The organism is Vibrio sp. S/42/10 (assembly GCF_029890535.1).
Taxonomy (GTDB): domain Bacteria; phylum Pseudomonadota; class Gammaproteobacteria; order Enterobacterales; family Vibrionaceae; genus Vibrio; species Vibrio cyclitrophicus.
In genome coordinates this window covers 230,687-288,357 of sequence record NZ_JAKMZC010000003.1, presented here as the reverse complement: position 1 = coordinate 288,357, position 57,671 = coordinate 230,687, and the positions used below count along the sequence as shown (strand labels likewise).

General features: G+C 44.2%; 48 protein-coding genes (2 of these 48 running past the window's edge). 28 read left to right on the top strand and 20 right to left on the bottom strand.

Annotated elements, in window-relative coordinates; translation table 11 throughout:
• The 4 genes from L8S15_RS05285 to luxS form a co-directional block, all read left to right on the top strand.
• Positions 1 to 2,281: the 3' portion of a pitrilysin family protein gene (locus L8S15_RS05285; RefSeq protein WP_016768200.1), read on the top strand. It extends 578 nt beyond the left edge of the window; only the last 2,281 of its 2,859 coding nucleotides appear in the window; its start codon lies beyond the left edge, outside the window; its stop codon occupies positions 2,279 to 2,281.
• A 99-nt stretch (positions 2,282 to 2,380) separates the two neighbouring features.
• The gene (gene gshA / locus L8S15_RS05280) at positions 2,381 to 3,949 is read left to right on the top strand and encodes a glutamate--cysteine ligase (protein WP_010435871.1); all 1,569 of its coding nucleotides are present in this window, start codon (positions 2,381 to 2,383) and stop codon (positions 3,947 to 3,949) included.
• A 10-nt stretch (positions 3,950 to 3,959) separates the two neighbouring features.
• Positions 3,960 to 4,610 (top strand): hypothetical protein, encoded by a 651-nt coding sequence (locus tag L8S15_RS05275; protein ID WP_010435873.1) that lies wholly within the window; start codon positions 3,960 to 3,962, stop codon positions 4,608 to 4,610.
• A gap of 24 nt (positions 4,611 to 4,634) precedes the next feature.
• Positions 4,635 to 5,153: an S-ribosylhomocysteine lyase gene (luxS, locus tag L8S15_RS05270; RefSeq protein ID WP_010435876.1), complete on the top strand. Its 519-nt coding sequence runs from the start codon at positions 4,635 to 4,637 to the stop codon at positions 5,151 to 5,153.
• Between the two features lie 138 nt (positions 5,154 to 5,291).
• On the opposite strand, the gene L8S15_RS05265 is transcribed toward luxS, so the two are convergent.
• Positions 5,292 to 6,563, bottom strand: coding sequence for a CNNM domain-containing protein (locus tag L8S15_RS05265; RefSeq protein WP_010435880.1), 1,272 nt, complete (start codon positions 6,561 to 6,563; stop codon positions 5,292 to 5,294).
• Between the two features lie 127 nt (positions 6,564 to 6,690).
• Complete coding sequence (locus L8S15_RS05260; RefSeq protein WP_010435882.1) at positions 6,691 to 7,485, bottom strand: inner membrane protein YpjD; 795 nt, start codon at positions 7,483 to 7,485, stop codon at positions 6,691 to 6,693.
• A gap of 200 nt (positions 7,486 to 7,685) precedes the next feature.
• Between L8S15_RS05260 and ffh the strand changes: the two genes are divergently transcribed.
• From ffh to rplS, 5 genes are all read left to right on the top strand, one after another.
• The gene (gene ffh, locus L8S15_RS05255; RefSeq protein WP_010435884.1) at positions 7,686 to 9,080 is read left to right on the top strand and encodes a signal recognition particle protein; all 1,395 of its coding nucleotides are present in this window, start codon (positions 7,686 to 7,688) and stop codon (positions 9,078 to 9,080) included.
• Between the two features lie 212 nt (positions 9,081 to 9,292).
• Positions 9,293 to 9,541 (top strand): 30S ribosomal protein S16, encoded by a 249-nt coding sequence (gene rpsP, locus L8S15_RS05250; RefSeq protein WP_004410028.1) that lies wholly within the window; start codon positions 9,293 to 9,295, stop codon positions 9,539 to 9,541.
• Between the two features lie 24 nt (positions 9,542 to 9,565).
• Positions 9,566 to 10,120: a ribosome maturation factor RimM gene (gene rimM, locus L8S15_RS05245; protein ID WP_280572060.1), complete on the top strand. Its 555-nt coding sequence runs from the start codon at positions 9,566 to 9,568 to the stop codon at positions 10,118 to 10,120.
• Positions 10,121 to 10,146: 26 nt separating this feature from the next.
• Positions 10,147 to 10,887, top strand: coding sequence for a tRNA (guanosine(37)-N1)-methyltransferase TrmD (gene trmD, locus L8S15_RS05240; protein ID WP_010435912.1), 741 nt, complete (start codon positions 10,147 to 10,149; stop codon positions 10,885 to 10,887).
• Positions 10,888 to 10,946: 59 nt separating this feature from the next.
• Entirely contained in the window at positions 10,947 to 11,300 is a 354-nt protein-coding gene (rplS, locus tag L8S15_RS05235; RefSeq protein ID WP_004735514.1) for a 50S ribosomal protein L19, read from the top strand.
• A 260-nt stretch (positions 11,301 to 11,560) separates the two neighbouring features.
• On the opposite strand, the gene yacG is transcribed toward rplS, so the two are convergent.
• The 8 genes from yacG to nadC form a co-directional block, all read right to left on the bottom strand.
• Complete coding sequence (gene yacG / locus L8S15_RS05230) at positions 11,561 to 11,758, bottom strand: DNA gyrase inhibitor YacG (RefSeq protein ID WP_010435916.1); 198 nt, start codon at positions 11,756 to 11,758, stop codon at positions 11,561 to 11,563.
• Between the two features lie 81 nt (positions 11,759 to 11,839).
• Positions 11,840 to 12,580 carry a cell division protein ZapD gene (gene zapD, locus L8S15_RS05225; protein WP_010435917.1) on the bottom strand — a complete coding sequence of 247 codons (741 nt, stop codon included), beginning with the start codon at positions 12,578 to 12,580 and terminating at the stop codon, positions 11,840 to 11,842.
• A gap of 26 nt (positions 12,581 to 12,606) precedes the next feature.
• Positions 12,607 to 13,221: a dephospho-CoA kinase gene (gene coaE, locus L8S15_RS05220; RefSeq protein WP_016794575.1), complete on the bottom strand. Its 615-nt coding sequence runs from the start codon at positions 13,219 to 13,221 to the stop codon at positions 12,607 to 12,609.
• A 2-nt stretch (positions 13,222 to 13,223) separates the two neighbouring features.
• A complete protein-coding gene (locus tag L8S15_RS05215; RefSeq protein ID WP_280572059.1) occupies positions 13,224 to 14,093 on the bottom strand; it encodes an A24 family peptidase in 870 nt (289 codons plus the stop codon).
• 66 nt (positions 14,094 to 14,159) lie between these two features.
• The gene (locus tag L8S15_RS05210; RefSeq protein ID WP_280572058.1) at positions 14,160 to 15,389 is read right to left on the bottom strand and encodes a type II secretion system F family protein; all 1,230 of its coding nucleotides are present in this window, start codon (positions 15,387 to 15,389) and stop codon (positions 14,160 to 14,162) included.
• A 14-nt stretch (positions 15,390 to 15,403) separates the two neighbouring features.
• Entirely contained in the window at positions 15,404 to 17,089 is a 1,686-nt protein-coding gene (pilB, locus tag L8S15_RS05205; RefSeq protein WP_280572072.1) for a type IV-A pilus assembly ATPase PilB, read from the bottom strand.
• Between the two features lie 4 nt (positions 17,090 to 17,093).
• Entirely contained in the window at positions 17,094 to 17,510 is a 417-nt protein-coding gene (locus tag L8S15_RS05200; protein WP_016799243.1) for a prepilin-type N-terminal cleavage/methylation domain-containing protein, read from the bottom strand.
• Between the two features lie 254 nt (positions 17,511 to 17,764).
• Positions 17,765 to 18,655, bottom strand: a complete 891-nt coding sequence (gene nadC / locus L8S15_RS05195) for a carboxylating nicotinate-nucleotide diphosphorylase (RefSeq protein WP_004738163.1) — start codon at positions 18,653 to 18,655, stop codon at positions 17,765 to 17,767.
• An 83-nt stretch (positions 18,656 to 18,738) separates the two neighbouring features.
• Here nadC and ampD point away from each other — a divergent pair, with 83 nt between their 5' ends.
• The 5 genes from ampD to lpdA all read left to right on the top strand — a co-directional run bounded on the left by ampD (position 18,739) and on the right by lpdA (position 26,921).
• Positions 18,739 to 19,338 carry a 1,6-anhydro-N-acetylmuramyl-L-alanine amidase AmpD gene (gene ampD / locus L8S15_RS05190; RefSeq protein ID WP_016790757.1) on the top strand — a complete coding sequence of 200 codons (600 nt, stop codon included), beginning with the start codon at positions 18,739 to 18,741 and terminating at the stop codon, positions 19,336 to 19,338.
• 481 nt (positions 19,339 to 19,819) lie between these two features.
• Positions 19,820 to 20,581, top strand: a complete 762-nt coding sequence (gene pdhR / locus L8S15_RS05185; RefSeq protein ID WP_016768209.1) for a pyruvate dehydrogenase complex transcriptional repressor PdhR — start codon at positions 19,820 to 19,822, stop codon at positions 20,579 to 20,581.
• Between the two features lie 62 nt (positions 20,582 to 20,643).
• Positions 20,644 to 23,307, top strand: a complete 2,664-nt coding sequence (aceE, locus tag L8S15_RS05180) for a pyruvate dehydrogenase (acetyl-transferring), homodimeric type (protein ID WP_016768210.1) — start codon at positions 20,644 to 20,646, stop codon at positions 23,305 to 23,307.
• A 30-nt stretch (positions 23,308 to 23,337) separates the two neighbouring features.
• A complete protein-coding gene (gene aceF, locus L8S15_RS05175) occupies positions 23,338 to 25,248 on the top strand; it encodes a pyruvate dehydrogenase complex dihydrolipoyllysine-residue acetyltransferase (RefSeq protein ID WP_280572057.1) in 1,911 nt (636 codons plus the stop codon).
• Between the two features lie 242 nt (positions 25,249 to 25,490).
• Positions 25,491 to 26,921, top strand: a complete 1,431-nt coding sequence (lpdA, locus tag L8S15_RS05170; protein ID WP_010435969.1) for a dihydrolipoyl dehydrogenase — start codon at positions 25,491 to 25,493, stop codon at positions 26,919 to 26,921.
• Positions 26,922 to 27,301: 380 nt separating this feature from the next.
• Here the strand turns inward: lpdA and L8S15_RS05165 are convergent, their stop codons facing one another.
• Complete coding sequence (locus L8S15_RS05165) at positions 27,302 to 27,907, bottom strand: LuxR/HapR/OpaR family quorum-sensing transcriptional regulator (protein WP_010435971.1); 606 nt, start codon at positions 27,905 to 27,907, stop codon at positions 27,302 to 27,304.
• A 337-nt stretch (positions 27,908 to 28,244) separates the two neighbouring features.
• Between L8S15_RS05165 and hpt the strand changes: the two genes are divergently transcribed.
• The gene (gene hpt, locus L8S15_RS05160; RefSeq protein WP_010435974.1) at positions 28,245 to 28,775 is read left to right on the top strand and encodes a hypoxanthine phosphoribosyltransferase; all 531 of its coding nucleotides are present in this window, start codon (positions 28,245 to 28,247) and stop codon (positions 28,773 to 28,775) included.
• Positions 28,776 to 28,861: 86 nt separating this feature from the next.
• Here hpt and can read toward each other — a convergent pair whose 3' ends face one another.
• Positions 28,862 to 29,521, bottom strand: coding sequence for a carbonate dehydratase (can, locus tag L8S15_RS05155; RefSeq protein WP_010435977.1), 660 nt, complete (start codon positions 29,519 to 29,521; stop codon positions 28,862 to 28,864).
• A gap of 286 nt (positions 29,522 to 29,807) precedes the next feature.
• Here can and L8S15_RS05150 point away from each other — a divergent pair, with 286 nt between their 5' ends.
• The 3 genes from L8S15_RS05150 (at position 29,808) to L8S15_RS05140 (ending at position 33,459) form a co-directional block, all read left to right on the top strand.
• Positions 29,808 to 31,430: a SulP family inorganic anion transporter gene (locus L8S15_RS05150; RefSeq protein ID WP_016789341.1), complete on the top strand. Its 1,623-nt coding sequence runs from the start codon at positions 29,808 to 29,810 to the stop codon at positions 31,428 to 31,430.
• 339 nt (positions 31,431 to 31,769) lie between these two features.
• Positions 31,770 to 32,687 carry an ABC transporter ATP-binding protein gene (locus tag L8S15_RS05145; RefSeq protein ID WP_016784914.1) on the top strand — a complete coding sequence of 306 codons (918 nt, stop codon included), beginning with the start codon at positions 31,770 to 31,772 and terminating at the stop codon, positions 32,685 to 32,687.
• 1 nt (position 32,688) lies between these two features.
• On the top strand, positions 32,689 to 33,459 hold the full coding sequence (locus L8S15_RS05140; protein WP_010435987.1) for an ABC transporter permease: 771 nt from the start codon (positions 32,689 to 32,691) through the stop codon (positions 33,457 to 33,459).
• Positions 33,460 to 33,560: 101 nt separating this feature from the next.
• On the opposite strand, the gene panC is transcribed toward L8S15_RS05140, so the two are convergent.
• From panC to sfsA, 7 genes are all read right to left on the bottom strand, one after another.
• Positions 33,561 to 34,451, bottom strand: a complete 891-nt coding sequence (panC, locus tag L8S15_RS05135; RefSeq protein ID WP_010435989.1) for a pantoate--beta-alanine ligase — start codon at positions 34,449 to 34,451, stop codon at positions 33,561 to 33,563.
• Positions 34,452 to 34,459: 8 nt separating this feature from the next.
• Complete coding sequence (gene panB, locus L8S15_RS05130; RefSeq protein WP_016768218.1) at positions 34,460 to 35,254, bottom strand: 3-methyl-2-oxobutanoate hydroxymethyltransferase; 795 nt, start codon at positions 35,252 to 35,254, stop codon at positions 34,460 to 34,462.
• Between the two features lie 22 nt (positions 35,255 to 35,276).
• Complete coding sequence (folK, locus tag L8S15_RS05125; RefSeq protein ID WP_016768219.1) at positions 35,277 to 35,762, bottom strand: 2-amino-4-hydroxy-6-hydroxymethyldihydropteridine diphosphokinase; 486 nt, start codon at positions 35,760 to 35,762, stop codon at positions 35,277 to 35,279.
• Positions 35,759 to 37,114: a polynucleotide adenylyltransferase PcnB gene (gene pcnB / locus L8S15_RS05120; protein WP_010435997.1), complete on the bottom strand. Its 1,356-nt coding sequence runs from the start codon at positions 37,112 to 37,114 to the stop codon at positions 35,759 to 35,761. The genes folK and pcnB overlap by 4 nt, the downstream gene beginning before the upstream one ends.
• A 183-nt stretch (positions 37,115 to 37,297) precedes the next feature.
• On the bottom strand, positions 37,298 to 38,173 hold the full coding sequence (gene gluQRS / locus L8S15_RS05115) for a tRNA glutamyl-Q(34) synthetase GluQRS (RefSeq protein WP_102350433.1): 876 nt from the start codon (positions 38,171 to 38,173) through the stop codon (positions 37,298 to 37,300).
• A 219-nt stretch (positions 38,174 to 38,392) separates the two neighbouring features.
• A complete protein-coding gene (gene dksA, locus L8S15_RS05110) occupies positions 38,393 to 38,839 on the bottom strand; it encodes an RNA polymerase-binding protein DksA (protein WP_004738189.1) in 447 nt (148 codons plus the stop codon).
• A 135-nt stretch (positions 38,840 to 38,974) separates the two neighbouring features.
• Positions 38,975 to 39,700 carry a DNA/RNA nuclease SfsA gene (gene sfsA, locus L8S15_RS05105; RefSeq protein WP_010436003.1) on the bottom strand — a complete coding sequence of 242 codons (726 nt, stop codon included), beginning with the start codon at positions 39,698 to 39,700 and terminating at the stop codon, positions 38,975 to 38,977.
• 34 nt (positions 39,701 to 39,734) lie between these two features.
• Between sfsA and hrpB the strand changes: the two genes are divergently transcribed.
• From hrpB to L8S15_RS05055, 10 genes are all read left to right on the top strand, one after another.
• Positions 39,735 to 42,233 carry an ATP-dependent helicase HrpB gene (gene hrpB / locus L8S15_RS05100; RefSeq protein ID WP_280572056.1) on the top strand — a complete coding sequence of 833 codons (2,499 nt, stop codon included), beginning with the start codon at positions 39,735 to 39,737 and terminating at the stop codon, positions 42,231 to 42,233.
• A complete protein-coding gene (gene mrcB / locus L8S15_RS05095) occupies positions 42,230 to 44,629 on the top strand; it encodes a penicillin-binding protein 1B (protein ID WP_010436009.1) in 2,400 nt (799 codons plus the stop codon). Before hrpB ends, mrcB begins: the two co-directional genes overlap by 4 nt.
• 38 nt (positions 44,630 to 44,667) lie before the next feature.
• Positions 44,668 to 47,001, top strand: a complete 2,334-nt coding sequence (locus L8S15_RS05090; protein WP_016768972.1) for a patatin-like phospholipase family protein — start codon at positions 44,668 to 44,670, stop codon at positions 46,999 to 47,001.
• A 272-nt stretch (positions 47,002 to 47,273) separates the two neighbouring features.
• On the top strand, positions 47,274 to 49,862 hold the full coding sequence (gene acnB / locus L8S15_RS05085; RefSeq protein WP_016768973.1) for a bifunctional aconitate hydratase 2/2-methylisocitrate dehydratase: 2,589 nt from the start codon (positions 47,274 to 47,276) through the stop codon (positions 49,860 to 49,862).
• A gap of 225 nt (positions 49,863 to 50,087) precedes the next feature.
• Entirely contained in the window at positions 50,088 to 50,456 is a 369-nt protein-coding gene (locus tag L8S15_RS05080) for a YacL family protein (protein ID WP_016768974.1), read from the top strand.
• A 267-nt stretch (positions 50,457 to 50,723) separates the two neighbouring features.
• Positions 50,724 to 51,062 carry a P-II family nitrogen regulator gene (gene glnK, locus L8S15_RS05075; RefSeq protein WP_010436019.1) on the top strand — a complete coding sequence of 113 codons (339 nt, stop codon included), beginning with the start codon at positions 50,724 to 50,726 and terminating at the stop codon, positions 51,060 to 51,062.
• A 27-nt stretch (positions 51,063 to 51,089) separates the two neighbouring features.
• Positions 51,090 to 52,319 carry an ammonium transporter gene (locus tag L8S15_RS05070; protein ID WP_010436021.1) on the top strand — a complete coding sequence of 410 codons (1,230 nt, stop codon included), beginning with the start codon at positions 51,090 to 51,092 and terminating at the stop codon, positions 52,317 to 52,319.
• 297 nt (positions 52,320 to 52,616) lie between these two features.
• Positions 52,617 to 53,630 carry a Fe(3+) ABC transporter substrate-binding protein gene (locus tag L8S15_RS05065; protein ID WP_010436022.1) on the top strand — a complete coding sequence of 338 codons (1,014 nt, stop codon included), beginning with the start codon at positions 52,617 to 52,619 and terminating at the stop codon, positions 53,628 to 53,630.
• Positions 53,631 to 53,876: 246 nt separating this feature from the next.
• Positions 53,877 to 55,502, top strand: coding sequence for an iron ABC transporter permease (locus tag L8S15_RS05060; protein ID WP_016768976.1), 1,626 nt, complete (start codon positions 53,877 to 53,879; stop codon positions 55,500 to 55,502).
• Entirely contained in the window at positions 55,502 to 56,530 is a 1,029-nt protein-coding gene (locus L8S15_RS05055; protein ID WP_010436024.1) for an ABC transporter ATP-binding protein, read from the top strand. The genes L8S15_RS05060 and L8S15_RS05055 overlap by 1 nt, the downstream gene beginning before the upstream one ends.
• Before the next feature lie 153 nt (positions 56,531 to 56,683).
• Here the strand turns inward: L8S15_RS05055 and L8S15_RS05050 are convergent, their stop codons facing one another.
• Positions 56,684 to 57,671, bottom strand: the 3' portion of a protein-coding gene (locus tag L8S15_RS05050; RefSeq protein ID WP_016789344.1) for a phosphoglucomutase/phosphomannomutase family protein. The gene runs 425 nt beyond the window's last position; the window shows 988 of its 1,413 coding nt (coding positions 426–1,413); the start codon falls outside the window, past its right edge — the gene reads right to left on this strand; the stop codon is at positions 56,684 to 56,686.

Below are 57,671 nucleotides of genomic sequence, written 5' to 3'. Positions count from 1 at the left end.
ACGAATGGGTGAAGCTCTTTACCCTGAAGGCCACCCATATTCGTGGCAACCAATTGGTTATGTTGAAGATCTAGACCGCGTTGATGTGAATGATCTTAAGGCTTTCTTCTTACGTTGGTATGGTCCAAATAATGCAGTATTGACGATTGGTGGTGATATCGATGTTGATGACACGCTAGAGTGGATTAACAAGTATTTTGGTCCTATCCCTAGAGGCCCGGAAGTTAAGGCTGCAGAGAAGCAACCAGCGATACTAAAAGAAGATAAATACATCACCCTAGAAGATAATATTCGTCAGCCGATGGTGCTTGTCGGCTGGCCGACGACTTATCGCGGTGAAGAAACACAAGCGTCAATAAATGCTTTGTCTAACGTATTGGGTTCTGGTACCAACAGTTACCTGTATCAAAACCTAGTAAAAACACAAAAAGCAGTAAGCGCAGGATCTTTCCATGATTGTGCTGAACTCGCTTGTACTATGTATGTTTATGCGATGGGCAACTCGGGTAAAAAAGGTGATTTGACGGTTCTTAATAAAGAATTGATGGATACCTTAGAACAATTTTCTAAAGAGGGTGTTGAACAAGAGCGTTTAGACCAAATTACTGGTATGGCTGAAGCGGATGCGGTTTTTGCGCTGCAAAGTGTCAAAGGCAAGGTGTCACAACTCGCTTCTAATCAAACTTTCTATGGCCAACCGGATCGTATTGAATCGCAGTTAGATCAAATTCGAGCGGTTACGCCTGAAAGTGTTAGCAAAGCTTATCAAGATTTTATCGAGGGTAAGCATAAGGTGACGTTGAGTGTCGTTCCGAAAAAACAGCTCGATTTAGCGGTTCGTGAAGCCACTTTCACTACCCCCGATCGTACTCTGCCTGAATACAGCAAGGTAACGGAAGATCAGCTTGATATCAGAAAAGCACCGAATACTTTTGATCGCAGTGTGATGCCTGAAGTGAACTTTGGTGTTGAAGCAACTATGCCTGATCTTTATCGCATGCACTTTGCAAACGGTACTGACTTGATTGGTACCGAGACCAATGAAACACCGACAGTACAGCTACAAATTCAGCTTCCTGCTGGTGAGCGTTATGTTCGTCAAGGTCAAGAAGGCCTAGCAAACCTAACCGCAGCGATGATGGAAGAAGGCTCGACTCAACGAACGGTTGAAGAGTTACAAGCAACCTTAGATAAATTGGGCAGTAGCGTTAGCATAAACGCGGGCAGCTACACCACGGATATTTCTATCTCAACGTTAGAGAAAAATTTGCCTCAAACCTTAGCAATAGCAGAAGAGGTTCTATTTAAGCCTAAGTTTGATGAGCAAGATTTCGAACGCGTTAAGAAACAGATGTTAGAAGGGGTGGTTTATCAGCATCAACAACCAAGCTGGATGGCTTCTCAAGCCACACGTGAAGTTTTGTTTGGCAACAGCATCTTTGGTCGAGCTAGTGATGGTACTAAGGCCTCTTTAGAATCGTTAACCTTAGACGATGTAAAACTGTTTTACAGTCAGCACTATACTCCTGAGGGGGCTAATATTGTTATTGTAGGCGACATCTCGAAGAAAGAGGCCAGCAAGCAGCTTCAATTCTTCGAACAATGGCAAGGCGATGCGGCACCACTAACGCGTCCTCAGATCATCAAAGAGCTTTCAGGGCAACGTTTGTACTTAGTGGATAAGCCAGGAGCACCACAGAGCATCGTTCGTTTAGTGCGTAAAGGTTTACCTTTCGACGCGACTGGTGAGTTGTATTTGAGCCAGCTAGCCAACTTTAACTTGGCCGGTAACTTCAATAGCCGCATTAACCAAAACTTACGTGAAGACAAGGCGTACACTTACGGTGCAAGCGGTTACTTCGCGAGTACTCGAGAAACCGGTGCCGTAGTATTTAGTGCTCAAGTGAGAGCCAATGCGACGGTTCCATCGATTCAAGAGTTTATTAATGAACTGAATGAGTTTAGTCAGAGTGGATTAACTGACGAAGAGGTGAAATTTATGCGCCTTGCCGTCGGTCAACAAGATGCGCTTAAATACGAAACACCAAGTCAAAAGGCTGGTTTGTTGAGTAATATTGTCGCATTGAGCCTAGATGAAGATTACCTACAACAACGTAATCAGATAGTTGAAACCGTCTCAAAAGAGACGTTAAACGAGCTATCGAAGAAATGGTTTGACCCGAATGATTATCAAATAATTGTTGTTGGCGATGCGACTTCGCTTCGTCCTCAATTAGAAAAGTTAGATATTCCAATAGAAGAGCTTGAAATCATTCGTTAGAGTACACATTAAAGGGGGAGGGAATAGACTCTACTTTTCTCCTCCAACCTAATTTATGATAGTTCTAATCAGAACGATATAAGATAAGTGAACTGAATTTTGACTGATTTTGCTGCGCGACTAAAGCAAGTTGCAACCAACCCTAAGACCTTCTCTCAATTTGGTCGTGGTGTTGAAAGGGAAACGTTACGCTACACGGAAGATGGGCATCTTGCTACTGGGCCGCACCCAAAGGCTTTGGGATCTGCGTTGATGAACGGATGGGTAACGACCGATTTTTCCGAGTCGCTACTGGAGTTTATTACGCCTGTTTCTAACGACGTTCCGACTCTTTTGAATCAGTTATCTGATATCCATCATTTCACACAAACCAAGTTAGATGGCGAGAAAATGTGGCCGCTTTCAATGCCTTGTTACGTAGGGAGTGAAGATGACATTCAGCTGGCGCAATACGGCACCTCTAACAACGGAAAAATGAAGACGCTATATCGTGAAGGCTTAAAGCGCCGCTACGGTAGTCTGATGCAAATCATTTCAGGTGTTCATTTTAACTTCTCTTTCCCTGAAAGTTTCTGGGATAGCTTGTTTGGTGAGCAAACAGAAGAAGCGCGTTGTGAAGCTAAGTCAGATGCGTACTTTGGTTTGATTCGTAATTACTACCGTTTTGGTTGGTTAATCCCATATTTCTTTGGTGCTTCACCGGCATTGTGCCCTTCTTTCATTAAAGGAAGAGAAACAAACCTACCTTTTGAAAAAATTGGTGAGACACTATACCTGCCAAAAGCAACGGCACTTCGCCTGAGTGATCTTGGCTACACTAACAGCGCTCAAAGTGTATTGAAAATTGGTTTCAACAGCCTAGGTCAGTACCTCGAAGGTTTGAATGAAGCGATTCGTACACCATCAGAAGAGTTTGCTGAGATTGGTACTAAGGTTGATGGTGAATATCGTCAACTTAATACTAACGTTCTTCAAATTGAGAATGAGCTGTATGCGCCAATTCGCCCTAAGCGCGTAGCGAAAAACGGTGAGAAGCCGTCTGAAGCATTGGCTCGCAGTGGTGTTGAGTACATAGAAGTTCGTTCTTTAGATGTAAACCCATTCAGTTCAGTTGGTATCAATGAGCAGCAGGTTCGTTTCCTTGACCTGTTCCTAACGTGGAGCGTGTTAACAGACTCTGCTGAGATGGATAATTGTGAGTTGGAATGCTGGCGAGATAACTGGAACAAGGTAATCTTAGAAGGTCGTCAGGTTGGTTTAGAACTGAAAATTGGTTGTGACGGCGAGAGACTATCATTACAAGACTGGGCTAAGCGTGTATTCAAAGATTTGCGTTCTATTGCTGAAATGATGGATGCAGAGCAAGGTGGCCGCGCTTACCAAGAAACTTGCGATACGCTTGAAACTTGGATTGATAATCCAGAGCTGACTATTTCAGGTCAGTTGCTTGAAGAAACCAAAAAATTAGGTGGTTTGGGTAATGTAGGTTGTGCGTTAGGAAAAACTTACGCTCAGCAACATAAAGCGCACCAGTACAAAGTGTATTCAGCTGAGTTGATGGAAGCGGAAGTTCAACGCTCTATGATTGCTCAGCAACAAAGTGAAGAAGCTAGCACTCAAGACTTTGATAGCTTCCTAGCGGATTATTTTTCGTATTTAAAAGCATAGCGAGACTTTGGTGGAAAGGAAGCAAGCCTTATTAGGTCAGCCTACTCATGCGAGTGGTAAATGGTTACCTGTCATCACTGTTGGTGTTGTCTCTAGCCTGTTGGTTGGCTGTGCAACGCCACCGCCTAAACAGCAAGATAATCTGTGTAGCATCTTCAGAGAACACCCATCGTGGTATGAAGATGCCTTGGATATGCAAGAAAAGTGGGGCACACCAATCAACGTAGCGATGGCTTTTGTGAAACAAGAAAGTAGCTTTCGTCATGATGCGCGCCCACCAAAAGATTATATTCTGGGCTTCATTCCTTGGGGGCGTGTAAGTAGTGCCTACGGTTATGCGCAAGCTCAAGATCCTGCTTGGGAAGATTTCCAAAAAGCGACTAATAACGGTGGCTCAAGAACCAACTTCGATGATGCATTGATGTTCATTGGTTGGTACACCAACGAGACGCGCCGTCAGCTTGGAATTTCTTTGTGGGATCCTTATAACCAATACCTGGCTTATCATGAAGGGCGTGGTGGTTATAAGCGTAAATCATACAACAGCAAACCATCTTTGATTAAGGTGGCTCGCAAAGTAGAACAACAAGCAAAAGATTATGGCTGGCAACTTAAACAGTGCCGCAAAGAACTGGAAGACAATCGAAGTTGGTTTTTCTAAAGCCAACCGTCATGGAGAAGAGCAATGCCTTTATTAGATAGTTTCACTGTTGATCACACACGCATGAACGCACCAGCCGTTCGTGTTGCTAAAACAATGCAAACCCCGAAAGGGGATACCATCACTGTGTTTGACCTGCGTTTTACTGCGCCAAACAAAGATATCCTATCTGAGAAAGGTATCCACACGCTTGAGCACTTATATGCTGGATTCATGCGTAATCAACTGAACGGTTCAGATGTCGAGATTATCGACATTTCACCAATGGGTTGTCGTACTGGTTTCTACATGAGCCTAATTGGTACACCTACAGAGCAACAGGTAGCGGACGGCTGGTTGGCAGCAATGCAAGATGTGCTGAAAGTTGAGAATCAAAATAAAATTCCTGAGTTGAACGAATACCAATGTGGTACTGCGGCAATGCATTCTTTGGATGAAGCGAAAGAGATTGCCAATGCGATCATCTCAGCAGGTATCTCTGTAAACAAAAATGACGAACTGGCGTTGCCAGAGTCTATGCTACAAGAGCTTAAAATCGACTAATCATTTAGATTTATTTTAAATTAGCTAGATATTAAAAGGCCCGGTTCGATGAACCGGGCCTTCTTTTGTTTATCAATCTATTTTTATCTAAGCGTGAGAGTAAGCAATTGCTCTCAACCGATAGTGGTCACTCAATCATTACCCATTCACGACCTGCGGGAATACGCGAACCAGTTTGATACGGTTCTCTTCAAGTTCTACGATTTCCATTGGGTGACTCGCAACTTGAACACTTAAGTGGCTCTCAGGAATATCTTCGAGGTGCTCTAATATCAAACCATTAAGCGTTCTTGGACCGTCGGTAGGCAGAGCCCACTGTAAGCCTTTGTTTATGTCTCTGATGTTAGCGCTACCTTCAATCAAGAAGCTCCCATCACTTTGCGGAGTGATTTCTTCCGACAAGCTAGGTGTAATTGAAGTCGTGAACTCACCAACGATCTCTTCAAGAATATCTTCTAGTGTAACCAATCCATTAATATCGCCATACTCATCAACAATTAAACCGATACGCTGTTTATTGCGTTGGAATTTCAGTAGTTGAATGTTGAGTGGTGTCGCTTCAGGGATAAAATAGATCTCATCTGCAGCACGTAACAGCGTCTCTTTATTGAACTCGTTTTTTTCAAGCATCAAACGATAAGCTTCTCGCAGCCTCAGCATGCCAACCACTTCATCTATTTGATCGCGGTATAACACGATACGGCCATGAGGTGAGTGAGTCAGTTGGCGGACGATTGATTTCCAATCATCATTGATGTCGATGCCGGTGATCTCATTACGTGGCACCATGATGTCATTCACGGTGACGTGCTCTAAATCTAGAATAGAGACCAACATATCTTGGTGACGCTGAGGTATTAAGCTTCCCGCTTCATTTACCACGGTTCTCAGCTCTTCTGAGCTTAAGTGGTCGGTTGCATCGTGACTGGCTTTGACTCCTAAGATACGAATGAACCCGTTAGTAATGAAGTTCACTAAAATCACCAGTGGTGACAGTACCTTCATCAGTATCATCAATAGAATACTGCTGGCGTAAGAGACACGTTCAGGAAACAGAGAGGCGATGGTTTTTGGGGTGACTTCGGCAAACACAAGGATCACGAGAGTCAGGACACCTGTAGCGATAGCCACACCGATATCCCCGTAGATGCGCATACCTAGAATAGTCGCGATCGCTGATGCTAGAATATTGACGAGATTGTTACCGATGAGAATGAGGCCAATCAATCTGTCTGGGCGGTTCAGAAGTTTTTCTACACGCTTCGCACCTTTATGACCCGTATTGGCCAAGTGCTTTAAACGGTAGCGGTTCAAGGACATCATGCCCGTTTCGGAACCAGAAAAATAACCAGAAATTACAATGAGACACGCGAGTAGCGCAAATAAGATACCCGTTGATATGTCGTCCAAAACTATTCTTTTCCTATTTGTGTATCTTGATTAATTTATGACCGAACATGGCCGAGATGTCAATTGAATGTCTTGCACTCAATATATTAAAGGCAAGGTACACGAGACCTTGCCTTTATTTTACAGATTAGTTCAGGATTATTTCTTGAACGAAGCGACTACCGAAGTAGGCTAATGTCAGCATGCTGGCACCTGCTAAGGCGAACCAAGTCACTTTTTGTCCACGCCAACCTTTCTGGTAGTGACCCCACAAAAGGATGGAGTAGATAACCCAAGCGATAAAAGACAATACAGCCTTGTGTGCTTTTCCTTGAGCAAACATATCTTGTACGAAGATAAGGCCAGTCAATAAAGTACCCGTTAATAAACCATTACCAATCAAAATGATCTTGAAAAGCTGCCTTTCCACCATCATTAAAGGAGGTAAGTTAGGGTTTATCACTAGGGCTTTCTTCTTTTTAAGTTTGTGATCGAGCCAAGCGAGCTGTAGGGCGTATAGCGCACCGATGGTAAGCGTTGCGTACGAGAACAACGCCAAAGAGATGTGTACGAGCAGTTTTGGATCGTTCTCTAAATGTTTGATGAAGGTGCTTGGAAGAAAAGTGGCCGCCATCAAATTCAACGCAGCGAAGCTATAAACAACGGGCAAGATGAACCACAAACGGGTTTTGAGCATGGCACCGCTCATTACCACAGAGATAATTAAACTGATTAATGAAGCAACGTTCAAGATACTTAGGTTTTGGCCACTGGCATTAAAAATCAAATCGCCAAGCAACAAAGCATGAAAAACTAGAGCAAGTAATGCGCTGATAAGCACCGTTTTTACACGGATCCCTGTTTGGTGCACGAGACCTGGAATGATCGTGGAAATCGCCATTATATAAAGAAAGGCTGCTGCGATCGCAATAAGACTGTCCATGGTATCCATTTAAATGATTACTAATTGGCGAATTATACCTCGCATCGCTCTTTGGGGCTATGGTGAACCTCATTCAATTCCAAGTGAATAATGTCTCACATCACAAGCACGGATGATTAACGCTCTACAACGGGTATGACTCTAATCCGCGCTAATGTATACTCACAGTAATAGTCGCAGTTTTGAGCGAAGAGAAAACTATGTTTGATAATTTAACGGATCGTCTATCCAAAACGCTGAAGAACATCAGCGGTAAAGGTCGTCTGACCGAAGACAATATTAAAGAGACGCTGCGTGAAGTACGTATGGCGCTACTTGAAGCCGACGTTGCATTGCCAGTTGTCCGTGATTTTGTTAAGCGCGTAAAAGAAGGCGCTGTGGGTGTTGAGGTATCTAAATCTCTAACACCGGGTCAAGAATTCATTAAGATCGTTCAAGCTGAACTTGAAGCGGTGATGGGTGAGTCTAACGAAGCTCTTAATCTAGCAGCGCAACCGCCAGCAGTCATCTTAATGGCGGGTCTACAAGGTGCGGGTAAAACCACATCGGTAGGTAAGCTATCTAAGCTCCTGACTGAGCGTGACAAGAAGAAAGTATTGGTTGTGTCTGCCGACGTTTACCGTCCTGCGGCGATAAAACAACTTGAAACGTTAGCAAGCGATGTGGGCGTAGACTTCTTCCCGTCTTCAGCGGATCAAAAGCCTCTTGATATTGCAAACGCTGCAATCGACCATGCGAAGAAGAAATTCTACGACGTGCTGCTTGTCGATACGGCGGGTCGTTTAGCTATCGATGAAGAGATGATGGGCGAAATCAAAGAGCTTCATACGGCAATTAAGCCAGTAGAAACTCTATTCGTTGTTGATGCTATGACAGGTCAAGATGCAGCGAACACGGCTAAAGCCTTTGGTGATGCTCTACCACTAACCGGTGTTATCTTGACGAAAGTGGATGGTGATGCGCGTGGTGGTGCTGCACTGTCTGTTCGTCATATCACGGGTAAACCGATTAAATTCTTAGGTGTTGGTGAAAAAACTGATGCACTAGAACCGTTCCACCCAGATCGTGTTGCTTCTCGTATCCTAGGTATGGGCGACGTACTGTCTTTAATTGAAGACCTACAAAAGAACGTTGATACCGAGAAAGCAGAGAAACTGGCGAAGAAGTTCAAAGAGAAGAAAGGTTTTGACCTAGAAGACTTCCGTGAACAGCTTGGTCAGATGCAAAATATGGGCGGCATGATGGGCATGATGGATAAGCTTCCAGGTATGTCTCAGCTACCAGATAACGTTAAAGATAAAGTTGATGACAAGATGTTCAAGCAGATGGAAGCGATCATCAACTCTATGACAATGAAAGAGCGTCAACGCCCTGATCTAATCAAAGGCTCTCGCAAAAAGCGTATTGCTGCTGGTTCTGGTACTCAGGTACAAGATGTAAACCGTATGCTTAAACAGTTCACCCAAATGCAGAAGATGATGAAGAAAATGCAAAAAGGTGGAATGAAAGGCATGATGCGCAACATGCAAGGCATGATGGGCGGCGGTGGAGGTATGGGCGGAATGGGTGGTGGTTTTAACCCGTTTGGTCGATAATCTACAAATGTAACCTTTAGCTACGTTACTTTTCATAGTGTTAGCCGTGTCACAGAAAGTGTTCGGCAGCTATGTTGGTGAAAAAATAGCTAAAGCCCTTGCATTGCACCGGAATAAGAGTAAAATTCCGGGGCTTTAATTTGGCACGAGACCCCAAGCTATTTACTTATACTTGGGGTTAATTATTTTATTAAGAAAGCAAAGAGGACGACATGGTAACCATTCGTTTGGCACGTCACGGTGCAAAGAAGCGCCCATTTTATCAAATCGTAGTTGCGGATAGCCGTAACGCTGCAACTGGCCGTTTCATCGAGAAAGTAGGTTTCTTTAACCCTACTGCTCAAGGTCAAGAAGAAGGTCTACGTCTAGACCTAGATCGTGTTAACCACTGGGTTGGTCAAGGCGCATCTCTATCTGATCGTGTAGCTAAGCTAGTTAAAGACGCTCAAAAAGCGGCTTAATTCTTTTTTAAAGAGAAATAGCTTATGTCGATGAAGGGTAAAGAAACTATGAGCGAGCAAAACAATAGAATTGTCATGGGTAAACTTGGGTCTACCTATGGTATTCGTGGCTGGCTTAAAGTGTTCTCCTACACAGACAATGCTGAAAGCATATTTGATTACAGCCCTTGGTATTTAAAGCTAAAGGGTAAGTGGGTTGAGTACAAAGTTGAGAGCTGGAAACGTCATGGCCAAGGTTATGTATGTAAGCTAGCGGGATTAGATGTTCGTGAAGACGCGCAACTGATGACTAACTTTGAAATTGCTATTGACCCTGCTTCGTTACCTGAATTGTCAGAAGATGAATTCTACTGGCGCGAATTGTTTGGTATGCAAGTTTTTACAACTAAAGGCTACAACCTTGGTGAGGTCACTGACCTGTTAGAAACTGGCTCGAACGATGTTCTAGTAATCAAAGCAAATCTTAAAGATGCTTTTGGCCAAAAGGAACGGTTAGTACCGTACCTTGAAGAGCAAGTGATCAAGAAAGTTGATCGCGAAGCTCGCCGGATCGAAGTTGACTGGGATCCTGGATTCTAACTCCAAATTACAGAGCGAGAGAACACATGTGGGTTGGCGTAATTAGCCTGTTTCCTGAAATGTTCCGTTCTGTTACTGATTTTGGAGTAACAGGTCAAGCGGTTAAGAAAGGTCTTTTATCTATTGAGACATGGAATCCTCGTGATTTCACTCATGATAAACATCGCACTGTTGATGACAGACCTTACGGTGGTGGTCCTGGCATGTTAATGATGGTTCAGCCTTTGCGCGACGCTATCAAAACTGCCAAGCAAGCAGCACCGGGGAAGACGAAAGTTATCTATCTTTCACCTCAAGGTCGTAAACTCGACCAAAAAGGTGTTGAAGAGCTGGCAACAAACGAGAATTTACTTCTTATTTGTGGTCGCTATGAAGGGGTAGATGAGCGCATCATTCAATCTGAAGTCGACGAAGAATGGTCGATTGGCGATTTTGTGATGACGGGTGGTGAGCTACCAGCCATGACGTTGATTGATTCAGTATCTCGGTTTGTTCCGGGTGTACTTGGAGATTTCGCTTCAGCAGAAGAAGATTCTTTTGCAAATGGTTTGCTAGATTGTCCCCATTATACGCGCCCTGAGGTGCTAGACGATAAAGATGTGCCATCGGTACTCAAGTCTGGAAACCATAAGGATATTCGTCGCTGGCGGTTGAAACAATCGCTGGGCCGAACTTGGCTAAGAAGACCAGAACTCCTGGAAAACCTAGCTCTGACTGACGAACAGGAACAATTACTGGCTGAATTCATTAAAGAGCATCGCTCTTAACGAAAAGCAAGCAGTAACCTATTAAATTTAGTATCAGTTTATTCTAGGAATTTATACAAATGAGCAACATCATCAAGGCTCTTGAAGAAGAGCAACTAAAATCAGACCTTCCTAAATTCGCACCAGGTGACACTGTTGTAGTTCAGGTTAAGGTAAAAGAAGGTGACCGTGAGCGTCTACAGGCTTTCGAAGGCGTTGTAATCGCTATTCGTAACCGTGGTCTACACTCTGCATTTACAGTTCGTAAGATCTCGAACGGTGAAGGCGTAGAGCGTGCGTTCCAAACTCACTCTCCAATGGTTGATAGCATCGAAGTTAAACGCCGTGGTGCAGTACGTCGTGCCAAGTTGTACTACCTACGTGAGCGTTCTGGTAAGTCAGCTCGTATTAAAGAGAAGCTTACTAAGAAGTAATTCTTTTTGCATTCTATCGATAAAAGCGGAGCCATTTGGCTCCGCTTTTTTGTGCCTGCTACTTAGCGTATCGTAGGTAGGAGATCCCCAGCTCGCTCATCTCTTGCTCTTGAGGATTACGGACAAAACCTAAACTCATATTTAACCGTCATTCCCTAGACTGACGAAGGAGTAGGGAATCTCTACTAGCGCCATGTTAGAGACAATAAAAAAAGGACTGACGTTAAACGCCAATCCTTCAAATTCTATTCGCTATTCGCTTAGTACGGATCTTCTGACCAACCATCGCTATCCGACATATCCGGTGCGCCAGCGATACTGTTCTCTTCGTCTGCCCATTCTCCAAAATCAATCATCTGACATTGCTTGCTGCAAAACGGGCGATGTGGGCTTTGTTCACCCCATTCAACGTCAGCATTACATTGAGGGCATTTAACGATGGTGATTTTTTTCGACATAGTGATTCTTTATTTGGAGGTACAATAACAATGAGTTTGGGCCTGAATAAGTACTCAAGCCAAACGATAAAAGACAATTAATTAGGTGCAGATTGCTAATTCAAATTCGATATCTTGAGTGCAGGCTTGTCCAGTCTCAAAGCTCATAAATTTCACGGCAAAACGGTTTTTGTGCCCCGAGATCATCGGGTAGGCGCCGTATTGCATTGGAATAGAAAGACGTAGGATATTCGCTTCATCAGCATCGCTCTGGAAGAAACCAGCACGCGCAATTTGATCTTTAAAGTGACCTGTTTCTCTGGTTAGTTTCAGCCATAGCGTTAGCGCCTCATACAAAGGCTGTAGGCTATCCATCCACGTTTTGGCGTCTCTCATTCTCTTATCGAGAGGGAGGTGTAACCAATAATGTAGCGCAGGTAAATCAAAGCAACATGAGCCACCAGGTAGGTTAAAGCGTTGACGAATAGCACTCAGGAAGCGGTCTTCTTTAAGTGACTGGCCAAAACGCTCTGCCTGCATCAATTCACGATAGATATTGCTAATGTCGTTGAGCAGTGAAGTCAGCATTTCTTGATCGACACCTTCAACATCTAACCAGCTTTTGTAGGTTACACGCTGCTTCTCAATATCTTTTGCGAGCTCGCTTTTGAGTTGGATCTGTTCAAAGATTTCAATCAAATCAAAGATCGAACGGAAAAAGAGTTGATACTGTTGAGCATCGGAAAATGTAGAAGACAAGTGTAGCTGCCTCAAGAGTGATTCAACTCTTAAGTAGATTCGTGTTTTCTCATTTAGAGGATGTTCAAATTTGTGGGTGATCATCGAGCAAACCTTCATTCAACATTGTTCTATTCTGACCCATCTACTGTACTGATTGCCAGATACTTTTGATGTAAATCTGTGATTTGAGGCAAAAGTTCTTGGTTTTTAGTATGGTTTTTAATCACATCATCTGCAACTGCTAAGCGTTGTTCTCTTGAAGCCTGTGATTTTAAAATTGACGCAACTTGTTCCCTAGAAACGTTATCACGATTCATCGTACGCTCTATTTGTACTTCTACTGGCACATCAACAATTAATACGCGATCGGCCATGCCTTGCATTTGGTTTTCAACCAGTAGCGGTGCAACTAATAAACCATACGGGGATGTGATTTTAGACAGGTCACTGTCAATTTTGTCACGGATCATGGGATGAAGGAGGTCATTGAGCCACAGCTTCTGTTTGGGATCTGAGAAGATTAGCTCACGCAGTTTACTTCGGTTGAGCGTGCCATCTTCAAGTAAGATAGCCTCCCCAAAATGAGCAGTAATCTGTTTGAGACCTTCGCTGCCCAGTGCTACGACTTCACGAGCCACAATATCAGCATCGACAATATCAATATTAAAATGTTCGTTGAAGAGGTTAGCCACGGTGGTTTTGCCACTGGCGATACCACCACTTAATCCTATGATCGTTGCCATGATTAAATTCCTAGTACAGAAGTGAAATACCAACCCATGATGTCGTTACCCCACATCAGACTTACCCAACCAGCAATCGCTAGATAGGGCCCAAATGGGAAAGCTTTGTCTATGCCTTGTTGCTTCAGTCGCAGTTGAATCAATCCGAACACAAGGCCCACTAGCGATGACAGAAGGATGATCATTGGTAGATGTTGCCAACCAAGCCATGCCCCTAATGCCGCTAGCAATTTAAAATCACCGTACCCCATCCCTTCTTTGCCAGTGAGCAGCTTGAACAGCCAGTAAACAGACCAAAGTGCTAGGTAACCAGCCATCGCTCCAACGACGGAATCTTGCAGTGATACCGGGCTGATATTAAATAAGGCCAAAGCGATACCAGACCAAACCAAAGGTAAGGTAATTTGATCCGGCAGTAACATAGTATCGAGATCGATAAAGGTCGCGGTAATCAAAGCAAAAGTAAAAAATATCAGAGCAATCGCGTAATAACTGAGACCAAAGTGGCTAGCTACGACTGTACAAAGGATTGCGGTAAGCAGTTCGACCAAGGGATAACGGGCGCTGATGGGGTTAGTACAACTGTGGCACTTACCTTTTAGGAATAACCAGCTTAATACAGGGATGTTGTCGATTGCTCTCAGTTGGGTTTTACACTTAGGGCAAGTAGAGCGAGGAATGCTGAGATTAAACTTTCCTTCTGGTGCTGGAATTTTATATTGAGAGAAATATTCCGAGCACTCTTGTTGCCACTCTCGCTCCATCATAATCGGTAAACGATGTATGACCACGTTGAGGAAGCTACCGATAAGAAGGCTAAAAATGAAAGCTAATACGGTGAATAGCCAAGGATAGTAGTGAAATACTTCCATAGTGTCCTTTACCACTTGATCAAGGTGAGCAGAGGTTCCTACTCATGGGTGTTTAGTTGCTTTTAACTATCCTAACACACTCATAAGATTAAAGATTGGTAAGTACATCGCGACAACAAGCCCACCCACAACCGTACCTAAAAACACGATGATCAGTGGCTCTAAAATTTTGCCTAAGTTGTCGACGGTATTGTCGACTTCAAATTCATAGATGGAAGCGACTTTATTCAGCATATCATCAAGGTTACCTGACTCTTCACCAATCATCACCATCTGTAACACCATTTCAGGGAAGGCATTGGTATTGCGCATCGCGATATACATCGGCATACCCGCGGCTGTTTCTCGGTGTACCTTGATGATCGCAGATTCATAATGCAGATTACCTGCAGTCTTTGCGGTGGTTTTGAGGCTCATTAAGATGGGAATACCAGAGCTAAAGCTGGTTGATAAGGTGCGGCTGAACTTGGCGATAGAGGCCTTTGCCATTACGCTACCAAGTACAGGAAAGCGTAACACTAAGCGGCTGGCTGATAGTCGAATCGAGTAAGAGCGTAGGCACAGTTGATGAACAACCAGCGTGCTAGCCCCGATGCCTAGGGCGGTATAAAAACTGTAAGCTTGCATCCAATGAGATAGGTCGAGGACTTGTTGGGTGAACCAGGGAAGATCGGCACCAAAGCCTGAAAACATCGATTCAAACTCTGGGATGACCATGGTTAACATGAGATAGGAGACGGTCAGCGCAACCGTGACCACCATTGCTGGATAGATAAGCGCTTTCACCACCTTAGCTTTTAACTGTTCACTTTTTTCACGATAGGTCGCTAAGCGTTCAAAGACTTGTGCGAGGTTGCCGGAAAGCTCTCCGGTGGCGACTAGGTCGGTGTAGAGATCGTCAAAGTGGCGGCTTGCGGTTCTCATTGCTTTTGAGATTGGCGTTCCGGCTTCTACACCTTTGCAGATATGCGATAAAATAGATTTCATTTCTGCTTTACGATGATTATCTGATACCAACTTGATGGCTTGTACAATAGGCACACCCGTAGCCAACATAGTCGCGAGTTGCCGAGTTAAAACGGTGATGTCCTTAGCTTTGACTCGGTGTGTTATGCGAGTGATTGCGGAGATACTTTTCTTTTTGATTTTCTTAATTTGGATATGCTGCTCTTTGAGCTTCTCTCGCACTTCTAATTCGGTGAGCGCTAAGCTCTGCCCAGACACTTTCTTACCAGAACTATTGATTCCCTTCCAATGGTAGTTTTTTAGTTGTGATTGTTTGCTTTTACTATTCACTTTCGCTCCGTGAATTATAGGTATAGAACACGTTGTAGCTCTTGGTAGCTGGTGGTGCCTTCAAGCAGTTTATCTATCCCTGACTCTTGTAAAGTTCTCATGCCTTCTCGACGTGCGAGATCTTCAATCGCTAGCGCATTGGGTTTATTGATAAGGCTGGTTTTTAGCTTGTCGGTAAACGGCATCACTTCATAGATACCCACTCGACCTGAGTAACCTTGGTTACATTCATTACAGCCTTGAGAGTTGGCTTTGTAGATGGTTTGGCTGTTTGGGATAGAGTGGCGCAGATAAATGTCTGGTGAGTCGTCTGCGGTTTTACAGTGGTTACACAAGCGTCTCGCAAGACGCTGAGCAATAATCAAGCTCAAAGACGAAGCAAGGTTGAAGGGCTCGATTCCCATATGAGCAAGCCGGGTCACGGTTTCTGCGGCTGAGTTAGTGTGCAGTGTTGAAAGTACTAAATGCCCGGTTTGGGAGGCTTTGATCGCGATTTCGGCGGTTTCTAAATCTCGGATTTCTCCAACCATCACGATGTCTGGGTCTTGTCGTAAAAACGATCGTAGTGCCTCGGCGAAACCAAAGCCAATCTTAGGCGTCACCTGTACCTGATTGATACCACACAGGTTAATCTCTACAGGGTCTTCAGCTGTTGAGATGTTGCGTTCAGAGGTGTTGAGTACTCGAAGTCCAGTATAAAGAGAAACTGTTTTACCGCTGCCGGTTGGCCCGGTCATTAAGATCATCCCTTGCGGGCGCTTTAGTGCATTGAGGTAGAGGGCTTTTTGAGCCTCGCTGTAACCGAGCTTGTCGATATCGAGATTGGCCGCACTGCTATCAAGCAATCGCAGTACGATCTTTTCTCCCCACAATGTTGGCAGCGTAGATACACGCATATCAATTGCCAGTTCGTCATTTAAACGCAGTTTAATACGACCATCTTGAGGTAAGCGACGTTCGGCAATATCGAGTTTAGCGAGAATCTTTAAGCGAGCTGACAGGCGACGGCTTAAATGAGAGGCGGGCTGTTGGATTTCAACCAATATACCATCGCAACGTAGGCGCACTCGGTAGTGTTCTTCGTAGGGTTCGAAGTGAATATCAGAAGCACCTTTACGCACCGCATCAACCAGAATCTGATTGATAAAGCGACTGACAGGGGAGTCGTCTTGGCTGAGATCTTCAATCGACGTTATTTCGTCGTCAGATACCTTCACGAGGTTAGCTAGCTCATCTTGGGTGATCTCTTTACGCTTAGAATCTTGCCCGGAAATAGATCGACCATACAGCTTGCGTATCGCGCCTTCTAATTCAGAGTAATTAGCAACAACCAATTCAATCTGTAATCCTGTCGCAAAGCGGAAGTCATTTTCAGCTTGTAAATCCGTAGGGTCGGCAGAAGCGAGTGTAAGAGTGGAGCTAGAAACTGAAATCGGAATAGCGTGATATTTAGTGATTAGCTCGCGAAGCCCTAACTGTTCGCACAAGGATTCATAGTCCGTATTGGCAAGTTGTACTAACGGTAAGCCGAAGATGGTTTTAATGTTGTTTGCTAAGGAATCGCCGCTGAACAAATCCAGAACGAGTAAAGCTTCAGGTGTCGAAATACCTGAAGCTTGTACATGTTCCACCACGGCTTGTTCCTGAGTCAGGCTAAGAAGGTTAGCCTGACGGAGAACGGTTGGGAGGTTGGTTAACACTAAACTAGTCACAACCTTCTAAATCTATAGCTGTTAATGATGCGCCTGTGCGTGTGCATCCCCAACCAGTTGACTCTCTAGCTATCGAAATAGAAGCGCCAGACAACACGCCGTCATCAAATGTAAATTTTAAGCCTGTAGAAACTGCTGAATCAATTGCCAGCACTCCTAAAGAGTTGATGTCGGATTTAGTGCCTATATCATTTAACGATGTTAGAGCCCCTTTTTCTTGTATGTAAAGTTCAGCTTGAGTTATTGCTGTTTTAAGTGTCGCTAATGCCGAGGATGCTTGGCTTTTTGATACATAGTCTTTATATGCCGGAACAGCTATCGCAGATAAAGCACCAATGATCGCTACCACAATCATCAATTCAATCAGCGTGAAACCTTTCTGGTTTGTTCTTTTGTTCTTGTTATTCATTGTCTAATTCCATTCTTTAGTTAGTTTCAGCGCAAGCACTGGTTGGTAGAGAGAATAGAAGTCGAGGTGAGGAAGTGGAATGAGATTCAGGTGTGGTCGCGAGTGGTTTGGTATTTATTAGTGTGACGTTTCATATGTCGCGCAAAATTATGCGATCAACTTAAATAAGTGATTGAAATACTGATAATTTAAGCAATAAAAAAGCACGGTATTTAACCGTGCCTTTAAAGATAAGCTATTTATATTTCAATAAATTAAGCTTTGAACCTCATAGATAAATCCATCGCTTTTAGGTGCTTAGTGAGTGCGCCTACCGAGATGTAATCAACACCCGTTTCAGCGAACTCTGCAATAGTGTCTAGAGTTACATTACCTGAGTTCTCTAGTGCGGCACGGCCAGCGTTGATTTTAACCGCTTCACGCATCATGTCGGTAGTGAAGTTGTCTAGCATGATGATGTCTGCACCCGCGTTGATCGCTTGCTCTAGCTCTTCTAGGCTCTCTGTTTCCACTTCAACAGGCTTACCCGGGTTTAGCTCTTTTGCTGTTGAGATAGCTTTCTCAATACCACCACATGCGATGATGTGGTTTTCTTTGATTAGGTACGCATCAAAAACGCCAATACGGTGATTGAAGCCACCACCACAAGCGACTGCGTATTTTAGTGCGCTGCGCAGGCCAGGTATCGTTTTACGAGTATCTAACAGGCGGCACTCTGTGTGTTTGATTTTGTCAGCGTAGATAGCTGTTGCTGTCGCACAACCAGACAGTGTTTGAATGAAGTTCATTGCGTTACGCTCACCGGTTAGTAGTGCGCGTGCTGGGCCAGTTAGCGTGCAAAGCGTTTGGTTTGGCTCAACCTTATCACCGTCTTCTACGTTCCACTCGATCGTTACTTCACCGCCCAATTGCTTAAACACTTCGTCAGCCCAAGCTTTACCACAGAACACACCGTGCTCACGGGTAATGATGGTTGCGCTGTTGATTGCGTCTGCTGGGATTAGACTTGCCGTAATATCAGCCGCTGGATCTAACGTACCACCTAGATCTTCTTTGATAGTCTCGGCTACTGCACGAGTGATCTCTAGAGGCAGTTGCTCTTTTAAGTAGTCAAGGCGTTGGTGGCTGTTATGTGTGTTTTTCATCGCAAATCTAATCTTGAAAGGGAGTGGGAATGGAATGATACTCTTGCTTAACTTCAAATTAAAGAGGCTAGCGCGACTGCTCTATGGGCAAGGTCACATCTTATTGTGCTAGCAGAAAAGAAAGTGAGACCAAGATGACGATCAGCTCCAACGGATGGTACGACAACGCTCGGCATGTTCCTTCCCCGTATTTTGATGTAAGGCCTAGTGTTGATGATATCTCTCTGCTGGTGGTTCACAATATTAGTTTGCCTCCCGGTGAGTTTGGAGGCCCGTATATTGAACAATTTTTTACTGGGAAATTGAACCCCGCTGAACACCCGTTTTTTCAGGTGATTCACCAAATGGGCGTGTCTGCCCATTGTTTGATTCGTCGTGATGGTGAAGTGGTGCAGTTTGTTTCGTTCTTAGACCGAGCTTGGCATGCTGGCCAGTCGAGTTTTGCTGGGCGTGAAAGGTGTAATGATTACTCTATTGGTATTGAACTCGAGGGCAGTGATTTTGCGGCTTATACCGAGCAGCAGTATCAATCCTTGTCGCAGCTGACTGAAACTCTAATGTCGAATTTTCCAGAGATCACAGAACAACGCATCACAGGACATCAATATATTGCCCCCTTGCGTAAGACTGACCCTGGTTTGGTTTTCGACTGGCAGAAATTCAAAAGAAAGCTCAAGGCCTAAGCTTCGAGTTTTAAATGGTGTTACTGACAGCTAGGTGTGAATAATCAACGCCTAGCATAATGACTTGTGAATTTTTGTTGTTGCTATGTAAATAAAGTGGTTGGGAGCTAAGCATCAATAAATCCAGAGTGTGACGCGCTTATCAAACGCCTAAATATTAAAACTTATGAACAGAATTTCTGTCTCTAATGTGCGCTCGGTTCGATTTTTGACCTAGTTTGACTAATCTTTCTGAAACAATTCATTTTTATCCTGAAACTTTCTAGCACGAATCCTCCCCAAAAGTATTACCCCTGTAAATGGTAAGACCAATTTGGTTGCTGTTTTAAATTTCATTTGTTAAATCACGGTTAATTCACACTGCATTCTATGATGCAGGTCAATTTTAGACTGGACAGTGGCGTTTTAATTATGTTAATTTCTGCGCAACTTAAAATTGGTATTACCAATTGTCAGCGAAGAAAAAGAAGAATAACAAACTATGGCTTATCAAAGGATTCGTCAGCCAAAACTCTCCGATGTTATCGAACAAGAGTTAGAAAGGTTGATTGTGGAGGGAACACTGGCTCCTGGGCAGCAGCTGCCACCAGAGCGCGAACTGGCGAAACAGTTCGATGTGTCTCGTCCTTCAATTCGAGAAGCCATACAACGTTTAGAAGCAAAACGCTTGCTTACTCGCCGTCAAGGTGGAGGTACGTTTGTGAGCGAAAATATCTGGAAAAGCTTTTCAGATCCTTTGCTTAATTTGTTGTCATCCCATTCTGAAACCCAACTAGACTTGTTGGAATCGCGTCATGCGATGGAAGGGATTTCGGCTTACTTTGCGGCATTGCGTGGTACTGATGAAGACTTTGCTCGAATTCAAGCATGCCAAGAAAAGATTCATGGTGCGCAAGATAAGGGTGATATTGAAGCCGAATCTGCAGCAGTGATGGCTTTTCTTATTGCTTTAACAGAGGCTGCACACAATGTGGTGTTATTGCACATTGTTCGTAGTTTGGCTCCGTTACTCGAACAAAACGTCTTAGAGAATTTAAAGCTGTTGCATCGTCGTAAAGACGTTGTGGAGAAAGTGAGTATACATCGAGCTAACATTGTAGATGCGATTGTTTCAGGGCAGCCAGAACAGGCACGTGAAATGTCACATTCTCATTTAGCTTACATCGAAGAAACATTGCTGGATTTGACGAAGGAAGAGTCGCGTCGCGAACGTTCTCTACGTCGAATTCAACAGGGTAAATAGCCGTAATACTTCGGCTTTTTACGTGTTTAGTAGAATCCAACTAACAAAAAGGATAGATCGCCATGTCTGACATGAAGCATGACGTTGATGCTCTGGAAACTCAAGATTGGTTAGAAGCTCTTGAGTCAGTAGTACGTGAAGAAGGTGTAGAACGTGCACAGTTTTTACTAGAACAAGTTCTAGATAAAGCGCGTTTAGATGGTGTTGATATGGCTACAGGCATCAACACAAACTACATCAACACAATTCCAGCAGCACAAGAGCCAGCTTACCCTGGTGACGTAACTCTTGAGCGTCGTATTCGTTCGATTATTCGCTGGAACGCAATCATGATCGTATTGCGTGCTTCTAAGAAAGACCTAGACCTTGGTGGTCACATGGCTTCTTACCAGTCAGCAGCAGCGTTCTACGAAGTATGTTTCAACCACTTCTTCCGTGCTCCAAACGAGACTGACGGTGGCGATCTAGTTTATTACCAAGGTCACATCTCTCCAGGTATCTACTCTCGTGCATTCGTTGAAGGTCGTCTAACTGAAGAGCAGCTAGATAACTTCCGTCAAGAAGTTGATGGTAAAGGTATCCCTTCTTACCCGCACCCTAAACTGATGCCTGAGTTCTGGCAATTCCCGACAGTATCTATGGGTCTTGGTCCTATTTCTGCGATCTACCAAGCGCGCTTCCTTAAGTACCTTGACGGCCGTGGCCTGAAAGAAACTTCAGCGCAACGCGTATACGCGTTCCTAGGTGACGGTGAGATGGATGAGCCAGAATCACGTGGTGCTATCTCTTTCGCTGCGCGTGAGAAGCTAGACAACCTATGTTTCCTAATCAACTGTAACCTACAGCGTCTAGACGGTCCTGTAATGGGTAACGGTAGCATCATTCAAGAACTTGAAGGCCTATTCAAAGGCGCAGGTTGGAACGTTGTTAAAGTTATCTGGGGTAGCAACTGGGATTCACTACTGGCTAAAGACACTACTGGTAAGCTTCTTCAACTAATGAACGAAACTATCGATGGTGATTACCAAACATTTAAATCTAAAGATGGCGCATACGTACGTGAGCACTTCTTTGGTAAGTACCCAGAAACAGCTGCACTCGTTGCTGATATGACTGATGACGAAATCTTCGCTCTTAAGCGTGGTGGTCACGATTCTTCTAAACTGTTTGCTGCATTCAACAATGCAAAAGAGACAAACGGTAAGCCAACGGTAATCCTAGCTAAAACTGTTAAAGGTTACGGCATGGGTGATGCAGCTGAAGGTAAGAACATTGCACACGGTGTTAAGAAAATGGACATGACTCATGTTCAACACCTGCGTGATCGCCTAGGCCTTGAAGACCTACTATCAGATGAGAAAATTGCTGAACTTCCATACCTAAAACTGGAAGAAGGTTCTGCTGAATACGAATACATGCACGCGCGTCGTAACGCTCTACACGGTTACACTCCAGCACGTCTTCCTAAGTTTACACAAGAGTTCAAGGTTCCTGAGCTAGACGCATTCGCACCTCTACTAGGTGAGCAGAAGCGTGATATCTCTACAACTATGGCTTATGTACGTACGCTAAACATCCTTCTTAAAGATAAGAACATTGGTAAGAACATCGTTCCTATCATCTGTGATGAAGCACGTACATTCGGTATGGAAGGTCTATTCCGTCAGGTTGGTATCTACAACCCACACGGTCAAGATTACACTCCAGAAGATAAAGGCATCGTTTCTTACTACAAAGAAGCAACGTCTGGTCAAGTTCTTCAAGAAGGTATCAACGAACTAGGTTCTATGGCTTCATGGGTTGCTGCTGCAACGTCATACAGCACAAACGATCTACCGATGATCCCGTTCTACATCTACTACTCAATGTTCGGTTTCCAACGTATTGGCGACATGGCATGGCTAGCAGGTGACCAACAAGCTCGTGGCTTCCTACTGGGTGCTACTGCTGGTCGTACAACGCTAAACGGCGAAGGTCTACAGCACGAAGATGGTCACTCGCACATCATGGCGAACACAGTACCTAACTGTATCTCTTACGACCCAACGTTTGCTTACGAGTTAGCGGTAATCATGCAAGACGGTATCCGTCGCATGTACGGTCCTGAGCAAGAAAACGTTTACTACTACTTAACAGTAATGAACGAGAACTACGCAATGCCAGCAATGCCAGAAGGCGCTGAAGAAGGCATCCGTAAAGGTATTTACAAGCTTGAATCTCACGCTGGTGCTAAGGGCAAAGTTCAACTAATGAGCTCTGGTACTATTATGAACGAAGCGCGTAAAGCGGCTGCAATTCTAAGTGAAGAGTACGGCGTAGCATCTGACGTATTCTCTGTAACGTCGTTCAACGAACTAACTCGTGATGGTCAAGCGGTAGAGCGTGACAACATGCTTCACCCAGAAGCGGAAGAAAAAGTACCGTACATCACAACTGTTCTTGGTAAAGAACCTGCAATCGCAGTGACTGACTACATGAAGAACTACGCTGAGCAAGTACGTGCGTACATGCCAACTGAGTCTTATAAAGTACTTGGTACAGATGGTTTCGGCCGTTCTGACAGCCGTGAAAACCTACGTCGTCACTTCGAAGTTAACGCTGGCTACATCGTAGTTGCAGCGCTAACTGAACTGGCTAAACGTGGTGATATCGAGAAATCTGTAGTTGTTGAAGCAATTGCTAAATTCGATATCGACACTGAAAAAACAAACCCACAATACGCTTAATACAGCGCTTAACTAGAAGGTAAATAAGCAATGGCAATCGAAATTAATGTACCTGACATCGGTGCGGATGAGGTTGAAGTTACTGAGATTCTTGTAAGCGTTGGCGACAAGGTTGAAGAAGAGCAGTCTCTGATCACTGTTGAAGGCGACAAAGCTTCTATGGAAGTTCCAGCGTCTCAAGCAGGTATTGTTAAAGAAATCAAAGTAGCTGAAGGCGATTCAGTTTCTACTGGTTCTCTTATCATGATTTTCGAAGCCGAGGGTGCAGCTGAAGCTGCACCTGCTCCAGCAGCAGAGGCAGCTCCAGTAGCTGCGCCTGCAGCGGCAGCAGCGGCAGCAGCGGCAGCAGCGGCAGAACTTAAAGAAGTTCACGTTCCTGATATCGGCGGTGATGAAGTTGAAGTAACTGAAATCATGGTAGCTATCGGTGACGCAGTAGAAGAAGAGCAATCTCTTCTTACTGTTGAGGGTGACAAGGCTTCAATGGAAGTACCTGCACCATTCGCTGGTATCGTTAAAGAAATCAAGATCGCTTCTGGTGATTCAGTATCTACTGGTTCTCTAGTGATGGTATTTGAAGTGGCAGGTTCTGGCGCTCCAGTTGCAGCAGCTCCTGCTCCAGCGGCGGCACCAGTTGCAGCGGCTCCAGCAGCATCAGCTGAAAAAGAAGTAAACGTTCCTGATATCGGTGGTGACGAAGTAGAAGTTACTGAAATCATGGTAGCAGTTGGCGATACAGTAGAAGAAGAGCAATCTCTAATTACTGTTGAAGGCGACAAAGCTTCAATGGAAGTGCCTGCACCATTCGCTGGTACAGTAAAAGAAATCAAGATTGCAGCTGGCGACACAGTGTCAACTGGCTCTCTAATCATGACTTTCGTTGTGGAAGGCGCAGCTCCAGTAGCAGTAGCGGCTTCCGCTCCAGCACAAGCAGCAGCTCCGGCAGCAGCACCTGCACCTAAAGCAGAAACAGTAGCTCCAGCAGCTGGCGACTTCCAAGAGAACGGTGACTACGCGCACGCTTCTCCTGTAGTTCGTCGTCTTGCTCGTGAATTTGGCGTTAACCTTTCTAAGGTTAAAGGTACTGGTCGTAAGAGCCGTATCCTTAAAGAAGACGTTCAGTCTTACGTTAAAGATGCACTTAAGCGTCTTGAGTCTGGTGCAGCGGCATCTGGCAAAGGCGGTGACGGTTCTGCTCTTGGTCTACTACCATGGCCAAAAGTTGACTTCAGCAAGTTCGGCGAAACTGAAGTTCAGAAGCTTTCTAAGATTAAGAAGATCTCTGGCGCTAACCTGCACCGTAACTGGGTAATGATCCCTCACGTTACACAGTGGGACAACGCAGACATCACTGAGCTAGAAGCATTCCGTAAAGAACAGAACGCAATCGAAGCGAAGAAAGACACTGGTATGAAGATCACTCCACTTGTGTTCATCATGAAAGCTGTTGCTAAAGCGCTAGAAGCATTCCCAGCATTCAACTCGTCTCTTTCTGACGATGGCGAAAGCATCATTCTTAAGAAGTACGTAAACGTGGGTATCGCAGTTGATACACCAAACGGCCTAGTTGTTCCTGTTTTCAAAGATGTGAACAAGAAAGGTATTTACGAGCTATCTGAAGAACTAATGGTTGTTTCTAAGAAAGCACGCTCTGGCAAGCTAACTGCGGCAGACATGCAAGGCGGTTGTTTCACAATCTCTAGCCTTGGTGGTATTGGCGGTACTGCATTTACACCAATCGTAAATGCTCCAGAAGTCGGTATCTTAGGTGTATCTAAGTCTGAGATTAAGCCAGTTTGGAATGGTAAAGAGTTCCAACCACGTCTACAGCTTCCACTGTCTCTATCATATGATCACCGCGTGATCGATGGTGCAGAAGGTGCACGCTTCATTACTTTCTTAAACAGCGCACTATCTGACATTCGTCGTCTAGTTCTGTAATTGAGAAAGTAATTATTAAGGTGGCTTTCGGGTCACCTTAATTCTTTATATAAAGACTATTTTTAGAGAACAGTTTCCCGCATTTCTAAGAAAGCGAGAGGGAATTGTTGTCTAGCTCACAGGCTAACTTAAAGCTACTTTCACACTGTTAACATCTCTGTAAAATGTTTCCTGTTTGAAAGCCCAATAATTTTAAGAACATCTACTCAGCCTGTTAGGGATAATGACTACAAGAGGTCACAATGAGCAAAGAAATTAAAGCCCAAGTTGTTGTACTTGGTTCAGGTCCTGCTGGTTACTCAGCTGCATTCCGTTGTGCGGATTTAGGTCTAGAAACAGTACTAGTTGAACGTTACAGCACTCTTGGTGGTGTATGTCTAAACGTTGGTTGTATTCCATCAAAAGCACTTCTTCACGTATCTAAAGTAATCGAAGAAGCTAAAGCGATGGCAGAGCACGGCGTTGTATTCGGCGAGCCACAAACTGACATCAACAAGATTCGTATCTGGAAAGATAAAGTAGTTGATCAATTAACTGGCGGTCTTGGCGGTATGGCTAAGATGCGTAACGTTACTGTTGTTAACGGTTTCGGTAAGTTCACTGGTCCTAACAGCATTCTTGTTGAAGGCGAAGGTGAAGCAACTACGGTTAACTTCGACAACGCAATCATTGCTGCGGGTTCTCGCCCAATCAAACTTCCTTTCATCCCACATGAAGACCCACGTATTTGGGATTCTACGGATGCACTAGAACTAAACGAAGTACCTGAAAAACTGCTTATCATGGGCGGCGGTATCATCGGTCTTGAGATGGGTACGGTTTACCACTCTCTAGGTTCTAAAGTTGAAGTTGTAGAGATGTTCGATCAAGTTATCCCTGCTGCGGATAAAGATATCGTTAAAGTTTTCACTAAGCGCATTAAGAACAAGTTCAAGCTAATGCTTGAAACTAAAGTGACTGCTGTTGAAGCGAAAGAAGACGGTATCTACGTATCAATGGAAGGCAAAAAAGCACCAGCTGAAGCTGAGCGCTACGATGCTGTTCTTGTTGCTATCGGTCGTGTTCCAAACGGTGCACTTATCGACGCTGAAAAAGCGGGTATCGAAGTTGATGAGCGTGGCTTCATCAATGTTGATAAGCAAATGCGTACTAACGTTCCTCACATCCACGCGATCGGTGACGTTGTTGGTCAACCAATGCTTGCTCACAAAGGTGTGCATGAAGGTCACGTAGCTGCTGAAGTTATCTCTGGTAAGAAGCACTACTTCGACCCTAAGGTTATTCCATCAATCGCGTACACTGAGCCAGAAGTTGCTTGGGTAGGTAAGACTGAGAAAGAAGCTAAAGCTGAAGGCATCAACTACGAAGTTGCTACTTTCCCTTGGGCTGCTTCTGGTCGTGCAATCGCCTCTGACTGTGCAGACGGCGTTACTAAGATGATCTTCGATAAAGATACTCATCGCGTAATCGGTGGTGCTGTTGTTGGTACTAACGGTGGTGAACTTCTTGGCGAAATCGGCCTAGCAATTGAAATGGGTTGTGATGCAGAAGATATTGCACTTACTATCCACGCTCACCCAACTCTACACGAGTCTGTTGGTCTAGCTGCGGAAGTATTCGAAGGTTCAATCACTGACCTTCCAAATAAGAAAGCAGTGAAAAAGAAAAAGTAAATACTCTTCATACTTGAAGCCGCAGCGTTGTTAACTGCGTAAGTTCACCCTAATCACATAGTAAATCTATGCTCATAGGGCAGAACTTTAGTTACTTAACAAAGAAAGGGTCGCCTAGCTGCAACTCCAATTATTTTGAGCATATCTAGATTATAAAAGCCGCTGATTCGTCAGCGGTTTTTTTATGTCTGAAGAAAATTTGGTCATCATACTTGTAGGGAATCTCTTTCAACAAATAGCAATCTATTGGTAATAAAAAAGGATTGACGCAAAACGCCAATCCTTAAATCATTTTACTCAAATCTCAAATCTCAAATCTCAAATCTCAAATCTCAAATCTCAAATCTCAAATCTCAAATCTCAAATCTCGAATCTCGAATCTACTTATAAATGCACAGCATGTTTAAGTAGCTATCCGTCAAGGTCGAAAGTTCTTCTTGCGTATCTACACGCTTCGCTTGAATGAATAGCGAGTAACAAATGCCGTGGAACAGATTCGCAAGGTGCTTAGGGTCGTGGTCGTCACAGACTTCGCCACGCTCTATCGCTTTGCTAAACATGTTTTGTAGTAACATTTGGTTAGTGCGGTTTGTGGTTACGAATAGAGGCCATACTTCATCACGGGTTGATGCGCTCCATTCAAACCATACATTCAACCAATGGCAATCGTGAGCCACCAACGTCACCATTTCAGTCGCAATATTATGTAAGTTCTCTTTTGCGTGAATATCGAGATCGATATTGTCTGAAAGGAAGTTAGAGAATTGGCGAACGACGTGGTTAAGTACTTCATCAACCAGATCTTCACGGGTTGGGAAGTAGTTAAACACGGTTGCAACTGATACCTGAGCAATGTCAGCTATATCAGCGTGCCCACCACGGCCAATGCCGCGGCGAGAGAATACCTCAAGTGCGATTTCCATCAATTGAAGTTTTCTTTTTAAAGGTGAAAGCCTAGTTCTAGGTCTCTTAGATATTGAGTCCATTTTGTTTTCCTTGCCAACGAATTTTTTATATTAATGATTTTATTATTATTTAAGCCAAGATGAGTGTAATGGTGCATATGCAAATGGTCAATCCTTTGAGCTTATTTTATAGACAGTTACATCAAACTTGATACATAAAGCGTGATCAGCATGGATGTGAAAGAAAGCGAGTATGTAACAAGGGGGCTGTGCACATTTCATTGAGAATCTAACAGTAAATTCGAGCTGTAAGGTGGTGTGGGTATTTGAGCAATGCTAGACTTACGCACAAAATTGAGCGGCACCCATGGCAGAACTGTCTAAACTTGTCGCAATCACCCAACAAAATGAGAGCAGTATGAAGCATACAGTTGAAGTCATGATCTCTGAGCAAGAAGTTCAGGATCGAGTGAATGAACTAGGTAAACAGATCACGGAACACTACAACGGTAGTGAAGATCTTGTTTTAGTTGGCTTATTACGTGGATCTTTTGTCTTTATGGCAGATCTTGCTCGTGCTATCGATTTAACTCACCAAGTTGATTTCATGACCGCATCTAGCTACGGCAACGGTATGGAAAGCTCACGTGACGTACGTATTCTGAAAGACCTTGATGACGATATCCAAGGTAAAGACGTTCTACTTGTAGAAGATATCATCGATACAGGTAACACACTGACTAAAGTGAAAGAGATTCTAAGCCTACGTGGTCCTAAATCCATCGAAATTTGTACGCTATTAGACAAGCCTTCTCGCCGTGAAGTGATTGTTGATACTAAATGGATTGGTTTTGAAATTCCTGATGAATTCGTTGTTGGTGTGGGTATCGACTACGCACAAAAGTATCGTCACCTACCTTACATCGGTAAAGTTGTACCTCAAGAGTAATTATTACTCTGTTAAATAGTGACAAAAAAGGCTCGCACAATGCGAGCCTTTCTTATATTTGTCTATTAAACGTTAAGAGATAACCGTTAACCAAGAATGGGCGTCGATAAGATCTTATCAAGCGCATCTAAGTGGCTATTTTCTAACGTGTCATTGCTTGAACAACGAACGCCAAGATCTTGCAGCTTGCCATTACCAATCCCATAAACAACACCATGGATTTCAATATCTTGCCCACGTTCCCATGCGGTCTGCATGATGGTGGAGTTGCCCAAGTTATAGACTTGCTCTGCGACGTTAATTTCGCACAATTTATCACCCCATTGTTCACGAGGTAAAGATTCGATCTGCTTACGGTACTTAAGGTAATTGTCGCGAATGTGAAGTAGCCAGTTATTAATTAGGCCTAGCTTCGGATTATCAATAGCTGCATTCACACCCCCACAGCCATAATGGCCACAGACAATGATGTGTTTAACTTTGAGTACATCCACCGCGTATTGCACAACAGATAAGCAGTTGAGATCAGTATGGACCACTTGGTTAGCCACGTTTCGGTGAACAAACAGTTCTCCGGAGTACAAACCAGTGAGGCGTTCGGCCGGTACTCGGCTATCTGAACAACCTATCCATAAAAAACCAGGGCTTTGACCCTCTTCAAGCGTTGTAAAATACTCAGGTCTTTGAGATCGAATTTCTTCAGACCATTTAGAGTTGTTTTCAAAAAGCTGTTTAATCTCTGGCATTTTGCGTCTTACATCCCTTAATTAAGAATTGTAACTATACACAATGTTACAAATTCAATCCCGTAAAAACTGCGTTAACACGTACTCATCTGACGTGTTCTAGTCGTTAAAATCACTAACTTAGCACATAAACTACCATCTGGTTATAAGTCATGAATAATGTGATTGAATTAACACTTTCTGTCTGACTAACTCATTTGTTAAAGTTATAAAGTTTGTCATTTCATCATCAGGAAGGTGTGTTTTGTTTGGAAGTCGTTTTTCGGATATCAGTCTCAAAGGTGACATGTTTGGCGGTGTGACTACAGCCATTATCTCATTGCCTTTAGCGTTGGCATTTGGTGTCGCGTCTGGCGCGGGCGCTGAAGCCGGTCTTTGGGGCGCTATCATGGTCGGCTTATTCGCGGCGTTGTTCGGAGGTTCGAGTAGTCTGATATCTGAACCTACTGGGCCCATGACGGTGATCATGACGGCAGTGATGACGAGCATGGTGGCTAAGTATCCTGAAACCGGAATGGCAATGACCTTTACCGTTGTCATGATGGCAGGTGCTTTTCAGATATTACTCGGTACATTAAAGCTCGGAAAATACGTTACGTTGATGCCATATAGCGTGATCTCCGGGTTTATGTCGGGTATTGGTGTCATTCTTATTATCTTGCAACTGTCTCCATTGTTAGGACATGCTGCTCCATCTGGTGGGGTGATGGGAACGCTTTCTGCGCTGCCTGATACCTTAGCCAACCTGAAAATAAGCGAACTGTTTTTAGGTGGATTAACGCTAGGAATCCTTTTCGGCTTTCCGGCGAAATACCGTAAGTATGTACCAGCCCAGCTTGTTGCTTTGGTCGCTGTTACTCTTTTATCCGTCATCATTTTTGATACCGATTCTATTCGCCGTATCGGTGAGATACCAGCGGGCTTACCTTCTCTTGTTATTCCTACGATCAGCTCTGAGCAATTTACCACTATGGTTATCGATGCTCTGGTGCTGGGTACACTTGGTTGTATTGATACGCTTCTGACCGCGGTTATTGGAGACTCACTGACTCGTAAAGAGCATGATTCAGACAAAGAACTTCGCGGCCAGGGCATTGCGAATATGATTTCGGGCTTATTTGGTGCACTACCTGGTGCCGGTGCGACCATGGGTACCGTGACTAATATTCAGGTGGGTGCCCGTTCTCCGCTTTCTGGCGTCATTCGTGCATTGGTTCTGGCATTAGTGGTTTTGGTTGCTGGTGGCTTAACCGAACCGATTCCTATGGCGGTTTTAGCGGGTATCGCGATGTATGTTGGTTTCAACATACTTGATTGGAGCTTCATCCAGCGTGCACATAAGGTCAGTTATGCAGGCATGGGAGTGATGTATGGCGTGATGCTACTAACCGTTTTTGTTGACTTGATCATCGCCGTTGGACTGGGCGTTTTTATCTCGAATATCCTGATCATTGAAAGGTTAAGCCGAGAGCAAGCCAGACAGGTTAAGGCCATTAGTGATGGTGATGACGAAGACGATATTCCGTTGACTGATAGTGAACGTCAATTGCTGGATAGTGCCAATGGTAAGGTGTTGTTCTTTTATCTCTCTGGCCCAATGATCTTCAGTGTTTCAAAGGCGATTTCGCGTCAGCACTCAAGTATCTCTGATTATGAAGCTATGATTTTAGATCTGACGGATGTGCCGATGATTGATGTCACTGTAGGCTTGGCATTAGAAAACGCGATTAAAGATGCGTTAGATGCACAATGCGAAGTGTACCTGCTGTGCCCTAACGAGAATACTCGCCAGCAATTAGAGAAATTCCACGTGCTTGATCTCGTACCTGAATCCAATACTTATCGATTTAGATATGAAGCGCTGACCGCTGCAACAAGCTATGTCGACAGACATGAGCATCCATTCTAATTGGTTTGATAGTTAGCTTTAGACTGGTCATTAACTCTGATTGACTTGCGGTTGGACAATAGATTCTAGGCCGTTGTTCTAAATCTAGTGATTGATGATTTACGCCGTTAAGTAAATGACTTAACGGCATTTTTTGTTTTCATAGAGCACGAGCTATGAGGGTTTATTGAAATAAATCAGTAATCGCAGTTTGTATTCATCGTCAATCAACGATAAACTTGTTTGCAAAATGGCCGAATGAAAAAGTTTTTAGTTAGTTCTCTGCTAACTCATTTTAAGTTTTACTCTCTTCCTCATGCTTGGTCATCATCTATCTATCGCAAATGGCAGTCTATCTCTATGTATGCATTAGAAATTGAACAATTAAGAAAAACCTATGCTGGGGGCTTTGAGGCTCTTAAAGGCATTAGTTTACAAGTCAAAAAAGGCGACTTTTACGCGTTGCTTGGTCCAAATGGCGCCGGAAAATCGACCACTATCGGTGTTATCTCTTCTCTGGTTAACAAAACATCAGGCAAGGTTAAAGTGTTTGGCTACGACATTGATACCGATCTGGAGTTGGCGAAGCAGAACTTAGGTTTAGTACCGCAAGAGTTTAACTTTAACCCATTCGAAACTGTTGAGCAGATTGTACTGCAACAAGCGGGTTACTACGGTGTGCCGAAAGCACTTGCTAAAGATCGCGCTAAAAAGTATCTATCTCAATTAGATTTGTGGGAAAAGCGTGGCGAACGTGCACGTAACTTATCTGGTGGTATGAAGCGTCGTTTGATGATTGCTCGTGCACTGATGCATGAGCCACAGCTGCTGATTCTTGATGAGCCAACTGCGGGTGTCGATATTGAGCTGCGTCGTTCTATGTGGGAGTTCCTGAAAGAGATCAACGAGAAGCAGGGCATTACCATTATTCTGACCACACACTACCTAGAAGAAGCGGAAATGCTGTGTCGCAATATCGGTATCATCAATCGTGGTGAGCTGATTGAGAACACAACTATGAAAGCGTTGCTAGGCAAGTTGAGCGCAGAGACCTTTATTTTGGATCTTGAAGAGGGCGCGACTGAACCTAAGCTAGAAGGCGTGAATAGCCAATTGATGGTAAATGGCTCGCTAGAAATTGAAATCGACAAGAACCTAGGTTTGAATACTATCTTTGCTCAATTGAGCGATCAAAAGGTAAAAGTCCTCTCTATGCGTAACAAAGCAAACCGTCTAGAAGAGCTATTCGTGAGTATCGTCCGTGAGGGGAGTAAATAATATGTACAGCCTATATTGGACCGCTTTCTGCAGCTTGTTGACCAAAGAGATCAATCGCTTCACGCGTATTTGGGTGCAAACTTTGGTGCCGCCTGCGATTACCATGACACTTTACTTCATCATCTTCGGCAACCTGATTGGTGCGCGTATTGGTGAAATGAACGGTTTTAGCTATATGGAATATATTGTTCCTGGCTTGATTATGATGTCGGTGATCACCAACTCGTACTCTAACGTTGCTTCTTCGTTCTTTAGTGCCAAATTCCAGAAGAACATTGAAGAGCTGCTTGTAGCTCCAGTTCCTAACTACGTGATTATTGCTGGTTTCGTAATGGGCGGTGTAGTGCGTGGCTTGTTAGTGGGTACCATAGTCACATTCGTATCGCTGTTCTTTGTCGACCTGCAAGTTGATCATTGGGGGGTGATTATTGCGACGGTATTTCTAACGTCTGTTGTGTTCGCTCTGGGCGGTTTAATCAACGCTGTATTTGCACGTACGTTTGACGATATCTCTATTATCCCGACCTTTATCTTAACGCCGCTGACATATCTTGGTGGTGTGTTTTACTCTATCAGTCTATTGCCTGAATTTTGGCAAGGTGTATCGAAGTTGAACCCTATCGTGTACATGGTAAACGCGTTCAGATATGGCTTCTTGGGTGTGTCTGATGTGGGTATCGTGACATCGTTTGGCGTACTAGGTGTGTTTATCGTGCTGTTGTATGGCATTGCACATTACTTAGTCACTAAGGGGATCGGCTTACGTAGTTAATGTCTTCCTTGTAAGTCTCGGAATGACAGGCAAAGAAAAAGGTCGATATATATCGACCTTTTTTATATTTTGCGTTTTTCTGCATTTAGAGAAGAAAGCGATTATTCCGCTGTTTCTTCTTTCACTTCTTCTTTCGTTTCCGTTACCAAATCGAGAACTTGGTTGTCGATAAGACGCGTTTTACCCAAGAAAGCCGACATTAGAATCACAGCTTGAGTCGATTCTGAAGTAATAGCTTGTAGCGTATTGGCATCACAAATGAAAATTTCATCCGGTTGCAGATCGGCTGCTCGAAGTTGGTCTGTTGCATCTTCAATAACTGACGCGTAATCATCGCGGCCGCCACGAATTGCACTGCTGATCCAGCGCATAGTGCGAGCAAGAACCGGAGCACGCTGACGTTCGTCAATCGTTAGGTTGCTATTGCGAGAGCTCATCGCTAAGCCATCCATCTCACGAACCGTCGCCACCCCCACGATTTCAATGTCTAATGCTAAGTCAGTAGTCATCTGGCGAATAATGGTAAGTTGCTGGAAGTCTTTCTCACCAAAGCATGCAAAATCTGGCTGAACGATATTAAACAGTTTAGTGACGATCGTTGAGACGCCGCGGAAGTGACCCGGACGAGATGCACCTTCAAGCATGTGAGATATACCTGGGACCTCAACAAACGTCTGTTTGTCTAATCCGTCTGGGTACATTACTTCTGGAGTCGGTGTAAACACTAGTTCAACGCCTTCGCCTGTTAGTTTACTTAGATCTTCTTCTAACGTACGAGGGTAGTTGTTTAGGTCATCAGTACGATCAAACTGCATTGGATTAACAAAAATGCTTACCACAACAATGTCAGCTAATTCACGAGCCTTCTTTACCAGAGTGAGGTGGCCTTCATGCAGGTTTCCCATTGTCGGTACAAAAGCAATCGTACGTCCATCACGCTTAAACTGTTTAATCTGCTCACGAAGAGCCGCTATTTCAGCAAAAGTTTGCATACTTACTCCTAAGCGATTGTATGAGCTTCATCAGGGAAGCGCGCGCTCTCTACTTCTTCTTTGTATAGAGCTACTGCCTTACGCATATCACCTGTTTCCGCTAGGAAATTCTTAGAGAATTTCGGCATGTAGTTCGCAGAAATACCGAACATGTCATGCATAACCAAGATCTGACCATCAGTAACGTTACCCGCACCGATACCGATAACCGGTACGTCACAAGCTTCTGTAATTCTTTTTGCCAACGAAGCTGGTACACATTCAAGTAATACGATCTGAGCGCCTGCATTTTGTAAAGCTAGCGCATCTGCAACCATTTTATCGGCTTGCTCGTCGTCACGGCCTTGTACTTTGTAACCACCAAAGATGTTCACAGATTGAGGCGTTAAGCCTAAGTGTGCACAAACGGGTACTGCACGCTCTGTTAGCATCTTCACAGTGTCAACCAACCAGCTTCCGCCTTCGATTTTTACCATGTTCGCGCCAGCACGCATTAAAGTTGCAGCACTCTCACAAGCTTGTTCTGGTGTTGCATAGCTCATGAATGGCATGTCAGCCATAAGAAGACAGTTTGGGCTACCTGCGCGAACTGAACGCGTGTGGTAAGCAATGTCTTGAACGGTTACTGGCAACGTATCGTTATGGCCTTGTAGAACCATACCCAGTGAATCACCGACAAGTAGGACGGGCATCTCTTGGCTTTCGAATAATTGAGCAAAGCTCGCATCATAAGCTGTCGACGTCGCGAATTTACGGCCTTCACGTTTGCATTTGATCAGGTCGTTAATGGTTACTTTTTTCATTGGTTTTCCTTAATGCGCCTGGCTATTGTTGCCAAACATTGAGCCCGTTCTTATCAACTAACTTGAGTAAGTCTGTCAGCTCAGTCCCATCAGGGAGTTGTAAACTTGGTGCGATTTCAGCAAGCGGGTAGAGTACAAACTCTCGTTCTTTCATTCCGTAATGAGGAACAATTAAGCGCTCTGAATCGATCACCTCATTGCCGTACAGCACAATGTCGAGGTCCAAGGTTCTTGGCCCCCAACGTTCGTCTTTACGGACACGCCCTTGTTCTAGCTCGATTTTTTGAGTGCAATCAAGTAGCTCAATTGGCGTTAATTCGGTTTGGATAGCGACTACCGCGTTGATGTAGTCAGGTTGGTTTTGTGGCCCCATTGGAGTGCTACTATATAGCTGAGAGGTCGCAATAAACGTTGAACGCGGTAGGTTTTTTAGCGTTTCGATAGCCAAATTTGCTTGGCTAACTGGGTCGGCAAGGTTGCTGCCGACCGCAATATAAGCCGTTATCATTCGGATTGCTTACTTTTTTTATTACGGTAAGTCTTACGGCGACGATGACCTGATTTTGATGGTGCCGCTACGTCGTTAGCCATTGCTTGGCGCATGTTGCGGCCAGCGGTTTGATAGCGCTCCCACCATTTTGCAAGCTCTTTGGTTTCACCACCTTCAATCTCACCACGCATTTCTAGGAAATCGTAGCCAGCGCGGAATTTGTTGAGTTCCATTAAACGAACGGCACGTTTACCGTTGCGGCGAGGCAGTCGCAGTTGCAGTTGCCAAATTTCACGAATGGTTGCAGTGTGACGACGAGGAATCGCAATCGATTTAACTTGCTGATCAAGGATGATATTGCTTGCTTCCATAATCGCATCGTAATGAGCCATACCTTGCTCAGCGACAAGTTTGTCAGCGAGCTTGTTCATTGGGTACCAAAGAATCGCGGCAAACATAAATGCTGGGTTTACTCGCTTACCATCTTCAATACGAAGGTCTGTTGAATCAAGGACCAAATCAAGCATCTGTTCTGTGTGAGAATCGTAACTCTCTGTAAAGTGCTCAGCGATGGATGGAAACATCTGTTGGAACAGGTTGTATTCGCGCATCAAGTGGTAGGTTTCTAAACCGTGGCCTGATTGCAGTAACTTCAGAGACTCTTCGTAAAGGCGTGCTGCTGGGATATCTTTTAGAAGATGCGCTAACTCTTCGATAGGGTCTGCAGTATCTTCTTCGATATCAAAATCCAGTTTAGCAGCGAAGCGCATTGCTCGTAGCATACGTACTGGATCTTCGCGGTAACGCGTTTCTGGATCGCCAATTAGACGGATCAGCTTATCTTCTAAATCTTCTACACCACCTGCGTAATCGTGGATGCTGTAGTCTGCAATGTTGTAGTACATTGCATTTATAGTGAAGTCACGACGCTCTGCATCTTCATCAACATTACCGTACACGTTATCGCGTAGCAACATGCCTTCTTCCGATTGAGCCGAAACGTTTTTCGATGGTTCCTGGTGGTGACCACGGAAAGTCGCTACTTCAATGATGTCTCGGCCAAACATGATGTGTGCTAATCGAAAACGGCGACCGATAAGGCGACAGTTTCTAAATAGGTGTTTGATTTGTTCTGGCGTTGCGTTGGTAGCAATATCAAAATCTTTTGGCTGAGAGCCTAATAAGATATCGCGTACACCACCACCGACTAAAAACGCGTCAAAACCCGCACCGTTCAGGCGATATAACACTTTTAGTGCGTTGTCACTGATCTGCTTGCGTGAAATATTGTGCTCTTGACGAGTATAAATATTCAGTGCTAATTCGTGGAATCCGCGTTGTTCGCTTGGGGTATTGTCGTTTGTATTCATTAGTTTAGAACAAAGTAGGTATCGCCAACTTTGTTTTTCTCTTAGTCCAAAGTGGTAGTGCAGAGTTTAATTGCGGCTAATAATAACTTAGCGCGAGCCATTTGAGAACATCGTCTGCTTAGCTGCAGCTATTGGTTATGGCATTTTTATGTGTCGCTTTTACTATTTGCCGTGAGTTTCGAGCTAATTACAGTGCTCTTTTTGTAAACTATCAGGTAATTGACTGACGTTCCATTGTTGGCTGCCCCACGTTAAAATCTCATCCATTGAGGCCTCATAAAAAGCTTTAGGTATATCAAAACCTAAGAATTGCATGGCGTTGATTAACGTCGGTTTTGGGTTGTCGATATCGATTGCAGTAGCATGGTTCTGTTTTGACAGTTTATTCCCCAAGCCATCGGTTGCCAATGGTAAGTGCAAGTAATTCACGGTTTTTTGTTTGAGTGTCTTATACAAGCTAATCTGTCGACCTGTCGGTTCTATTAAGTCTGCACCTCTTACTACCTCTGTCACCCCTTGTTCTATGTCATCAAGGACAACCGCGAGGTTATAGGCAAACAGTCCGTCTCTGCGCTTTATAATAAAATCTTCTTCAGCCAATCCTTTAGGGATCTGAATCTGACCGTGTCGAACATCCTGAAAAGATTCTACTGGGAAGTCCATGCACAAACGTACGGCTTGTTCACCGGAATCAATTAAACCAGCATGCCTACAGTGACCATTATAAAATCCGCCTAAGGACTTTATCTGTTTACGGGTGCATTGGCAGTAATAAGCTTGGCCATCAGCGACCCATTGGTCGATTTGTGCCTGATAGAGGTCATGACGCTGGCTTTGATAAACGACTTCGCCATCCCAAAACAGGTGGTAAGCTTCAAGCGTCTTAAGAATCAGGTCTGCAGCGCCGGCCATTTCTCTTGGCGGGTCTAAGTCTTCCATACGAACTAACCATTTTCCTTGGTTAGATTTCGCTTGAAAGTAGCTACCAAGAGCAGCAACAAGTGAGCCAAAATGAAGAGGACCTGACGGTGATGGTGCAAAGCGCCCGATATAATTCATGAGTGAACAACCTAATCTAAATGGTACCGCATTAGCCGATTCTTAAGACGTTTAACAAGAGCTTTAATGCGTAGAACTAAGCTTCAATCTCTATAAACAAGGTTTGATGTATAGAACCAAGGCTTAAAGCTGCTATTTACTATCAAGCGTGTGAAATACTTCGCTTGGATAACAAACAAAAAAGGGAGCCAAGGCTCCCTTTCTTTACATCTGCAAGAATTAACCTTGCATCTGTTTCTCTTTGATCTCTGCAAGTGTTTTACAGTCAATACAAAGATCAGCAGTTGGACGAGCTTCAAGGCGACGAATGCCAATCTCGATACCGCAAGAATCACAGAAGCCGAAATCGTCTTCTTCGATCTTGTCTAGTGTCTTCTCGATTTTCTTGATAAGACGACGCTCACGGTCACGGTTACGTAACTCTAAGCTGAATTCTTCTTCTTGAGAAGCACGGTCAACTGGGTCTGGGAAATTCGCTGCTTCGTCCTGCATGTGGTGCACAGTACGATCAACTTCTTCCCTGAGCTGGTTGCGCCAAGCTGCTAAAATTTTTGTAAAATGTTCCGTTTGCTCAGGTGACATGTACTCTTCACCTGGCTTTTCTTGGTACGGTTCAACACCTGCGATGGCTAGGATGCCTAGCGCTTTTTTCTTAGATTCTGGCATACAGCATCTCCTATTTACACCTAGTCAACTGCAAAGCAGCTAATTTTAAGGCGGGTATCTATAGCAGAAAGAACGAATGGTGGCAAATACTCTTATCCAAAGTTGCAATCAATGTGATTAGTTCAGCATCTTTGCTTAGCTATTGATAAATTCAACGGCTTGTTTTAGTTGTATTTGAGTACTGCTGAGCTCTGCTTTATAGCAAAGCACTTCAACTCCAGCGTCTTGTGCTTGTTTTAGTAATAACGAATATTTGGCGTCTATATGGTGTGCCGCAGACACTTTTTCAATACCTGAATGCAAAACAGTGAATAAAAGTACGGCTCTATTTCCAGATTCGACCATTTCTGTGAGTTCACGCAGATGTTTTTGGCCTCGGGTTGTGACTGCATCAGGAAAAAAACCTTGTCCTTCGGTTGACGTTTCTTGCTCGTCGAGCAAAGTGACGCTTTTTACTTCGATATAGCAGAGCGGCTTTTCGCTATCTTCAAGCAGAATATCTATTCGACTATTCTCACTGCCATACTTAACTTCAGTCCGTAACGCGTTGTATCCTAAGAGTTCAACTATAGTCCCATTTTCAATTGCTTCCACTGCAAGCTGGTTTGCCCGCGCAGTATTTACACAAATACGGTGGCCTTTGTCTGTTTCTGAGATCTCCCAGCTGTTTGGGTACTTTCTTTTTGCATTATCTGATGTGGAGTACCACACCGTATTGCCTGGGGTTGCGCATCCCGTCATCGCTCCAGTATTAGCACAGTGAATAGTACGCTCACTGCCGTCTGGAAGTTTTATATCAGTGAGAAAACGTTTATAGCGTTTAATAAGAGTCGCTGGCTCTAATGGGGGATTGAAGTGCATATTACTTATTTAGACAGGTAGGTTTTTATGTACAATGTTGCCAACATTACACCACAAGGTTCTCCCATTGCCACAACTGCCCATAGAAGCTGTGATGCCAGATCTACTCGCTGGCGTACGAACGCACACTCAACTTATTCTAAAGGCCGCTCCCGGTGCGGGTAAGTCAACATTCTTCCCTCTGCAACTAGTTAAGACTAACGCTGTTCAAGGAAAGATCATCATGCTTGAACCGAGGCGTTTGGCTGCAAGGAATATTGCAACTTATTTAGCGAGCCAATTGGGAGAAACGGTGGGTGAAAGCATAGGTTATAGAGTTCGTGGTGAATCTAAAACCAGCAGTTCGACGCGCTTGGAAATCGTTACCGAAGGGATTATGACTCGAATGATCCAAAGCGACCCTGAGTTAACAGGGGTTGATATGGTGATCTTTGATGAGTTTCACGAGCGCAGCATTCATGCCGATACCGCATTGGCGTTTAGTTTAGAGATCCAAGAGGCACTGCGTGACGATCTAAAAGTGGTTGTGATGTCGGCAACCTTAGATCAACAAGCTCTACAAACTTTGCTGCCGAATGCTAAATACGTGGAATCACAAGGTCGAAGTTTTCCTGTCGATTTTCGCTATCAGCCTCTTAACGCAAATGAATATCTAGCCCCTAAAATGGCCAGTGTGATTCGATCTGTGATGGAAAAAGAGTCGGGTTCGCTTTTAGCTTTCTTGCCGGGCGTTTCTGCGATTAAACAGTTGGTATCTCAACTCGAACAACTTGCCGGTGATATCGATGTTTGCCCTTTGTACGGTCAGCTCAGCTTTTCTCAACAGCAGAAAGCGATCTCGCCATCGGTGAAAGGCCGTCGAAAGGTGGTGTTAGCTACCAATATTGCCGAAACCTCTTTGACGATTGAGGGCATTCGCTTGGTGGTGGATTCTGGTTTAGAACGAGTGGCAAAGTTTGATTTGAAAACGGGCATCACTAAGCTTGAGCAAGTGAAAATCTCGCAGTCCTCAGCAGAGCAACGAGCTGGCCGGGCTGGCCGAATTGAAGAGGGCCTGTGTGTTCGTCTGTACAGCGAAACGCAACTTATGCAGCAACCCGCTGTACCAGAACCTGAAATCCTTCATTCCGACCTTTCTTCGTTGGTGGCGGAGTTGACACAATGGGGAGCTGCAAATGCGGATGAACTGCAGTGGCTAGACACTCCACCACAGGCTTCAATTGCGCAAGCTAAACAACTGTTGCAGGGTCTTGAGTTGTTCGATGGCAATGGCCAGTTTACGGCAATGGGGAAGCAGGCACAGCGTTTAGGCTTAGAACCTCGTATCGCTAGCATGCTAATCAAAGCACAGCAAAGCAGCCAACTTTCACTTAACATTGCCATCGTCGCTGCCGCTTTACTTGAAGAACCTGAGCGAAATATCACTGATATTCAGCATTCATTGCACCGATTTAAGCAAAGAAAACACTCGAAAAACAGTATTGTTATGCAACGAGCGAAAAGCCTCGCTAGCAGACTCAATCATCACTTAGATTTGTCACAACTTGACGAATCATTGCTACCATTAGTGCTTTGTTTTGCATTTCCAGACCGAATTGCTCAGGCGAGAAGCACAACGAGCAGTGCTTTTCTTCTAGCGAACGGTCACGGAGCTGAGGTGCGTGATGATGACCCATTGGCTAACAACGATTATATCGTGGTGATTGACTTGATGCGCAGCACTGGGCGAGCAAGTCAGATCTTCCTCGCAACTGCGATTGATATCGAACAGTTAGAAGAGGCATTTCCGAAGCTCTTCGTGATTTCTGATTATGCGGATTGGGATGAGAAGCGTGGCCGTTTGGTCGCCGAACAACGAGTGTCATTGGGTAGCCTAATCATCAGCACTAAAGCCTTGCCAGAGCCGGATGCGAATCAGACAAGCAAAGCGCTACTGAATTATATCGCTCGATGTGGTCTTGACCGTTTGAATTGGACAGCTTCAGCGAAGCAGTTTGTTGAGCGCGTGCGTTGTGCTGAACTTTGGATGCCTGAGCATGATTGGCCTGCGATGGATAATGCAAGCTTAGTTGAGCATCTTGATGAGTGGCTTTCGCCGTATTTAAATGGCATTAAGTCAGCTAAAGGGTTGTTGAATGTTTCGGTGGAGCAAGCGCTATCGGCGTATCTTGGGTGGCCTTTGAATCAAGACATCGACCAATGGTTACCAACGAATTACCTAATGCCAACGGGAAGTAAAAAGGCGATTCGATACCAATATCAATCTGAGCCTGTGATCTCAGTACGAATGCAGGAAGTTTTTGGCGAACAAGATTCCCCATTGATAGCTCAAGGGCGTAAAAAGGTGGTTCTGGAATTACTTTCACCTGCACAACGACCATTACAAATCACTCAAGATTTAGCTGGCTTCTGGGCTGGCGCGTACAAAGAAGTGCAAAAAGAGATGAAAGGCCGTTACCCCAAACACCCTTGGCCGGATGACCCTGCTAACCATGTAGCAACCACTAAAACCAAACGACAGTTGAATCGATGATGACCAAAATGTTAACGCCAAAAAAGGCACCACCTAAAAAAGCGCCAGCAAAAAAGTCACCAACGACTAAAGCTAAAACAAGAAAACCGAGAACGGCTACGAAAAAGACCAAATCAAGCGCTAAGAACTCGAGTAAAAGAAGTTGGCTGAAGATTCTATGGGGCATATCTTGGAAAGCGGGCCTAGCGCTAGCAGCATTGCTGCTGTTCGTCGGTATTTATTTGGATTCGGTAGTCAAACAGCGCTTTGAAGGCCAGTTGTTTGACTTGCCAACCGTTGTTTATGCACGAGTGCTGGACTTGTCACCGGGAACTCAGGTTAGCTTGGTACAAGTGAAGAATGAGCTCGATGTTCTTAATTATCGCAAGGTGAATGCGCCTCGTCATCCGGGTGAATACTCTTCTTCATCAACTAAGATTGAAATGATTCGTCGCCCGTTCGAGTTTGTCGATGGGCCAGAAGCGGATCGTCATGTGATGCTGCATTTCAACGGCAACGAACTAACTCGTATCCAGTCGCTAGAGAAGAAAGGCGATATGGGGTACCTGCGTGTTGAACCGAAAATGCTTGGCATGCTTGAGAAAAGTAATGATGAGCAGCGTCTGTTCTTAAAACGCAATCAGTTCCCTGAGGTAATGGTTGATGCGTTATTGGCAACCGAAGACCGAAATTTCTACCAGCACGATGGCGTTTCACCATTGGCGATTGCTCGTGCGATGGTGGTTAATGTTAAGGCGGGTCGAACGGTGCAAGGGGGCAGTACGCTGACTCAACAATTAGCGAAGAACCTGTTCTTATCCAGTGAGCGTACCTTGTGGCGTAAGGTTCGTGAAGCCTATATTGCGTTGATCTTGGATCATCGTTATAGCAAAGATCGTATCTTAGAAGCGTATTTGAACGAGGTTTATCTTGGTCAAAATGGTGGTGAAGCCATTCATGGTTTCGGCTTAGCGTCTCGTTTGTACTTCGGTCAGCCGATTCAAGAGCTGCGAATTGATCAGTTGGCTCTGCTGGTTGGCATGGTCAAAGGCCCTTCGTATTACAACCCCGTTCGCTATCCCGAACGAGCGAAGACTCGACGAGATCTGGTTCTTCGTTTGTTGATGCAACAAGATATTCTTACTCCGCAACAGTACGAAGAAGCGGCGAGCCGTGATTTGGATATTCAAGATAACCCTCGCATAGCAAGTCGTCAGCCAGCTTATTTCCAACAGGTTAATATTGAACTGAAGAGATATGTTGGTGACCGCTTTGAAGCGAAAAAAGGGATACGAGTATTCACATCTTTGGATCCGGTTTCTCAAGATAAGCTAGAGAAGTCGATTGCGCGTAAAGTGCCGGAACTCTCGAAAACAGCGGGTAATAAGCTTGAAGCAGCTGCGATTGCCGTTGATCGAAATACTGGTGAAATCCGAGCAATGGTAGGTGGTAAACGTACTGGCTACGATGGCTTTAACCGAGCCTTGAACGCGAGTCGTCCTATTGGTTCTTTGGTTAAGCCTGCAATCTACTTGACCGCATTAGAACGACCCCAGAAATATACGTTGGCGACGACCTTGATGGATACGCCACTTAGTTTGAAAGGCAGTAAAGGCAGTGTCTGGAGCCCGAGAAACTTCGATCGGAAGTTCCGTGGCGAGGTGCCTTTGTATGTAGCGCTTTCTAAGTCTTACAACGTCCCAACGGTTCGCTTAGGGATGCAGCTAGGGATCGATAGCGTTTCCGATACGATCGGAAAACTGGGTGTCGATAAAAACGAAATTCGCCCAGTGCCATCGATGTTTTTGGGTTCATTCTCATTGACCCCATTTCAGGTAGCGCAGATGTACCAAACGATTACCAACTCTGGCCGTATAGCACCTTTGTCTGCGCTTCGTTCGGTTGTTGATAATGATGGTGAGGTTCTGTATCAATCGATTCCTCGTGTATCGCAAAGTGTTGATCAACAAGCGGCTTGGTTAACGACTTATGCAATGAAGCGAGGGGTGTCGGAAGGCACAGGTCGCTTCTTACAAGGTCAGTTTGCATGGGCAGGTTTGGCCGGTAAAACGGGTACCAGTAATGACAGCCGAGATAGTTGGTTTGTTGGGGTTGATGGCCGTGAAGTGACTACTATTTGGCTAGGGCGTGATGACAATCAACCAACAAAGCTAACCGGTTCTAGTGGTGCGTTACGTGTTTATGCTGATTACTTAAAGCAGAGAACACCTGAACAATTGTTACTGCCGTGGCCAACAGGAGTCGCGACAGCTAGTTTTACCCGAACGTCAGATGGTGCCTTAGAGTTAGACTGTGATGGCGCTGTTAAATTGCCGGTGTGGGATGAGAACGGAAATATTAAGAAGGGCTGTGAAAGTCAACCAAAACAGTGGCTAAAAAAGCTTTTTCAGTGGTAAAGTCGTAACAGAAAAGAATGACAAGGATAGTTTAAATAATGATTTCTCGTTGGTTAGTGAGTGGCTTGAGCATCGCCAGTGCTGTGATCAGTTTTCAGCTGTTTGCTTTTACTGTGACAGACGTTGCTCAATCTCAACAGGCTGAACAAGCCTATAAAAGACCGACGGTTGCTGTAGTACTTGCCGGTGGTGGAGCGAAAGGTGCGGCACATATAGGTGTGCTTAAAGCGCTCGAAGAGATGCAAATTCCAGTCGACTACATTACGGGGACCAGCATGGGGTCTTATGTTGGTGGACTTTATGCGACAGGAATGAGCGCTGACGAGATCGAGAGCTTTATTTATACGGTTGATTGGAATCGCGGCTACCGTGATCGCGTTAATCGTAGTGATCGCCGAGTGCGTGACAAAGAGTATGAAGACCGCTATCAGCTAAACACCGATCTAGGTTTAGGCTGGGGAGAAATCAAAGCAAGAAAAGGCGTGGTTCAAGGTCAGAATATGTTGCGTATTTTGCGTGAAACTACGGGTAACTTATCCCCGCTGGATTCTTTTGACCACCTTGCTATCCCTTACCGTTCTGTTGCTACAGATATTATTAAACTCGAAGAAGTCGTTATCGACCATGGTCATCTTGTTGATGCGATGATGGCAAGTATGTCGGTGCCTGGCGCTTTGCCGCCTTATGAAGTCGATGGGCGAATGCTGGTTGATGGCGGTGTCACCAATAACATGCCGGTTGATGTTGCCAGAGCGATGGGAGCAGATATCGTTATTGCTGTCGATATCAGCTCAAACTACAAAGGTAAGGAAGATTTTACTAATTTTCTAGCCGCCGCCGATCAGCTATCCAACTACCTTGTTCGTCGTAGCACTCAAGAGCAGGCAGAGACGTTAACGGACGACGATGTGTTCCTACGCCCTGATGTTGGGCTAATGGAAACCACTGAATTTGATAAGATGCCGGGCGCCTATCAAGCGGGTTATGATGCCGCGCGCCAATACAGCGCTGAACTTTCTAAGTTATCACTCTCCAATGCAGACTATCAGAAGTATATCGAGCATAAACAACAAGCTCGAAAAAAGCTGAAACACGGTGATCAAACCGTTGTTGATAAGGTTGTTATCAACAATAACAGCCACTATTCAGATAAGTTGATAGAGAATCGCTTGAACCTCGATTCTGGGAAGATCCTTAAAACCAGTGAGATTGAATCTCAGGTTAAAGATCTCTACGCATTAGACCGCTTTGAACTGGTCACTTATGAATTTGAAAACGTTGATGGTGAAGATCAACTCGTCGTTGATGTGAATGAGAAATCATGGGGCCCTAATTATCTCAATTTTCGCTTTTACCTTGAAGATGACTTTGCAACTGATAGCCAATATTCAATAGGTATGTCTGCGAACTTCACTGATATCAACTCGCACGGTGCTGAGTTAAGAACGAATCTAGAAATGGGTACTGATAAGCTTATTGAGGCTGAGTTGTTTTCTCCTTTTTTCTCAAGCCAGAAGTTGTTTACCTCGGCGTCGCTTGTTTACAGCAACCAGAAAAGAAATTTACCCGCCGGTGAGGAAGCGATTGAAGAGCCGACCCTCGATGTCACGCAAGATTACTTACCGATGACTTACAGAGAGTATGTGGGTGAACTTGCATTGGGTTACCAACCAACATTGTGGCAAGAGCTTAAAGCAGGTGTTCGTTATACCGACGGTGAAGTTGAGGTTGCTTCATTGCCCTCTCTAGGTAATGGAGGGTATTCACGTATCGGAGGGTTCGTTAGTTATCGGTTGGATACCTTAGATAACTTTAGTTTACCGACGGAAGGTTACTTTGTTGATTTAGAGTATCTTGTCTCTCATGATGACTTTGAAAATGACAGTTCTCTTGGGGATTCTGACTTAACCTCTGAGAGTGATACCGTTTACGAGATTTCCGCTAATTTCATGGCGGCACAAAGTATTGAGAAGCATACTTTAGTCGCAAAGCTGGATTTTGGTATGGTAGAAAGCAAAAACTCTGTATTTCCAATTGATCCGAAGGAGCTTGGTGGATTCCTTAATTTATCCGGTATCCCAAGAAATAGCCTGATCGGTCAAAACTTGGCTTATACGAGTCTAATCTATCGTTACAAGTGGTTTGAAAATGACTTCGGCCTCTTTAAATCACCATTCTACGTGGGTGCATCCGTTGAACATGGTGGTGTGTGGTCGAACAATGAACTGAGTCTTGATGAAGCGCCGATGTTCACTGCTGGCTCTGTCTTTGCTGGAGTTGATTCTCCAATAGGGCCGATTATTTTAGCTTACGGTAGAACCGAAAGTAACTACGATTCGGTCTACTTAATTATCGGAACGTCTTACAAATAAACATGCGTGTGATAGCTCTTTTTCCGACTAAATAGGCAAAAATCGTAGGACTTTCGTCTTAACTTGCTATGTTGGTCAAAATGATAAGATTTTAATTTAACGTTAAATTTGCTATTCTACCGCCCACAGTTTGGCCTCTATGACGCCGCTCATCAATACAAATTGAATGACAAAAATGGCAATGGAGAGCCAAGTTTCCAAGGATGTTCACTTCTTTATTTTACTAACAATTATGAAGGGAAGAAGTGGACCGCAATGAGAGGAAAAAAGTCGTGCTTGAAGCCTACCGTAAACACGTCGAAGAACGTGCTGCCGAGGGAGTTGTTCCAAAACCACTAGACGCTGAGCAAGTCGCTGGCCTAGTTGAACTTCTAAAGAACCCACCTCAAGGTGAAGATGAATATATTCTTGACCTACTAGAAAACCGCATTCCACCAGGCGTTGATGAAGCTGCTTATGTAAAAGCTGGCTTTTTAACGGCTATCACGAAAGGTGAAGTAGCTTCTCCACTAGTAAGCAAAGAAAAAGCGGCTCAGCTGCTCGGTACTATGCAAGGTGGCTACAACATCGAACCTCTCGTATCTCTACTCGATGATGCTGAGCTTGCTCCAATCGCTGTTAAAGCGCTTTCTCATACTCTGTTGATGTTCGATGCTTTTTACGACGTAGAAGAGAAAGCGAAAGCAGGTAATACTTCTGCACAACAAGTACTTCAATCTTGGGCTGATGCTGAATGGTTTACTGCTAAAGACAAAGTAGCAGAGAAAATTACCGTTAAAGTATTCAAAGTCACCGGTGAAACCAACACCGATGACCTATCTCCAGCGCCTGATGCCTGGTCGCGTCCAGATATCCCAGTGCACGCAAAAGCGATGCTGAAGATGGAACGTGAAGGCATCACTCCTGACGAACAGGGTTGCGTTGGTCCGATTACTCAAATTGAAGAAATGCAAAAAGATGGCATTCCACTGGCTTATGTTGGTGATGTTGTTGGTACAGGTTCTTCACGTAAATCGGCAACAAACTCAGTGCTTTGGTTTATGGGTGAAGATATCCCATTCGTGCCAAACAAGCGTACTGGCGGTGTTTGTCTAGGTGGTAAAATTGCCCCTATCTTCTACAACACAATGGAAGATTCTGGCGCACTACCAATTGAACTAAACGTACAAGACATGAACATGGGCGATATTATTGATATCTACCCATATGAAGGTGTTGTGCATAAAAACGGTTCTGTGATTTCAAACTTTGAGTTAAGCAAAGTATTGTTAGATGAAGTTCGTGCTGGTGGTCGTATTCCACTGATCATCGGTCGTGGCCTTACAGGTCGCGCTCGTGAGGCTCTAGGCTTAGCTGAAACCGATCTATTTGCTAAACCAATCGACCCTTCTGCTTCTGACAAAGGCTACACGTTAGCTCAGAAGATGGTAGGTAAAGCATGTGGTGTTGAAGGTGTACGTGCTGGTCAGTACTGTGAACCTAAAATGACAACTGTTGGCTCTCAAGATACTACGGGCCCTATGACGCGTGATGAGCTTAAAGATCTTGCATGTCTTGGCTTCTCTGCTGATCTTGTTATGCAGTCTTTCTGTCATACATCGGCATATCCTAAACCAGTTGATGTAAATACTCACCATACGCTGCCTGATTTCATCATGAACCGTGCGGGTGTTTCACTTCGCCCAGGTGATGGTGTTATTCACTCATGGCTAAACCGTATGCTTCTTCCTGATACTGTTGGTACAGGTGGTGACTCGCATACTCGTTTCCCTCTAGGTATTTCGTTCCCTGCGGGTTCTGGTTTGGTCGCATTTGCTGCTGCAACAGGCGTTATGCCTCTTGATATGCCTGAATCTATCTTGGTTCGCTTCAAAGGTGAAATGCAGCCAGGTATCACGCTACGTGACCTAGTACATGCCATTCCTCTTTACGGTATCAAGCAAGGTCTACTAACCGTAGAGAAAGCAGGTAAGATCAACGAATTCTCTGGTCGTGTACTAGAAATTGAAGGTGTTGAGCACCTATCTGTTGAGCAAGCATTTGAGCTTTCTGATGCATCTGCTGAGCGTTCTGCTGCAGGTTGTACTGTTAAGCTATCTCAAGAGTCTATCGATGAGTACTTGAACTCGAATATCGTTATGCTTAAGTGGATGATTGCTGAAGGTTACGGTGATGTACGTACGATTGAGCGTCGTATAACGGCAATGGAAGAGTGGCTAGCGAACCCTGAGTTGCTATCTGCTGATTCAGATGCGGAATACGCTCATGTTATCGAGATCGACCTTGCTGACATCGATCAGCCAATCCTATGTGCACCAAACGATCCAGATGATGCTCGTCTTCTTTCTGACGTTCAAGGTACTGAGATTCAAGAAGTGTTCATCGGTTCTTGTATGACAAATATCGGTCACTTCCGAGCTGCGGGTAAGATGCTAGAAGAGTTTAACGGCTCGCTAAATACTCGCCTATGGGTAGCTCCGCCAACGAAGATGGATAAAGACCAACTGACAGAAGAAGGCTACTACGGCATCTTCGGTCGTGCTGGTGTACGTATCGAAACTCCTGGCTGTTCACTATGTATGGGTAACCAAGCTCGTGTGGCTGATGCTTCGACGGTTATGTCGACGTCAACTCGTAACTTCCCGAACCGCTTAGGTAATGGCGCGAATGTTTACCTGGCTTCTGCTGAGCTTTCTGCGGTTGGCGCGATTCTAGGTCGTATACCAACGAAAGAAGAGTACTTAGAGTACGCTGAGAAGATTAATGCAACCGCTGCAGATACATACCGTTACCTGAACTTCCATAAAATGGGTCAGTACACGGAAAAAGCAGACACTGTTATCTTTCAAGAGCCTGCGTAGCGCTTAATAGATAACAAGTAAGCACTTACTGCTTTTAAGGTACGTGTTAACTGTTAATTCAACGCCTTCTCCATGTGAGAGGGCGTTTTTGTTTGTGCTTTTTGTAAGAGGCACTGTGTCTCGTTAAACAGGCTCGATCTCAAATAGAGTTAGCTATATACTCTCGCCTCATTTTTGCTACTACTTATTTATTGAATCTTCTCTTTATTGGAACTTTGGAGCCGTATGGAATTCGAATTTACTAGAAACACTCTCATGGGTGAATACTATGTGAAATGCAGCATGGGCCATGAAATTGTTGGTCGTTGGCTTCAAGAAGAGATTGGTAAAGATAAGCAAAAGTTAGAGCATGTCATGGCGCTTATTGAGCAGTCTCGCCAAGATCTTAGTAATGAAGTTACACTACTTGGCAAAGAGATCAGCCTTGCGATCAATGAAGATGAAGTCACGATTCAAGAAAATGTGTTAGCGCATGAGCAAGAGATGGAAGAGGGTAGTGAGTTCGATTTTTATAACTGTGAAAGCCAAGCGAGTTGCGGAATTGATGATTTTGAGCTGTTGCTCGAACGCTGGATTGACTTTTTAGGTTATTAGTTATGATTTCTCAGCGATCAGTAACGACTTTTAGGTTATGAATTAGCAATAGTTTCATACTGTAATCATCTCGTTGCCCAAAACTGGAGCAACAATAGCGTTACGCATTAAGATAGTGAAAAGGCCGCACCAATATGGTGCGGCCTTTTTTGTTATTACGCTCTTAATATCTTTATTTTATTTTAAATCAATGACTTAACTTTTTGGCACGCTACTTGGATTGTAATAAGGGAATTAACGGATTTGTGAAGAATTTAAGGAATGAATATGAAATTAATAAATGCCATTGTTAAGCCATTTAAATTAGACGATGTACGTGAAGCGCTCTCTGATGTAGGTATTGAAGGTATGACTGTTTCTGAAGTGAAAGGTTTCGGTCGCCAGAAGGGACACACTGAATTGTATCGTGGTGCAGAGTACCAAGTTGATTTCCTGCCAAAGGTAAAACTAGAGATAGCTACCCAAGCTGAGAATGTTGACCGAGTTGTTGAAGCGATTAGCCAAGCGGCACACACCGGAAAAATCGGCGATGGCAAAATTTTTGTGTATGACCTTAGCCATGCCGTACGAATTCGTACTGGTGAAATGGATGCTGAAGCACTTTAAAGAATTACAAGGACTGGAGACTTTAATATGGAACTTACAACAACAGTAACGGAACTACGTTACGCACTAGACACTTTTTTCTTCCTCATTTCAGGTGCGTTGGTAATGTGGATGGCAGCAGGCTTCGCAATGTTAGAAGCTGGCCTAGTTCGCTCAAAGAACACCACAGAAATTTTAACTAAGAACATCTGTTTGTACGCAATTGCTTGTACTACATTCTTAGTGGTTGGCTACAACATTATGTACGTAGACAATGGTGAAGGTGGTTGGTTACCTTCATTCGGTACTCTAATTGGTACTCAAGGTGAAGGTGCAGACCACTCACTAGAGTCAGACTTCTTCTTCCAAGTAGTATTCGTTGCAACAGCAATGTCTGTAGTATCGGGTGCAGTTGCTGAGCGTATGAAGCTTTGGTCATTCCTGATCTTCTCTGTTGTACTAACAGCGTTCATTTACCCAATGGAAGGTTACTGGACTTGGGGCGGTGGTTTCCTATCAGAAGCAGGCTTCAGTGACTTCGCTGGTTCAGGTATCGTACACATGGCAGGCGCAGCGGCAGCATTAGCAGGTGTTGTACTACTTGGCGCCCGTAAAGGTAAATACGGTAAGAACGGTGAAATCTACCCGATTCCTGGTTCAAACATGCCACTTGCAACGTTAGGTACATTTATCCTTTGGTTCGGTTGGTTCGGTTTCAACGGCGGTTCTCAGTTAATGGTTTCAGACTTTGAGAACGCAACAGCAGTTGGTCAAATCTTCTTAAACACTAACGCAGCAGCAGCAGCGGGCGCAATTGCAGCACTACTAGTATGTAAGACAACATGGGGTAAAGCGGACCTAACAATGATCCTTAACGGTGCGTTAGCTGGTCTAGTTGCAATCACTGCTGACCCTCTATCACCATCACCTCTATTCGCGGTAGCAATCGGTTCGGTATCTGGTGCACTTGTTGTGTTCAGCATCATCGCTCTAGATAAAGCTAAGATTGATGATCCAGTTGGTGCTATCTCTGTGCACGGTGTGTGTGGTTTCTTCGGCCTAATGGCTGTGCCACTAAGCAACGCTGATGCAACATTTGGTGCTCAACTACTAGGTGCTGCAGTAATCTTTGCTTGGGTATTTGGTGCGAGTCTAGCGGTATGGGCTGTGCTTAAAGCGACAATCGGTATTCGTGTAACTGAAGACGAAGAGCTTGAAGGTATGGATATGCATGATTGTGGTGTTGGTGCTTACCCTGAGTTTGTGTCAGTAAAATAATCAGTAATAATAACCTAGCCTGAAAAGGTTAGGTGATAGAAAGAAAGCCCTACAACTTATGGTTGTGGGGTTTTGTTTTATTTACGGTAGAGTAATTGTTAGACACCTTGATGCCAATATAAAGGCTCTGCACTGGTGAGTGCGTGGTTATTCTTGTTGAAATGGTTTGTTACAAAAGTGAAGATTTTAATGGTCTGAGTAGACAGATTTTTTGTCGCTCGTCATTGTAATTATGTTGATGATGAATATAATAACGCAACTGATAGACATTATCATTTCGATATAAAGGATTTTACAATGAAAAAACTGCTAACACTTTCAGCTCTAGCGTGTAGTGTAATTGCCCCGACAGCAATGGCTGCGGAAGAAGTAAACGTATACTCTTACCGTCAACCTTTCCTTGTTGAGCCAATGTTCAAAGAATTCACAAAAGAGACTGGCATTAAAGTAAACGTGAAGTTTGCTAAAAAAGGTTTAGCAGAGAAGTTAGCTCAAGAGGGTGAATACAGCCCAGCTGACGTTGTATTAACTGTCGATATTAGCCGTTTATCTGAGCTAACTAAGCAAGGTCTAGTTCAATCAGTTGAAAGTGATGTACTTGAAAAAAACATCCCTGCCCAGTACCAAGATACTGCTAACGAGTGGTTCGCTCTAACAACTCGTACACGTAGCGTTTACTCTTCACGTGACCGTGTTGGTCGTCTAGGTGAAGAATTCACTTATGAAGATCTAACTAAGCCTGAATTTAAAGGCAAAATCTGTACTCGTAGCGGTAAGCACCCGTACAATGTTTCTCTCGTTTCTTCGATGATTGCTCATAAAGGCGAAGCTGAAACGAAAGAGTGGCTAGAAGGCGTAAAAGCAAATCTAGCACGTAAGCCTCAAGGTAACGACCGTGCACAAGTTAAAGCGATTAAAGAAGGTCTATGTGATGTTGCTCTTGGTAATAGTTACTACCTAGGTAAAATGATTAATGATAAAGAGCAAAAAGCTTGGGCTGACTCTGTTTACATTAACTTCCCTAATCAAGAGACAACGGGTACTCACGTGAATATCTCTGGTATGGCAATGGCTAAATACTCTCCAAACGAAGAGAATGCCGTTAAGCTGATGGAATTCCTATCTGGTAACACTGCACAAAGCATGTACGCAGAAGTGAACTACGAATACCCAGTGAAAGCAGACGTTAAACCTTCTGAGCTTGTTGCTTCGTGGGGTGAGTTCAAAGCAGATACTATTTCTCTAGATGAAATTGCAAACCACCATGCGGCGGCAATCAAGCTATTAGATGAAGTTAAGTTCGATCTATAATTTATTATTGTAGGCTCCGGCCCGCATAAAATTATGACCCCAAGTGGCTATTTTCGGCTCCTTGGGGTTGTTTGTTTTTGGAGAAATCACTTTTTGATACAAAGCTCTCCCTTGATCCATTGAGTTATGAGTATCTCACCTTGAAGTCATTACGGTATATGGGTATAAATACCCCCACCATTAAAAGGATATGAGATGTATTTGCAAATGCATATGTATTTCATTAAGCCTCATTGTAGTTAGGCGATGAAAGAAAAGAATTATTTATGGAACACCAGTAGCGGAATAATCGCTGTACTGCTTGTTTTACCAATCTTGGCGATTTTTACGACTGCTGTTGGAGAAACGGATGAGCTATTTTCTCATCTTATGTCTACAGTAATGCCCACCTATGCTTACAATACGGTGGTTTTAGTCATAGGAACCATGTTCCTGTCTTTGATTTTCGGTATTCCGTCTGCATGGATCATGGCAATGTGTCGTGTTCCTGGAGAGCGTGTTTTGCAATGGGCTTTGGTGCTGCCATTGGCAATGCCTGGCTATATTGTGGGCTATATTTTTACCGACTGGTTTGATTTTGCTGGCCCTGTTCAAATCCTGCTACGAGAACTGACGGGGTGGGGACCTAGTGAATATTGGTTCCCCGACATTAGAACCTTATCAGGCGCTATTATTGTTCTGTCTCTCGTTCTTTACCCTTATATTTATTTGCTCTGCCGTGCGGCTTTCATGGAGCAAAACGTTTCCCTATTACAATCTGCTCGCTTGTTGAAGTGCTCTCCCTGGGAAAGCTTTCGTCGTATCTCACTTCCACTTGTTCGTCCTTCCATGGCGGTCGGTTTGTCTCTTGTTGCGATGGAAACCATAGGTGACTTCGGTACTGTAAGCTACTTTGCTGTTAACACACTAACGACAGCGGTTTACGATACTTGGTTGGGCTACTCGAGCCTAACAGCCGCTGCAAAAATATCGGCAATCATGTTAGTGATTGTCATTCTCTTATTGAGCACCGAGCGATACAGCCGTCGTAAACAAAAGTTATTTCAAAATCAATTTAGTAGCCGCGAAGATTTTCGTTATGAACTAATCGGTTGGAAAAAGTGGTTGTCACTGTTTTGGTGTTGGGGGTTAGTGTGCATAGCGTTTTTATTCCCCCTCGCGCAATTGATCATTTATGCCTACAAGTATTTCGCTCAAAGTTGGACACCAGAATTCAGAGAATATGCACTTAATAGTCTTTACGTCTCTGTTGTCGCGGCGATTATTGGTGTACTCGTTGCGTTGATTGTGAATTTTAATCAACGTGTGAGCCCTGGTAAGAAAAACCTGGCTTACATGAGGTTTGCTTCAATGGGCTATGCTGTTCCAGGCACCGTTCTAGCGATTGGCGTGATGGTACCCGTGTTGTTTATGGATCACTTGGTCAATGACATCGCTAAAGTGATGGAGTGGGGACGACCTGGTTTGATCTTCTCTGGTTCCATGTTTGCGCTTATCTTTGCAATGGTAGTGCGTTTTTCAGCTGTTGCTATTGGTAGTATCGAAAGTAGCCTAAGTAAAGTATCACCTTCATTGGATATGGCCTCTAAAACAATGGGGTGTAATACCAACCAGATGTTACGCCGTGTTCACCTACCTTTGATTAAGCGTGGTGCTTTGATTGCAGGCTTATTGGTGTTTATCGAATCAATGAAAGAGCTAAATGCAGCATTGCTGCTGCGTCCCTTTAATTTCGAAACGCTCGCGACTTATGTTTATAACTATGCGTCAGATGAACACCTTGAATTAGCAGCTATGCCTGCTGTGTTATTAGTATTGGTAGGCTTAATCCCACTGATCATCGTAAACCGTTCCTTGGAGCAGAAACACTAATGAGTTGTGCATTATCAATTAAAAATCTGACTTGTAAGTATGATTCCCAAACCATTTTGGAATCTCTTTCTTTAGAAGTTGAGCATGGTGAAATTGTTTGTCTGCTTGGTGCCAGTGGATGTGGTAAGACGACGCTGCTTAAAGCGATTGCAGGTCTGCTTCCATTGAGTAGTGGCGTTATGAGCTTGAATTGCCAAGTTATTGATGACGCTGCGAATTGGTTGCCGCCAGAGCAGCGTAACATTGGAATGATTTTCCAAGATTATGCTCTGTTTCCACACCTCACCGTGAATCAGAACGTGGCATTTGGTCTACGCGATATGTCTGAGCAAGATAAGACTGCGAAAGTTCAAGAGATGCTTGAGCTCGTACACCTTGACCAATTTGGCGATCGTTACCCTCATCAGCTATCTGGTGGACAACAGCAACGTGTCGCGATTGCGCGCTCTTTGGCATATAAGCCAGACCTACTGCTATTGGACGAACCGTTTTCTAACATTGATACCCAAGTACGTCATGAGCTGATTTCTCAGATTCGTAAAATCTTTAAGAAGCAGGGTGTGACGGCTATTTTTGTGACTCACAGTCGTGAAGAAGCGTTTGCTTTTGCTGACAAGATGGCAGTAATGAATCATGGTGTCATCGAACAATACGGCTCGGCGTCAGAACTGTACTTTCACCCATCAAGCAAGTTTGTTGCTGATTTCTTAGGTGGCGGAAGTTACTTGAATGCACAACGTATTTCAGATAACGAATTTGAAACAAGCTTAGGTTTGATTGAGGCCAAGGCGCAAACCGAGATCGAAGTGGGGGCTGAATGTGCGTTGTTGTTAAGACCTCAACATATCGTGGCTACTCATGATGTAGACAGTAACCTTTCAGTATTAGAACAGCAGTTCATGGGAGACCACTGTCGTTATGTGATTGAAGCGAACGGTCAGAAGTTATTAGCAACCTCTTCAGAGGCTCTTGAAATGGGTATGCCGGTAACCGTAAAAGTGGATACCAAAGGCGTATTGGCGTTTTAACGATTTCTCGTCATTCCCATTCCTGTAAATAAATCTCAGTCATAAAAAAGCCCAGAACTTAATTAAAAGTACTGGGCAAAAGTTCTTCATCAATAGGCTTTAACAAGGCAGTGATATGTTAAGTCCCATACAAAACTGCTGCACTCTATAAGCCTATAGAGAGAGGAAGTCTTTTACTTTTTGAAGAACATGTTCTGCAGTGTCTTTATCTTCCATTTCTGCGAAAATTCGTAGTAACGGCTCTGTTCCTGAGAAGCGAGCAATGACCCAGCCGCCATTCTTGAAGTACACCTTTGCACCATCTTCATAGCTAACTTTTTCAATTTCGTATTCAAATTCAGGTAGTTGCTTCTCGACGTAGATCTTAGTGTAGAGCGCTTCTTTCTCTGAAGGTTTAAACTTACAATCGCCTTCTGCGGTGTAGGCATAGCCATATTTAGAGTAAATCTCATCAAGCAATTCAGACAGCTTCTTGCCTGTCACACTGATCATCTCAACCAGCAAGCTTGATGCAAATACGCCATCCTTACCTTTGATGTGACCTCGAATGGTTAAGCCACCTGAGCTTTCGCCACCAATTAGAGAATCATCAGCTTCCATTTGAGAGCTGATATGCTTAAAGCCTACAGGAACCTCAAAGCTCTTCTCTCCATGATCCGCAGCTACTTTATCCAGTAGATGTGTGGTGGCAATATTACGAACGACAGAGCCCTTCCAGCCTTTGTATTCCAGTAAGTAGTAATAAAGCAGTAGTAGTACTTCGTTAGGGTGAATGAAGTGACCTTTCTCATCAATAATACCCAGACGATCGGCATCGCCATCAGTACCAATACCTATGTCATAGCCTTCTGCTGCAACTAAGTGCTTCAAGCGATAGAGCGTTGCGGCATTTGGTGATGGCATCAAGCCACCAAAATCTGGGTTTTTGCCATCGTTGATGACGTCGACATCACATCGACCGTTGATCAGCACTGTCTGCAAAGCATTTTTCGCTACGCCAAACATTGGGTCAATCAGCACGCGTAGGTTAGCTTTCTTGATCGACTCGATATCGATGAAGTTGATGATTGAATCAACAAAGTCGTTCATCGGGTTGATGATCTCGATTTCTTTGTCGTTTAACGCTTGCTCGAAATCAACT

Coding starts and splice junctions, on each gene's coding strand:
- luxS (WP_010435876.1), top strand. CDS start 4,635: ATGCCTTTATTAGATAGTTTCACTGTTGATCACACACGCATGAACGCA.
- L8S15_RS05260 (WP_010435882.1), bottom strand. CDS start 7,485: ATGGACAGTCTTATTGCGATCGCAGCAGCCTTTCTTTATATAATGGCG.
- ffh (WP_010435884.1), top strand. CDS start 7,686: ATGTTTGATAATTTAACGGATCGTCTATCCAAAACGCTGAAGAACATC.
- rpsP (WP_004410028.1), top strand. CDS start 9,293: ATGGTAACCATTCGTTTGGCACGTCACGGTGCAAAGAAGCGCCCATTT.
- rimM (WP_280572060.1), top strand. CDS start 9,566: ATGTCGATGAAGGGTAAAGAAACTATGAGCGAGCAAAACAATAGAATT.
- trmD (WP_010435912.1), top strand. CDS start 10,147: ATGTGGGTTGGCGTAATTAGCCTGTTTCCTGAAATGTTCCGTTCTGTT.
- rplS (WP_004735514.1), top strand. CDS start 10,947: ATGAGCAACATCATCAAGGCTCTTGAAGAAGAGCAACTAAAATCAGAC.
- yacG (WP_010435916.1), bottom strand. CDS start 11,758: ATGTCGAAAAAAATCACCATCGTTAAATGCCCTCAATGTAATGCTGAC.
- zapD (WP_010435917.1), bottom strand. CDS start 12,580: ATGATCACCCACAAATTTGAACATCCTCTAAATGAGAAAACACGAATC.
- coaE (WP_016794575.1), bottom strand. CDS start 13,221: ATGGCAACGATCATAGGATTAAGTGGTGGTATCGCCAGTGGCAAAACC.
- L8S15_RS05215 (WP_280572059.1), bottom strand. CDS start 14,093: ATGGAAGTATTTCACTACTATCCTTGGCTATTCACCGTATTAGCTTTC.
- L8S15_RS05200 (WP_016799243.1), bottom strand. CDS start 17,510: ATGAATAACAAGAACAAAAGAACAAACCAGAAAGGTTTCACGCTGATT.
- nadC (WP_004738163.1), bottom strand. CDS start 18,655: ATGAAAAACACACATAACAGCCACCAACGCCTTGACTACTTAAAAGAG.
- ampD (WP_016790757.1), top strand. CDS start 18,739: ATGGGCAAGGTCACATCTTATTGTGCTAGCAGAAAAGAAAGTGAGACC.
- pdhR (WP_016768209.1), top strand. CDS start 19,820: ATGGCTTATCAAAGGATTCGTCAGCCAAAACTCTCCGATGTTATCGAA.
- aceE (WP_016768210.1), top strand. CDS start 20,644: ATGTCTGACATGAAGCATGACGTTGATGCTCTGGAAACTCAAGATTGG.
- aceF (WP_280572057.1), top strand. CDS start 23,338: ATGGCAATCGAAATTAATGTACCTGACATCGGTGCGGATGAGGTTGAA.
- lpdA (WP_010435969.1), top strand. CDS start 25,491: ATGAGCAAAGAAATTAAAGCCCAAGTTGTTGTACTTGGTTCAGGTCCT.
- L8S15_RS05165 (WP_010435971.1), bottom strand. CDS start 27,907: ATGGACTCAATATCTAAGAGACCTAGAACTAGGCTTTCACCTTTAAAA.
- hpt (WP_010435974.1), top strand. CDS start 28,245: ATGAAGCATACAGTTGAAGTCATGATCTCTGAGCAAGAAGTTCAGGAT.
- can (WP_010435977.1), bottom strand. CDS start 29,521: ATGCCAGAGATTAAACAGCTTTTTGAAAACAACTCTAAATGGTCTGAA.
- L8S15_RS05150 (WP_016789341.1), top strand. CDS start 29,808: ATGTTTGGCGGTGTGACTACAGCCATTATCTCATTGCCTTTAGCGTTG.
- L8S15_RS05145 (WP_016784914.1), top strand. CDS start 31,770: ATGTATGCATTAGAAATTGAACAATTAAGAAAAACCTATGCTGGGGGC.
- L8S15_RS05140 (WP_010435987.1), top strand. CDS start 32,689: ATGTACAGCCTATATTGGACCGCTTTCTGCAGCTTGTTGACCAAAGAG.
- panC (WP_010435989.1), bottom strand. CDS start 34,451: ATGCAAACTTTTGCTGAAATAGCGGCTCTTCGTGAGCAGATTAAACAG.
- panB (WP_016768218.1), bottom strand. CDS start 35,254: ATGAAAAAAGTAACCATTAACGACCTGATCAAATGCAAACGTGAAGGC.
- folK (WP_016768219.1), bottom strand. CDS start 35,762: ATGATAACGGCTTATATTGCGGTCGGCAGCAACCTTGCCGACCCAGTT.
- pcnB (WP_010435997.1), bottom strand. CDS start 37,114: ATGAATACAAACGACAATACCCCAAGCGAACAACGCGGATTCCACGAA.
- gluQRS (WP_102350433.1), bottom strand. CDS start 38,173: ATGAATTATATCGGGCGCTTTGCACCATCACCGTCAGGTCCTCTTCAT.
- dksA (WP_004738189.1), bottom strand. CDS start 38,839: ATGCCAGAATCTAAGAAAAAAGCGCTAGGCATCCTAGCCATCGCAGGT.
- sfsA (WP_010436003.1), bottom strand. CDS start 39,700: ATGCACTTCAATCCCCCATTAGAGCCAGCGACTCTTATTAAACGCTAT.
- hrpB (WP_280572056.1), top strand. CDS start 39,735: ATGTTGCCAACATTACACCACAAGGTTCTCCCATTGCCACAACTGCCC.
- mrcB (WP_010436009.1), top strand. CDS start 42,230: ATGATGACCAAAATGTTAACGCCAAAAAAGGCACCACCTAAAAAAGCG.
- L8S15_RS05090 (WP_016768972.1), top strand. CDS start 44,668: ATGATTTCTCGTTGGTTAGTGAGTGGCTTGAGCATCGCCAGTGCTGTG.
- L8S15_RS05080 (WP_016768974.1), top strand. CDS start 50,088: ATGGAATTCGAATTTACTAGAAACACTCTCATGGGTGAATACTATGTG.
- glnK (WP_010436019.1), top strand. CDS start 50,724: ATGAAATTAATAAATGCCATTGTTAAGCCATTTAAATTAGACGATGTA.
- L8S15_RS05070 (WP_010436021.1), top strand. CDS start 51,090: ATGGAACTTACAACAACAGTAACGGAACTACGTTACGCACTAGACACT.
- L8S15_RS05065 (WP_010436022.1), top strand. CDS start 52,617: ATGAAAAAACTGCTAACACTTTCAGCTCTAGCGTGTAGTGTAATTGCC.
- L8S15_RS05060 (WP_016768976.1), top strand. CDS start 53,877: ATGAAAGAAAAGAATTATTTATGGAACACCAGTAGCGGAATAATCGCT.
- L8S15_RS05055 (WP_010436024.1), top strand. CDS start 55,502: ATGAGTTGTGCATTATCAATTAAAAATCTGACTTGTAAGTATGATTCC.